Source organism: Sphingobacterium sp. UBA6320 (assembly GCF_002440335.1).
Classification (GTDB): Bacteria; Bacteroidota; Bacteroidia; order Sphingobacteriales; family Sphingobacteriaceae; genus Sphingobacterium.
On sequence record NZ_DJTA01000008.1, the window covers coordinates 173,015 to 230,685 of the forward strand.

General features: G+C 39.1%; 41 protein-coding genes (2 of these 41 running past the window's edge). 26 read left to right on the forward strand and 15 right to left on the reverse strand.

Going from position 1 to position 57,671, the window contains the following annotated elements:
* Positions 1 to 2,116: the 3' portion of a DNA polymerase III subunit alpha gene (locus B3P23_RS04670; RefSeq protein ID WP_293924861.1), read on the forward strand. Its footprint begins 929 nt before the window's first position; the window shows 2,116 of its 3,045 coding nt (coding positions 930-3,045); its start codon lies off the left edge, out of view; it ends in the stop codon at positions 2,114 to 2,116.
* A gap of 15 nt (positions 2,117 to 2,131) precedes the next feature.
* On the opposite strand, the gene B3P23_RS04675 is transcribed toward B3P23_RS04670, so the two are convergent.
* Positions 2,132 to 2,380, reverse strand: a complete 249-nt coding sequence (locus B3P23_RS04675; protein WP_293924863.1) for a hypothetical protein — start codon at positions 2,378 to 2,380, stop codon at positions 2,132 to 2,134.
* Between the two features lie 90 nt (positions 2,381 to 2,470).
* Between B3P23_RS04675 and B3P23_RS04680 the strand changes: the two genes are divergently transcribed.
* From B3P23_RS04680 to B3P23_RS04710, 7 genes are all read left to right on the forward strand, one after another.
* Positions 2,471 to 3,058 carry an RNA polymerase sigma factor gene (locus tag B3P23_RS04680; protein ID WP_094772941.1) on the forward strand — a complete coding sequence of 196 codons (588 nt, stop codon included), beginning with the start codon at positions 2,471 to 2,473 and terminating at the stop codon, positions 3,056 to 3,058.
* Between the two features lie 67 nt (positions 3,059 to 3,125).
* On the forward strand, positions 3,126 to 4,301 hold the full coding sequence (locus B3P23_RS04685) for a FecR family protein (RefSeq protein WP_293924865.1): 1,176 nt from the start codon (positions 3,126 to 3,128) through the stop codon (positions 4,299 to 4,301).
* A gap of 91 nt (positions 4,302 to 4,392) precedes the next feature.
* Positions 4,393 to 7,761, forward strand: coding sequence for a SusC/RagA family TonB-linked outer membrane protein (locus B3P23_RS04690; RefSeq protein ID WP_293924867.1), 3,369 nt, complete (start codon positions 4,393 to 4,395; stop codon positions 7,759 to 7,761).
* Between the two features lie 28 nt (positions 7,762 to 7,789).
* Positions 7,790 to 9,283 carry a RagB/SusD family nutrient uptake outer membrane protein gene (locus tag B3P23_RS04695; RefSeq protein WP_293924868.1) on the forward strand — a complete coding sequence of 498 codons (1,494 nt, stop codon included), beginning with the start codon at positions 7,790 to 7,792 and terminating at the stop codon, positions 9,281 to 9,283.
* 12 nt (positions 9,284 to 9,295) lie between these two features.
* Entirely contained in the window at positions 9,296 to 10,102 is an 807-nt protein-coding gene (locus B3P23_RS04700; protein WP_248753934.1) for a DUF4843 domain-containing protein, read from the forward strand.
* A gap of 19 nt (positions 10,103 to 10,121) precedes the next feature.
* On the forward strand, positions 10,122 to 11,555 hold the full coding sequence (locus B3P23_RS04705; RefSeq protein ID WP_293924870.1) for a PKD-like family lipoprotein: 1,434 nt from the start codon (positions 10,122 to 10,124) through the stop codon (positions 11,553 to 11,555).
* Between the two features lie 27 nt (positions 11,556 to 11,582).
* Entirely contained in the window at positions 11,583 to 12,725 is a 1,143-nt protein-coding gene (locus tag B3P23_RS04710) for an AhpC/TSA family protein (RefSeq protein ID WP_293924872.1), read from the forward strand.
* Positions 12,726 to 12,995: 270 nt separating this feature from the next.
* On the opposite strand, the gene B3P23_RS04715 is transcribed toward B3P23_RS04710, so the two are convergent.
* On the reverse strand, positions 12,996 to 13,652 hold the full coding sequence (locus B3P23_RS04715) for an SRPBCC family protein (RefSeq protein ID WP_293924874.1): 657 nt from the start codon (positions 13,650 to 13,652) through the stop codon (positions 12,996 to 12,998).
* 357 nt (positions 13,653 to 14,009) lie between these two features.
* Here B3P23_RS04715 and B3P23_RS04720 point away from each other — a divergent pair, with 357 nt between their 5' ends.
* Positions 14,010 to 17,123: a DUF6493 family protein gene (locus tag B3P23_RS04720; RefSeq protein ID WP_293924876.1), complete on the forward strand. Its 3,114-nt coding sequence runs from the start codon at positions 14,010 to 14,012 to the stop codon at positions 17,121 to 17,123.
* Between the two features lie 3 nt (positions 17,124 to 17,126).
* Positions 17,127 to 18,461, forward strand: a complete 1,335-nt coding sequence (locus B3P23_RS04725; protein WP_293924877.1) for an SWIM zinc finger family protein — start codon at positions 17,127 to 17,129, stop codon at positions 18,459 to 18,461.
* A gap of 279 nt (positions 18,462 to 18,740) precedes the next feature.
* On the opposite strand, the gene B3P23_RS04730 is transcribed toward B3P23_RS04725, so the two are convergent.
* From B3P23_RS04730 to B3P23_RS04765, 8 genes are all read right to left on the reverse strand, one after another.
* Positions 18,741 to 20,903 (reverse strand): ATP-binding protein, encoded by a 2,163-nt coding sequence (locus B3P23_RS04730; RefSeq protein WP_293924879.1) that lies wholly within the window; start codon positions 20,901 to 20,903, stop codon positions 18,741 to 18,743.
* A gap of 503 nt (positions 20,904 to 21,406) precedes the next feature.
* The gene (locus tag B3P23_RS04735; RefSeq protein WP_293924880.1) at positions 21,407 to 22,474 is read right to left on the reverse strand and encodes an FUSC family protein; all 1,068 of its coding nucleotides are present in this window, start codon (positions 22,472 to 22,474) and stop codon (positions 21,407 to 21,409) included.
* A 256-nt stretch (positions 22,475 to 22,730) separates the two neighbouring features.
* The gene (locus B3P23_RS04740) at positions 22,731 to 24,278 is read right to left on the reverse strand and encodes a sulfatase (protein WP_293924881.1); all 1,548 of its coding nucleotides are present in this window, start codon (positions 24,276 to 24,278) and stop codon (positions 22,731 to 22,733) included.
* Positions 24,265 to 24,600: a hypothetical protein gene (locus B3P23_RS04745; RefSeq protein WP_293924883.1), complete on the reverse strand. Its 336-nt coding sequence runs from the start codon at positions 24,598 to 24,600 to the stop codon at positions 24,265 to 24,267. The genes B3P23_RS04740 and B3P23_RS04745 overlap by 14 nt, the downstream gene beginning before the upstream one ends.
* A 277-nt stretch (positions 24,601 to 24,877) precedes the next feature.
* Positions 24,878 to 26,887 (reverse strand): beta-N-acetylhexosaminidase, encoded by a 2,010-nt coding sequence (locus B3P23_RS04750; RefSeq protein ID WP_293924884.1) that lies wholly within the window; start codon positions 26,885 to 26,887, stop codon positions 24,878 to 24,880.
* 86 nt (positions 26,888 to 26,973) lie between these two features.
* Positions 26,974 to 28,482, reverse strand: a complete 1,509-nt coding sequence (locus B3P23_RS04755) for a RagB/SusD family nutrient uptake outer membrane protein (RefSeq protein ID WP_045753947.1) — start codon at positions 28,480 to 28,482, stop codon at positions 26,974 to 26,976.
* A 9-nt stretch (positions 28,483 to 28,491) separates the two neighbouring features.
* Positions 28,492 to 31,488, reverse strand: coding sequence for a SusC/RagA family TonB-linked outer membrane protein (locus B3P23_RS04760; protein WP_293924887.1), 2,997 nt, complete (start codon positions 31,486 to 31,488; stop codon positions 28,492 to 28,494).
* Positions 31,489 to 31,527: 39 nt separating this feature from the next.
* The gene (locus tag B3P23_RS04765) at positions 31,528 to 32,382 is read right to left on the reverse strand and encodes a glycoside hydrolase family 16 protein (RefSeq protein ID WP_293924889.1); all 855 of its coding nucleotides are present in this window, start codon (positions 32,380 to 32,382) and stop codon (positions 31,528 to 31,530) included.
* A 166-nt stretch (positions 32,383 to 32,548) separates the two neighbouring features.
* On the opposite strand from B3P23_RS04765, the gene B3P23_RS04770 reads away from it, so the two are divergent.
* Positions 32,549 to 36,625: a hybrid sensor histidine kinase/response regulator transcription factor gene (locus B3P23_RS04770; protein ID WP_293924891.1), complete on the forward strand. Its 4,077-nt coding sequence runs from the start codon at positions 32,549 to 32,551 to the stop codon at positions 36,623 to 36,625.
* Between the two features lie 334 nt (positions 36,626 to 36,959).
* On the opposite strand, the gene B3P23_RS04775 is transcribed toward B3P23_RS04770, so the two are convergent.
* On the reverse strand, positions 36,960 to 37,181 hold the full coding sequence (locus B3P23_RS04775) for a hypothetical protein (RefSeq protein ID WP_045756290.1): 222 nt from the start codon (positions 37,179 to 37,181) through the stop codon (positions 36,960 to 36,962).
* Positions 37,182 to 38,020: 839 nt separating this feature from the next.
* Here B3P23_RS04775 and B3P23_RS04780 point away from each other — a divergent pair.
* Positions 38,021 to 40,147 (forward strand): catalase, encoded by a 2,127-nt coding sequence (locus tag B3P23_RS04780; RefSeq protein ID WP_293924894.1) that lies wholly within the window; start codon positions 38,021 to 38,023, stop codon positions 40,145 to 40,147.
* Positions 40,148 to 40,233: 86 nt separating this feature from the next.
* Here the strand turns inward: B3P23_RS04780 and B3P23_RS04785 are convergent, their stop codons facing one another.
* The gene (locus B3P23_RS04785) at positions 40,234 to 40,758 is read right to left on the reverse strand and encodes a YceI family protein (protein ID WP_045756366.1); all 525 of its coding nucleotides are present in this window, start codon (positions 40,756 to 40,758) and stop codon (positions 40,234 to 40,236) included.
* A gap of 616 nt (positions 40,759 to 41,374) precedes the next feature.
* On the opposite strand from B3P23_RS04785, the gene B3P23_RS04790 reads away from it, so the two are divergent.
* Both B3P23_RS04790 and B3P23_RS04795 read left to right on the forward strand, forming a co-directional pair.
* Entirely contained in the window at positions 41,375 to 42,358 is a 984-nt protein-coding gene (locus B3P23_RS04790; RefSeq protein WP_293924895.1) for an aldo/keto reductase, read from the forward strand.
* Positions 42,359 to 42,746: 388 nt separating this feature from the next.
* Positions 42,747 to 43,271: an ExbD/TolR family protein gene (locus B3P23_RS04795; RefSeq protein ID WP_293924897.1), complete on the forward strand. Its 525-nt coding sequence runs from the start codon at positions 42,747 to 42,749 to the stop codon at positions 43,269 to 43,271.
* Between the two features lie 60 nt (positions 43,272 to 43,331).
* On the opposite strand, the gene B3P23_RS04800 is transcribed toward B3P23_RS04795, so the two are convergent.
* Positions 43,332 to 43,901, reverse strand: a complete 570-nt coding sequence (locus B3P23_RS04800; protein ID WP_293924898.1) for a hypothetical protein — start codon at positions 43,899 to 43,901, stop codon at positions 43,332 to 43,334.
* Between the two features lie 444 nt (positions 43,902 to 44,345).
* Here B3P23_RS04800 and B3P23_RS04805 point away from each other — a divergent pair, with 444 nt between their 5' ends.
* The 7 genes from B3P23_RS04805 (at position 44,346) to B3P23_RS04835 (ending at position 51,151) form a co-directional block, all read left to right on the forward strand.
* Positions 44,346 to 44,999 (forward strand): flavin reductase family protein, encoded by a 654-nt coding sequence (locus B3P23_RS04805; RefSeq protein ID WP_293924899.1) that lies wholly within the window; start codon positions 44,346 to 44,348, stop codon positions 44,997 to 44,999.
* On the forward strand, positions 44,989 to 46,239 hold the full coding sequence (locus B3P23_RS04810) for an NAD(P)/FAD-dependent oxidoreductase (RefSeq protein WP_293924900.1): 1,251 nt from the start codon (positions 44,989 to 44,991) through the stop codon (positions 46,237 to 46,239). The genes B3P23_RS04805 and B3P23_RS04810 overlap by 11 nt, the downstream gene beginning before the upstream one ends.
* Positions 46,240 to 46,428: 189 nt before the next feature.
* On the forward strand, positions 46,429 to 47,055 hold the full coding sequence (locus tag B3P23_RS04815) for a hypothetical protein (protein WP_293924902.1): 627 nt from the start codon (positions 46,429 to 46,431) through the stop codon (positions 47,053 to 47,055).
* 64 nt (positions 47,056 to 47,119) lie between these two features.
* On the forward strand, positions 47,120 to 47,926 hold the full coding sequence (locus tag B3P23_RS04820; protein WP_045756373.1) for a helix-turn-helix domain-containing protein: 807 nt from the start codon (positions 47,120 to 47,122) through the stop codon (positions 47,924 to 47,926).
* An 84-nt stretch (positions 47,927 to 48,010) separates the two neighbouring features.
* Positions 48,011 to 48,958, forward strand: coding sequence for a nitrilase family protein (locus tag B3P23_RS04825; protein WP_094772925.1), 948 nt, complete (start codon positions 48,011 to 48,013; stop codon positions 48,956 to 48,958).
* Between the two features lie 223 nt (positions 48,959 to 49,181).
* Positions 49,182 to 50,486, forward strand: coding sequence for a DUF2931 family protein (locus B3P23_RS04830; protein ID WP_045755935.1), 1,305 nt, complete (start codon positions 49,182 to 49,184; stop codon positions 50,484 to 50,486).
* A gap of 38 nt (positions 50,487 to 50,524) precedes the next feature.
* Positions 50,525 to 51,151: a hypothetical protein gene (locus B3P23_RS04835; RefSeq protein WP_293924906.1), complete on the forward strand. Its 627-nt coding sequence runs from the start codon at positions 50,525 to 50,527 to the stop codon at positions 51,149 to 51,151.
* Between the two features lie 200 nt (positions 51,152 to 51,351).
* Here the strand turns inward: B3P23_RS04835 and B3P23_RS04840 are convergent, their stop codons facing one another.
* Together B3P23_RS04840 and B3P23_RS04845 are read right to left on the reverse strand one after the other, a co-directional pair.
* Positions 51,352 to 52,806, reverse strand: a complete 1,455-nt coding sequence (locus tag B3P23_RS04840; RefSeq protein ID WP_293924907.1) for a right-handed parallel beta-helix repeat-containing protein — start codon at positions 52,804 to 52,806, stop codon at positions 51,352 to 51,354.
* A gap of 65 nt (positions 52,807 to 52,871) precedes the next feature.
* Entirely contained in the window at positions 52,872 to 53,048 is a 177-nt protein-coding gene (locus B3P23_RS04845) for a hypothetical protein (protein ID WP_293924909.1), read from the reverse strand.
* Between the two features lie 527 nt (positions 53,049 to 53,575).
* On the opposite strand from B3P23_RS04845, the gene B3P23_RS04850 reads away from it, so the two are divergent.
* The 5 genes from B3P23_RS04850 to B3P23_RS04870 form a co-directional block, all read left to right on the forward strand.
* Positions 53,576 to 53,875 (forward strand): ArsR/SmtB family transcription factor, encoded by a 300-nt coding sequence (locus tag B3P23_RS04850; protein ID WP_248753911.1) that lies wholly within the window; start codon positions 53,576 to 53,578, stop codon positions 53,873 to 53,875.
* A 312-nt stretch (positions 53,876 to 54,187) separates the two neighbouring features.
* Positions 54,188 to 55,174 carry an LLM class oxidoreductase gene (locus B3P23_RS04855; protein WP_211322277.1) on the forward strand — a complete coding sequence of 329 codons (987 nt, stop codon included), beginning with the start codon at positions 54,188 to 54,190 and terminating at the stop codon, positions 55,172 to 55,174.
* Positions 55,175 to 55,283: 109 nt separating this feature from the next.
* On the forward strand, positions 55,284 to 55,883 hold the full coding sequence (locus B3P23_RS04860) for a hypothetical protein (protein WP_293924913.1): 600 nt from the start codon (positions 55,284 to 55,286) through the stop codon (positions 55,881 to 55,883).
* A gap of 175 nt (positions 55,884 to 56,058) precedes the next feature.
* A complete protein-coding gene (locus B3P23_RS04865; RefSeq protein ID WP_293924914.1) occupies positions 56,059 to 56,640 on the forward strand; it encodes a Crp/Fnr family transcriptional regulator in 582 nt (193 codons plus the stop codon).
* An 89-nt stretch (positions 56,641 to 56,729) separates the two neighbouring features.
* Positions 56,730 to 57,671, forward strand: the 5' portion of a protein-coding gene (locus B3P23_RS04870) for an SDR family oxidoreductase (RefSeq protein WP_293924915.1). It continues 129 nt past the right edge of the window; only the first 942 of its 1,071 coding nucleotides appear in the window; the start codon lies at positions 56,730 to 56,732; the stop codon falls past the right edge of the window.

Here is a 57,671-nt window from a genome sequence, read left to right on the forward strand (position 1 = left end):
TAGTATCGTGGCTTACTGCTTAGGGATCACGGATATCTGCCCTTTGGAACTGGATCTTTACTTTGAACGTTTTCTCAATTTAAATCGTAAAAGTCCCCCCGATTTTGATCTGGACTGGAGCTGGCAGGAGCGGGATATCATATTGGAATATATCTTTGACCGTTATGGTAAAAACCATGTTGCCTTTTGTGGTACCAATGTCGAATTTAAATACCGTTCCATCATCCGAGAGGTGGGAAAGGTATTTGGTCTGCCCAAAGAGGAGCTGGATGCACTGACCAAGAATCCCGAGCTGGTTTTTAAAGATCAGGTGATGGAGAAAGTACAGGAGTATGGAAAGTTATTGGAAAAGTTTCCCAACCAACGTTCCATGCACAGTTGCGGCATCATCATCTCGGAAGAACCGCTCACCAATTTTACCGCACTTGAAATGCCTCCCAAGGGTTTTGCGATTGTGCAGTGGGATATGTATGTGGCGGAAGAGATCGGGTTTGAGAAATTTGATATTCTGTCCCAGCGGGGGCTTGGAACGATCAATGATACGGTCAAACTATTGGAAGAAAAACGGGGAATCAAAGTTAATATCAAAGATACCACGCTCTCCAAGGATGAAGCGCGATGTAATGAGTTTTTAAGTCAGGGTAGAACAATTGGTTGTTTTTATATTGAAAGTCCGGCCATGCGCGGTTTGCTGCGCCGATTGAAGTGTGATAACTATCAGGTACTGGTCGCTGCCTCTTCCATTATCCGGCCTGGTGTAGCCCAGTCTGGGATGATGCGCGAATATATTTTTCGGCATAATAATCCGGATAAGTTTGAATATTTTCACCCCATATTTGAAGAGCAACTGGGCGAAACCTACGGGATCATGGTGTATCAGGAGGATGTGATCCGTATTGCGCTCCACTATGGAGGTGTGTCCGCTGCGGATGGCGATATCCTGCGCAGAGCGATGAGCGGAAAAGGGCGGTCGCGTGCGGCACTCCAAAAAGTAAAGGATGATTTCTTTGCGTCTTGCAGGCAGCAGGGGCATCCCGAAGAACTGAGTACAGAAATCTACCGGCAGATCGAATCCTTTGCGGGATACTCTTTCTGTAAAGCACACTCCGCTTCTTATGCGGTCGAAAGCTATCAGAGCTTGTATCTAAAAGTCCACTATCCCTTAGAGTTTATGGTCTCGGTCATCAATAATATGGGCGGATTTTATAGAACCGAAGTGTATATCCATGAGGCCCGTATGTCTGGCGCTCAGATCTTGAACCCTTGTGTCAATAAGAGTGAGCAGCAGACCACGATCTATGGCGATGAGGTGTATCTGGGATTTATGCATCTGGAGAAAGTGGAATCCAAACTCGGGAAACTGATTCCTGAGGAAAGAAGAAGAAATGGTGCCTATAAATCTTTGGAAGACTTTATCAAACGGATCCCGATCGGAATAGAGACCTTACAGATCCTGATCTTTATTGGTGCGTTTCGTTTTACGGGCGTAGCCAAGAATGAATTGCTCCTAAAATCAAGGGTGCTGCTTGGTGATTTTAAACCTGGGCGTAGGGCGGCAACTTTGTTTGAAGAGCCCGTCAAGGAATTTAAGTTTCCGGAATTAAAACGGAACCTTTTTGAAGATGCTTTTGACGAAATTGAGATCTTAAGTTTTCCGGTTTCCTGCAGCCCCTTTGATCTGCTGCAGACCAAATATCGGGGATCGGTCATGGCCAAAGAGCTTCTGCAGTATCATAAAAAACAGGTCAAGATGCTCGCCTATCTGATTTCACGCAAGCATGTGCCTACAAAAAGGGGTATTATGTATTTCGGAACTTGGGTGGATGCAAATGGCGATTATTTTGATACGGCCCATTTTCCAGATTGTCTGGAAAGGTATCCGTTTCAGGGAGGAGGATGCTATTTGCTGTTGGGGACGGTAGAAGTGGATTTTCATTTTCCAACGATTACGATTACAAAAATGGCGAAAATGCCTTTTATTCCTGATCCCCGCTATACACATGATGAAGAGAAAAAATTCGAAACACAGGAGCGGATGAAAGAAGATGTCAGCATGACGCATCGCCAGCCGTATCCACAGGAACATGAGATCGGTCTACCCAGAATGAAATTGTAGTTGCCAGCAAAGAGGTCAGAAAATATACTTTTCAGATTGGGCATTTATATCGTTTTTTTGCATGTTCTTTTCGATGGTATTCCATTCCATATATTCAAAATGAACAGCGTTTACTAAATAGTTCTTCCATCGCCAAAAGCATAGTGGATTAATTCTGTAGAGACGATATACCTGTTGATTCTTTTTCTTTGGATGGGTGTCTGCTATGTATTGATCAATTGCCCACTGACTAATAGATGGAGATTTAAAACTGAAGATTGTCATCTCTGATTGTTTTATCCCTCTATTTTACTAAAATTTTATCTATATATTTGAGTTTTAAAATAGCTACCTGACCTGAAAATAGATTGATGAATGGAATATACGGGCGAAAAAGAATTGCTTGAAGACTTCTCCACAGGAAAAGAAGAAGCATGTGCGTATCTATATCATCGCTATTTTGCTCGAATCTGTTTGTTTGCATCAAGTTTTGTCGATGAGACCAAAGAATCAGAAGATATAGCGGAGGAAAGTTTTATCCGATTGTGGCAAAGTAAGCGCAATTTTGAAAGTTTACATCACCTGAAAGCAGCTTTATATCAAACTGCTCGTCGTCTGGGTATCAATTACCAAACTTCGCGGCAAAGAAGAATAAATCGTGTGGATGCTTATGTCCGTCTACAGGATCACGATCAATCCAATCAACTCCAAGAGATCGTCTACACTGAAACAATGGCAGAGCTATATGATGCTCTTAAAAAACTCCCTCCTAAAGCACGTGAAATCGTGGAGCTGACTTATTTGGAGGGATATAGCAATCAGGAAGTGGCCGAATTGTTACATATCAGTATACAAACTGTTAAAAATCAAAAACTGCGTGCCCTCAGTTTATTAAGAAAATGGTTAAGCCGCGATTCTTTTCATTACCTGGTGTCCATCGTATTCTTTTCTTCAAAAATTTAATTTTTTTTTGAATCTTCTTTAGTACTTTTTTAATTCGGTGCGGTATCTACAATTGAAACAAGATATCATGAACCTAAAAGAAGAAGAATTATTGATTCGTATTAGCAGCCTCATTGTTCAAGAAATGAAGGGTGAACAGCGTGCTGAAGACCGTTTGCTTTTAAAAAAATGGTTGAGTGAGTCTCAAGAGAATCAAGCGGTTTACAAACGTTGCTTTGATCAAGTCATGCAAAAAAAGTCTTTTGAAAGTTTACAGGAATTTGAAAAAAACAGAGATTTTGAGAAGATAAGAGCAAAATTATTTACAACACCTGTACCTCAACAACTATTTTCTTTTAAACGGATGCTTCCGTTTGTTGCCGCTGCTTGTATGATCATCGCTTTGGGAGGGGTGTGGTACTATAACCAGACCAACAGCTCTATTCCTTCGGCAATCCAGCTATCTCAAATGGATAGGCTGCCTGCTCAAAACCGCGCTACTGTTACTTTTTCGGATGGACGACAATTTCAGCTCAATGAACATGAAAGCCAGGTCCATATGGACAAAAAAGGAGTTCATTATGATGATGGGAGCGCTGTGGCGGAGACACAATCTGCTCAATTTGCAACCATTGAAACGCCTAGAGGAGGTGTTTATGATGTGATATTGCCTGATGGTACGCGTGTCAAATTAAATGCCTCAACGACACTTCGTTATCCTACGGTATTTGCAGCGGATAAACGTGAAGTACGTGTAGATGGTGAAGCCTATTTTGAGGTTGCCAAGCGCAAAAATCAGCCCTTTATTGTTGAAACTGCAAATCAGCAGGTGTCTGTATTGGGGACACATTTTAATGTGAACACCTATGGTAACAAGAGTGAGATGAAAACAACGCTACTGGAAGGTAAAGTACAGGTGAAGGAATTAACCAGTGGAAAGCATCTCATCCTATTGCCAGGTTACCAGTCTTTTGTCAATAAAGGTAAGCTAACCAGTCGTACTGTCGATGTAAATCAGGAAATGGCCTGGATCCATGGTCGATTTAATTTTGACGGAAAGTCCCTTTATGAAGTTATGGACGAATTGTCACGGTGGTATAATGTGGATGTTGAATATAGAGGAGAGATACCTGATGTTGAGTTTTTCGGTGGAACGTACCGCACTAGTAAACTGAGTACCATATTAAAGATCTTAAAGGACCAGAATTTACATTACCATTTTACAGCAAATGGAAAATTAATCATTGAAAAGAACGGATATTAAAAAGAAAGGAGGACTAATAGAAACGACTTAACACGAAAACCTATATGAACTTTATTGGACCTCGTCCGACAAACTAACCTAAACATTATTAATGAAAAGAAATTCTTACTCTGTAAATGTGACAAAGCCATTGTCACTGTTTTTTGTTGTGCTTCTATTTTTCATATGTCAAAAGCTGAATGCGCAAACCATTACCTATTCGGGTCGCGATGTGGCACTTACAGAAGTATTGCAGGCGATCAAGAAACAGACTAATTATGAGTACATGGGCGCTAAAAAATTACTTGATAGGGCAAAGCCGATAACCGTGAAAGTCGAAAAGGTGACCCTTAAGTTTTTTCTTGATCAGATTTTAAAGGATCAGGATATGAGCTATACGATTGATTCAAAAACAATATTTTTGGAACAACGATCGCCTAATACCAATCAAAAAACTGCTCCGACGGTTAAAAAACCTTCACAGCGAGAGATCAAAGTTAGCGTAGTGGGCAAAGATCAAAATCCCTTAAACGGGGTCACCGTGCTTCAGGACGGCAGACCGATCGCGATTTCAGATCAAGATGGACGATTTTTCTTGGCTACAGCAAAAGGTACACTGACCATGACTATGGTGGGATATCGAACTTACGTCCTGAACTTATTGGATGATAAATTTGATTATTCCATCCGAATGGAGGAAGAGGCTAATGCGCTTGATCAGGTTGTTGTAACGGGCTACCAAGTCATCAAGAAAGATTCTTATACGGGTACAGCTGTTACCAAAAGCGGAGAAGAGCTGCGCCAGGTGAATCCACAAAATGTGCTCCAAGCGATGCAAGTATTTGATCCATCATTCAAATTGCTCGATAATAATCTCGCGGGTTCTAATCCCAATGCACTTCCAAATATCAATGTCAGAGGATCTTCTTCTTTGCCTAGTGGCAATAATGAAGTACTGAGACGTGATCATATTACCACTTCGATCAATATGCCTGCTTTTATTATGGATGGCTTTGAAGTCAGTGTCCAAAAAGTACTGGACTTGGATATGACTCGTATTGAGAGTGTCACTATTTTAAAAGATGCTGCTGCAACAGCTATTTATGGATCACGGGCTGCCAATGGGGTCATGGTCATCACGACAAAATCGCCTAAAGATGGGAAGCTGCAGATGACTTATACACACGAAAGCAATGTCAACGTGCCTGATCTGTCTGGATATAAAGTTTTAAATGCACCAAATAAATTGTCCTATGAGAAATTGGCGGGGTTATATGATGCCGATATACAAAGACAGTCTCAAGATGTACTTGACGAATTGTATTACGGAAAATTGGCCAATGTGTTGGGCGGAGTAGACACGTACTGGCTCTCTCAGCCTGTGCGAACTGCTGTTGGGCAAAAGCATGGTCTGTACATCCAGGGAGGTGCAGAAACATTCAGATATGGAATGGACCTGCGATACCAGACGCGACCTGGAGTCATGAAAGGGTCTGGTAGAAACCAATATTCAGGAGGTCTGAATTTCAGCTACAATCTTCGTAATAAAGTTCGCTTTCAAAATGAATTATCAGTGACCATTGTAAATGGTACGGAATCGCCATATGGTAATTTCTCAGACTATGTGCTGATGAATCCATATTATCGGATGAAAGACGATAATGGTAATATTCTTCAGGAAATTGATGTTTGGACCAGGGTCGCCAACTCTGGATCAAGCCAAAGGGAGCATGTATTGAACCCACTTTATAATGCTACTTTAAGTAGCTTCAATAAATTAGGCTATACCGAACTATTAGATAACCTATCTGCAGACTTAGATCTAGGCAATGGTTTGCGATTACGTGGACAAGTAAGCTTACTGAAGAGACTAAACAATAATGACAACTTCCGTTCGCCTTTGGCCAATGACTTTTTTTATTACCCGACAAGTCAAACAGATTTGAAAGGGAGTTATACCAGTTATACGAATAATGAACTATACTGGGATGCCAATGTACGGGCAAATTGGATGCGGACAATCGAAAAGCATAATTTCAATCTTGTCGCGGGAACAAATATCAGAACGGAAAGTTATGATGAGCGTTCTTTTACAGCGATCGGTTTTCCTAATGATCGTTTTACAAGTGTCGGTTTTGCCAAGGGGTATGCCGAGAATGCAAGTCCGGCAAGTAGTTTAAGCGCTTCCAGATTATTTGGTGCATTCTTAAGTTCAAATTATTCGTTTGACAATAGATTTCTTTTTGATGCCACATTGCGGATCGATGGTTCATCTAAATTTGGTGCTAATAAGCGCTCGGCTCCATTTTGGTCAACAGGTATTGGTTGGAATATACACCAAGAATCGTGGTTCGATAATGAGTCTATTAGCCAGTTACGTGTGCGGGCAACAATCGGATTGACAGGTTCTGTACAGTTTGATCCGTACATGTCAAGGACAACTTATAATTATGATAAAAGTAACTGGTATTCGTCGGGTCTAGGAAGTACAGTTAGGAATTATGGTAATGAGAATTTGACCTGGCAGAAGACCCAAAGTACAGATATAGGCATCGATCTAGGCTTGTGGAACGATCGATTGACATTGTCGCCAAGATATTATCATAAGATAACACGTGATATTTTGGCCGACATCAATTTGGCTCCGTCTACCGGATTTATTTCTTATAAAGAAAATCTAGGAGATATGGAAAACAAAGGATTTGAGCTGAATGCAAATTGGATACCCATCCGCAACTCAAATTGGACACTAAGTTTGCTAGCTAATCTAGTCCGTAACGAAAATAAGATCATCCGGATTTCCAATGCACTTAAAAGTTATAACGAACGGGTCGATGAGGCACAGCAAGGGAGTGATCTGATGGCTGTTCCTCTGTTGCGGTACAAGGAAGGACAATCGTTAGATGCCATTTATGCTGTGCCATCGTTAGGCATTGATCCTGAAAATGGAAAGGAAGTATTCCTTAAAAAAGATGGAACATTGTCTTATGATTGGGATGCGAAGGATATCGATGTCGTGGCGGTGGCAACTCCTAAAATGGAAGGATTTTTTGGCGGAACACTGCGTTACAAGCAATTGATGATGGTGGCATATTTTCAAACGCGATTGGGAGGAAAGACCTATAATCAAACTTTGGTAGATCGGGTGGAAAATGCAGACCCAAGATATAATGTGGATAGCCGCGTCTTGGAAGAGAAATGGAAAAACCCGGGTGATGTGTCTTTCTATAAGAGTATTCAAGACCTTGGACTAACCCGTGTCTCTTCGCGATTTATAATGCCAGATCGTTTACTTGCGCTTCAGTCGCTTAATATTTCATACGATGCTGGAAAGGCTTTTACAAAAAAATTAGCACTGTCAAGCTTAAGGATGGGGGTAGTCGCAAATGATATCTTTCGTTGGTCATCGGTCAAGCAAGAACGTGGGATCAATTATCCTTTCGCGCGGAGTATATCTTTTACCCTTCAGGCGGGTTTATAAATTTCTAATGACTTATACTAATTGAAGAATGAAAAAGATTTATATCATATTAATATTGATTTCCAATCTCGGGTTCCTCTCTTGTTCGAAATGGCTCGATATACAACCCGAAAGTGATGTGGATAAAAACATCCTGTTCTCTACAGAGGATGGATTTAAAGAAGCGCTTATAGGTGTGTACACCAGATCGGCGAAAAGTGATCTCTATGGTAAAGAGCTGACCATTGGTACCGCTGAGGTATTGGTTCAGAACTACAGCATTGCGAGCAATGATCCGTTACGATATCTCCAAACTAAAAACTTCAGATACAACGATGCGAATTTTATCGCTCGCAAGGATAATGTGTGGAAAGGCCTATATAATGGAATTGCTAATGCAAATTTGATCCTAGGCGAAATCGATAAAAAGCAAAATCTGTTTATCGGTCATAACTATCCATTGATCAAAGGAGAGGCATTGGCCTTGAGAGCTTATCTGCATTTTGATGCGCTTAGATTATTTGCTACTGCACCAATTGTCCGTGACCAAGCGGATGCTATACCTTACGTCACAACTTACTCCAACAAATCAACAAAATTGTCTTCTGTATCTCAAGCTCTGGACTCGGTCATTCGAGATTTGGAACAAGCGAAAGAATTGCTGAAAATAGACCCTATACGTCAAAAATCATATGTCATTGGCTATCCGACAAGTAAAGATACCCTACAAAATTCGGAACTCCAAGATCCAAACCTTTTCTTACAAAATAGGAGGCATAGACTGAATTATTTTGCTGTATGTGGGTTGCTGGCTCGCGTTAATTTGTACAAAGGTGACAAAATAAAGGCATTAGCATATGCCAAGGAAATTATAGCAGCCAAAAAATTCCCTTGGACAAATCGGACAGATTTTTTGGCCGTGGATGCGGATAAAAAGGATCGTATCCTCTACAAAGAGTTACTTTTTGCTTGGTATATTCCTGCGATGAGCAACACCTTTAATAATGAATGGTTTACTGATGGGAACTCGGGTATGTACTTGGATCAAGAGGAAGCTAAGATCATCTATGATGTAGGTGGGGCGGGAGGTAGTGATATGCGGTACACCCAATGGTTTGGAAGCACAGGCATGGGTACCGGTTTTATATCTTCTTTGCTTAAATATAGAAGAAATGTGTTCAGTGAGAGCTTTTCTGCCAACTTGCATTACTTGGTTGCTCCAGCCATTAGATTAAGTGAAATGTATTATATCGCTGCTGAATGCACATTTGATACAGACCCTACTCAAGCGCTCACCTATTTAGATGAGGTCAGGCTGAACCGTGGCATAGGACAAAAGCTGGAAATGATGAATCAGACCGCTTTTCGGCAGGTGCTGATCAAGGAATATCGTAAGGAAATGTATGCGGAAGGGCAGACCTTTTTTGTATATAAACGGCTAAATCAACCGATAATTGGTCAACAAGGTGCTATAATACCTGTCAGCCAGCAGGTGTTTGCATGGCCGCTTCCTGACGATGAAATAATTTATGGACAACGATAAATGTATATCCACATGAAATATGCTACTTATGTAATCATGTCTTTGGGCATGTGTCTGTTCTTTTCTTGTAAAAAAGAATCTTTAATGCGTTATGAACGTCAGGCAAATATATATTTTGATCTGACTGCTGCAGATCGGGATAGTATCGTGTATACCTTTGCCTACGATATGACCAAGGCGGTAGATACGGTTTTTCTACCAGTCAAATTGATGGGGTATCGAGACCAGAAATCACGAAGCTTCCAGGCGTATATTGAAAAGGATTCCTCAACAGCTCAAGCGGAGATTCATTATGATAAATTGAAGCCGGACTATCCATTTATGGAAGGAGCTGGACAAACTTTTTTACCTGTTATCATTCATAACGTCAAGGACCTGGAAACACGTGCTGTGTCTTTAATCATCAAACTCCAAGAAAGTCCTGATTTTGGAATTGAAAATAAGGACCTGATTCGTGCCCGGATCATCCTCTCTGCACAATTGGAACAGCCCCAATGGTGGTCCATGTGGTTGGACAATTATTCGAGGGTAAAACATCAGTTATTTTTGCTTGTTACGGAGCAGCGGACATTATCCATGCAGGGGCTAGATGCACCAAAAAATCTTTATTTCGCAAATCTATTGCTGATGATGTTAAATGACCCATTTAAATGGATTAAGGATCATCCGGAAAAGGACTATAAACTGGAGTCAAATGATGGCGGACAGACTTATCTCTTTTATCATGTGGATAATCCAAATCGCACGATATTGCTAAGGAAAAATACAGGTTCTGGAAAATATTTCTTTATTGATGAAACAGGAAAGGAGGTGAGATAATATGGGTAAAAAATTTTTTATGAAAAAGGAGATCTTCGTATCTGTTTTTGTTTACATGATCATAGCAACTTTATGCAGCTGCTATAAAGATAAAGGAAACTACGCCATAGAAATGCCTGAAGAACCTCAAATTACGGGGCTAGACACCTTGTATGAGGCTTCGGTAGGCGACAGTTTGATCATAACTCCAACAATATCTGGAATTGATCCTGCTTCGATACAGTGCAACTGGCGAATTGATGTCCCAGAAGCAACTAAACCTGAGACTAATCATTACGAGGGTAAAGATCTACGTATCGCTTTTGGTTTGGAAGCAAAGCGATATCGAGCAAGACTTACGGTTACGAACAAAGTAAATGGAATGAAATATTTCTATAACTTTTATATCCAGGGAACGACCGCATTCTCGAGAGGATCGTTGGTGTTGTCTGTTGATCATGGACTGAGCAAGCTCTCTTTTATAAAGCCTGATCATACCGTCCAAGCTAATATTTATGAGATCATTAATAACGAAGTGCTTCCCGCTAATCCGTTGCATATCCACTATGTCAAGAATCAGTTTACAGGAAATACGCCTTTAGGTTATTGGATTATTTCAAAGAATGGAGGAGTTCGATTGGACGTAAATAATCTAAAACGAGAGATTTTAAAACCAGGTACGCTGTATGATAATTTTTTTCTAGCACCTCCTAGTATCGATGTCGATAATTTAAAGACTTATCCGCAAGGCGCATTATTAGGTGTTATCAATGGTAAATTTTATGCTGGAGCGACCACTACATGGGACCAGTCTGCAACGTATGGTATGTTTGGAACTTTTGCCGACGGCGACTATGAGCTGTCACCTCAATTTGTCATAACAGCGGTGGACAATAATTTTACCATTATCGGTTTTGAAAAGAATAAAAAGCAATTTATACGGATCAATATGTATGGTTCACCCATGTATTTTGGAACACAATATACGAGTGTGAATACCGAAATATTTGATCCAGCAGATGTGGGGATGGATCTTTTGCAGATGGTTCAGGTCAATAATACGGACACTTATGCTTTTGTAAAGGATCATACAGGAAAAGTTTATGAGCTGAAGTTTAAGGCTAATTTTAGCGGGCCATTTTTGGTCACAGCAAATCATAAAAAGCTCTTTTTTCATCAGGAGTGGATCAATGCTGATACTAAAATGGTGGCAAGCCGGATTGGGTATATCTATATCGGTTATCAAAATAAGGTATTCCGCTACAATCCACTTAACCAACAAGTACAGGAATTGAAAGTTAACCTACCATCATCTGTGAGTTTATTGAAGTTGGATGATGATGAAAATACACTAATCGCAGGTGCTGGGGGCTCACTTTATTATCTGGATATTCAGGTGGGAAAAGATGGCGAGCTCCTCCATAAAATTGATGGAATCCCTGGTGAAGTGGTAGACCTGACCTGGAGAAAATAATAAATACACGATAGCTTAATTATACATATGAAAATTTTAAAAATTGCTACAATTATATTGGCCGCAGCGCCAACGATGTTGTTTGCTCAAGAAGCTGCTTTTCAGATGAAAGGAACAGCTCCTAAAATGTTTAACGGTAAGATGATCTACCTGGACTATACTAAAAATGGATTTCCGGTGTCAGACTCTGTCCAGATTGTAAATGGAACATTCCGTTTAAAAGGTACTGTTGATGAACCTACCTATTCCAGAATGGTGCTGGATCAAGAAGGTAAAGGCAAACTGATGGCACAAAATGTAGGCGATCGTTTATACTTTTATCTGGGCAATGAGAACTATAATTTCACGATTAAAGACTCCTTGCGTACAGCAACCATTAAAGGGTCACCCATGCATGATGCATATACCGCATATCTAAAAGAAATAGGTGGAGGTTTCATGGATATCATTGATGCAGGCAATAAAGCATTTGCAGCAGTTAAACAAGATGCTCCTGATGCGAATGAACAATATCAAGCGATTCATGAAAAATTTGAGGCCAGGTTTGAGGCTCGTCGCGTAAAAGAATTAATTTATGCAGAAAATAATCCCAATTCTATATTTTCCATTGATGCGCTGATAGATGCATCCAATAAACGAAAGCTTAGTGAAATCGAACCTATTTTTTTAAAACTATCGAAAGAAGTACGCCAGCTCACGACCGCGCGCCAATTGGAAGCACGCTTTTTAGCGGAGCGAAGCATAAAAATAGGAAATAAAGCTCCCGATTTTTCACAACCGGATACCAAAGGTAAAATGGTTAAAGTTTCTGATTTTAAAGGGAAATATGTGTTGATCGATTTTTGGGCGAGCTGGTGCAGTCCATGTCGAGCTGAAAATCCGAATTTGGTGAAAGCCTATCATAAATATAATAGTAAAGGACTGGAGGTACTGGCTGTTTCATTGGATGATACGAAGGGGAAGGGAGCTTGGCTAAAAGCTATAGAAGATGACGGGATGCCCTGGATCCATGTGGCTGATCTAAAAGGATGGTCTAATGAAGCCGCAGTATTGTATGGGGTACGGGCTGTGCCACAGAATTATCTGGTGGATCCGCAAGGAAATATTATTGCCATTAATCTTAAAGGTGAACACTTACATACCGAATTAGCCCAAGTGTTTGGCGATTGATCACCGAGGGTTGCATTTTTTTCATGATGTGAATCGCTGGCAGCACTGTGCTCTACATCATGTTAGAAAATCGTGGAAACTGTGGTAACTAAAATAATAACTGAATTGACTTAGCATCATCAATATCATTTTGATTAGGGTAAAAGTATTGAAAAATGTAATAAAATAGTCTAAAATGAAATCGTAATTTGTTGCCAAAATAAAAGGGTTTAAATTCCATTAGACCCTTTTATTTGTTGTAGTAATGGATGATCACTACTATTTTTTAAATTATACTAGCTCTTTTGTCAGTTCCTCAGATTCTACATAATCCTTAAATTTCTTAAAATCTTTTTGGATCATTCTTTCTAAAGCTGGATTTAACAGCTTACCTCCTGTTTTGCCATATGCACCAAGTGGGGCTTTGTAACTCATTTTTAGCGATATCTCTGTTTCATTTTCTCCTACTTCTTTAAACTTTACCGTTCCTGCATTCTGCACCTCCGTATCTGCCATACTCGACCATGAAATTTGTTCGTTGACAACATCAGCATTGATAGCGGCCTTCCAATATAAGGGATCTAGGCCCGACGGTGTTTTTACATGCCATTCGGAATGTTTTTCATCGATGATTTCAACGCGATCCAGATGCTTCATAATTAAAGGAAGATTTTCGAGTTTTCTCCAGAACGCATATACTTCTTGACGAGGACTGTTGACCGTTATGACCGATTCGACCAACACATCAGACGGTTTATTGGTGTGGTTGATGCCGAGTCTTTCGTATAGTGGACAGAAAGCTGTAGATCCTCTTAATAAAAGCAAAGCACTAGAAACTGCCAGTGCCGGATCTTTTTTTTTGCCCGATAGGCTTTTATAAAGTAAATAAGACGATGACAGGATCGTCACTATGCGTTCAGTTTTACTGATATTTTGTTTATAATTCATCCTGTTGTAATTAGCTGTTTCATATATTTTTGATGCTCAAAAACTTCTTGCTATTATCACAAATAAAAATGAAGATTGTTAGTTTGTATTTTCATCAGCTGCCAACCGAGACTTCGGAAAGAAGAAAAAATACCTGAATAGTTATACTTGATCTTCATATACCTCGTTGTTTCTATTAAAAAACGAGCTAAAGCTGATGAAATGTGTTTTGTTCACTTTTTTGTAAGTTTTTGCTTTATCATATCGGTAAAGGGGGAGTTGACAATTTTCCTTTTGCCGTGACGGTGAGCGTAAGTTGGTAAAATTTTATATATTTAGTTTTGACAATAAAGGTTTAACAAATTCGTAAAGACAATTATGTTTAAGCATCTAAAATTCATTGATGGTACATCTGATAAATTCTGGGAAATACAAACTAATGGTGCAACACATACAGTAACTTATGGTAGAAATGGTACAGCGGGGCAATCAAAAGATAAAACATTTGACAATGAAGAAACGTGTATTCAGGATGCAGAAAAGCTCATTAAGGAGAAAACGAAGAAAGGATATTCGGAGGACGGCACAGTAGAAGTTGCGCCGCAAGTTACAAAAGAGGGGACTGTGCGGAAACCTAACGCCTCAGTGCAACGTAAAGAAGAAGCGGTGAAGCGTCTAAAAGCACTCATCAGTGCAGGCGGTGTATCTGATATTATTCCTTATCTGGAAGAATATGCGAGTGGCAACCTGGATCTTATTAAAAAAGAGATTCGTGCTGCCAAACGCTACTGGGTCGACTATGTCGATCTGTCGAAAGATCCATTGTACAAGTCCAAAGCACAATATGATTGGGGTATACGCGGGACAAAAGAGCAACAACGAATGGTGAAATTGTTAGCTTTAGCGACCTTTAACGGTTCGGATGCCGCTAGCTGGGATGTATTTATCGAATTAATCAATCAAGTCAGAAGCCCGGAAGTTGACCAGATTCTGACGTATGCCAAACCCAATTGGCTGACACCATATTTGCTGCAATACGTGCGTAAAAATACTTGGCAATCTATTAATTATGACAATTTACGGTATGCGGAAAGTAAAGGTTTTCTGGAATTTGAACCAGAGCTATACGCTAATTCCTTGTCCAAGTCACACCATCCATCACCAGCTTTACTGGACTTATTTACAACAGATGAACTGACCATACAGCGTGATATACCACTTGTATTTGAGTATGAAACACAGATCCATAACGTATACTGGAATTATAGGTATGAAAATCAGGTCAATGAACTGACCTGGGATAAAATATTTGATCAATTACTGGCCGATAATAAAATAGCTAAAGCGTTTATTTTAACAAGTGCTCTAGAGGTGCAAACCAAAAATTGGAACACTAACCTGAAGAGTTATTTTAGAAAATTGATCGATCGGATAGGCGTGGACGAGAAATTGCTGTTGGAGCATCAGGAGTTATTTTTTCCGCTGCTTCATGCTGAAAATAGTGCGGTGATCAATTTCGTCGTCGATACTTTAAAACCTTATTTTGCACATGCTGACTTTAGATTGGAAGAATTTCTGACCTGGTCTGAGGGTATTTTTATGCGTAATGATATCAAAACAGCAGTGAAAACACTGCTGATACAATTTGATAAATTAGTTAAAATTCGTCCTGAAGTAAAAGAACAGTTTATCCTGCAAGCGGCAGATGTATTTATGGTCCAGGATCTGCAATTGCAGGATAGAGCTGCTAAATTTATTTTAAAACATCAGAAACAGCCTATAGAAACACTTACCGAAAAACTAACGCTCTATAGTGCACAGATGTTGGGGGGCATACCAGCGGATCTGAAAAGCTTAACAGCTTCATCTACCTATACTGAAGAGGAAATCTTAAGTGAATTAATGATCAGTACCGGAGAAAACTATGTTTTTGATCCAATAGTCAAAAAAAAACTCCAACAACCTTTTATTTATCCTACGAGTTGGAATGATATCCTGTTTAAGATCGGAGAGGTCATCAACTCTACAGATGCGGTGCAGATGGAAATATTGATGAATGCCTGGGTCGTCCAAAGAGCAAATTTTCCGGCGGATTATAAGGAGCAGCTGGAACCCTATATCAATCAGCTTAAGAAAGTTTACCGAGAATCGCAATGGTTTCAGCATTTTTCAGGCGTATTTTTAAATATGTACTTCCAGCCTACTAAGATCTATCAGAATACGGATCGATACTCCAACTATTCCAAATGGGCGAGTATGATCGGAGAGCAGTTAACACAGCTGCAGCGCCATATCGCGAAAGAAATTCAATTGCCTTTATTGAGTTTACCTACGCATGAACCTTTCTGGATTGCTCCTCAAATAGTGGTACAACGTATTTTGGATTATCAGGATAAAGGCGTAGCCTTAGATTTATTAGATCTGTCGATTGCTTTGAGCCGGACTGTTCGGGAAGATCTGGATGGTATTGTAGCGCTGATCGATCAGATAAACGACATTCAGGTCAGATCTGTTCTGACTTATGCGTTAGGATTGGATGACGAATTGAAAATTGAAAAAAAAACTTGGATCAAAAAGCTTTTATCTGCATCAGATAGCACGCATGTTGGCTGGTTAGGTGTTTGGGCTACCGTGGCCCGAACGCATTATCCGGAGGCTGTTTTTAGTGAATTTGAACATGAAAACTTGAAAGAGATACCCTTTGCCGTAGCGCCTTTCCGACCAGAGCTTATGTTTACTCCGTCATATTATCAAGGGTATAATTATCAGACGAGAAAATCAGAAATGGTGTATGATGGTGAAAAATTAAGTTTTCACTTTCCAAACTTCAAACAAGAACCGAATACCTTTATTTATCATAAAGATATTTATCAACGCGGCAAGGACAGTTTGCATAGCTATTATCTGTATCAAGATGACATCTCTTACATGCATAGTGTGATGCCTCAGAATACCGAAAGTCTGTCCTTGTTTTTGACCTTGGGGTTAGCGGCTAAAGCTGATCAAGGAGGAAAGACACCGATCGGCTATCTGAAAGAAATGCTGTATGATTTCTTTCATTTTGACCAGCAGTCGGTACTATTTTTAGCGACTTCAACTTTTAACAAAGAAAAAGAAGTACGGGCTATGGCGATTGAAGTGCTCATCACGGCCATCGATAGGCAGCGACTAGCGGTTCAGGATCTAGGAAATTTTCTGGGAATCTTGATGAGTCATACTTATGGTCCATTAGGAAGATTAGAGGATGTTTTGGGACAGTGTCGTGATATCTCTTCCAAACATAATCAAGCTTTAATAAAAATAATAGAATACATGTTTCTATCTTATGCGATAGGTGAAAAAATGCCCACTAATTTCAAAAAACTGATCGAATTATATTATGATCTAGTCCATAAAGAAAATCAGAATATTTCTGTTGAAATCAAAGAGGTATTTGAAAAATTAATGATTTTTAAATCATTGCAACCGATATTAAAAAAATTAAGTAATTAACATATGGCCACTACAGATTTAGCGTTCAGCTACAGCAATAATTCGACACTTGTACAGCAATCAGGTATGCAGCAATTGGTGCTTGCCCATCAATCTGAGTTAAGTGAAGTCAGTGCCATACCATGTTTCTTTTGGGGCAGTATTACCGATCCACTGTTAACTTCCAAATGCCTTCTGACATTAGCTAAAGTGGTGCAGTCCAGTTTTGGGCCGGTGCCGCCAAGCCTGCGCGATCCCATTGTTTCAGCAGGTACAGATCAGATCCGATTTGAAGGATTCTCTTCCTGCAATGGTGTGTATGCACGGGTTGACTTGCTTGAAGATGCGATCGATGGCGAATTTATCAGCAGTGGTACGACCAATGTAGACTTTAATGAGCCCATGCTCAATGCCTTAAATGCCGTTAAAAAAACGGAGAAAATGGTACTGGGTGTCGGTAGTAAAGAAGTGTCCATCAGTACTGATAAAACTAAAGTCGTCGAAAAGAAAGTGACTTTACCGCCACGATGGATCAAAGGATTGACCTCGGTACAGCTTTATTTGGCCGGTATGGAACAGAAATACTGTTTAACTAAAATACAGATTATCCAACTGTTTCAGGGCATTCCAAAAGGAAATGTGAAAGGCGAATTATACCTGAGCCAAAGAGGACCTAGATTTGTATTTTCACCGATCGCTACAGCTGGATCAGTTCGCATCGGCGGGGTACAGCGTTTACGCTTATTAGAAGGGATTTTGCCGTATGCGGAGAAATTGATTGTATATCAAGAGGATGGTGGTGAGAGCTGTGCCTTCGTAGCCGATTTTGGTAAAATCAGGCTTTCGCTGGCACTGTCGCCCGATAGCTACCGCGGTTTTTCAGGTGAAGGAAATGTGTTGGAAAATATGGTCAAGGCCGTACCTCAAGAATGGGTACATGCTGTGAACAGCCTGCTCAAGTCCAATGCACATTTTGATCCGACTTTATTAGCCATCGAACACGATGTGGATTTTGCGTCTATGGATACTTTGACGGGTTCGCTCTCTTCCATAGGCTTATTGGGCTATGACCTGCACGATCATCAGCACTATTACCGCCGATTGCCTTTCAAGATGGAGCGTATCCTGGCCTTAAATCCAAGATTGAAGAATGCGCAGAAATTAGTGACGACTGATGGTGTTCAATTTTTCAAAAATACACCAAGCTACATCGAAGCCAGAGTAGAGGGTTCGGGAGTGAAACATACCGTGATTATCGCGGGAGATAAACAGCAGTGTACTTGCGACTGGTTTACCAATCATCAAGGAAAACGAGGACTGTGTAAACATATACTAGCCGTAAAGATGCTAAATGGCTAGCTATATTTTAGAATGATAAAGTTTTGGTTATCAAAAGAATCAAAGCTTTGAAAGCATGATGAACTAAAATATGCTTTCAAGTTGTACTGCCCCTAAAAGTTAGAGAATTTTTGGGGGCATTTTTATGATCAGGAGATGAAACACTATTTTGAATTCAAAATACACGGTCTAAAATAACTATTTGAATATCATCGTTAGGCTATGATACCACTTGCTGAGCCAGTTGTGGCTTCAGTTGATCCAGTAATTGTTTGGATCGGTCAGACGGACATAACTTTTTTAATTATCGAATTGGATCTGAATGGTTGTTCCTTTCCCTAAGCTACTTTCAACTTTAATTTCCGCCCCTAATCGATCAATGATTCTTCTGACAATAGACAATCCGATTCCAGAGCCTTCATATCCGGAAGAATTGGGAAGTCTCTGAAATATTTCAAATATATTATTCCCATTCTTGAGATCCATTCCGATACCGTTATCGATGATGAAGTAAGTCACTTTTTTATCCGACGCGGTACTGTAAACTTCAACTTTAGGTTTTTCCTGTTTGCTGCTGTATTTGATTGCATTACCCACAATATTGAGAAAGAGTTGATAAATCAACGTTCTTTCCCCCTTTATTGGCAATATATCTCCCAATATAAAATCGAGATGGGTTACATCGTATTGATTTTTGCTACTTTCTGCAATTAATATTATTTTACTTGTTGGATCTAAGAGTTCTAAGTTTAATGCTACCGAATTTGATTTGGACAGCTCATGCACCTTGTCGAGCATGTCGGAGATCAAAGATGAAGAGTCCAGCATATTAGTCGCCAATTTATGCAGCAGTTCGGTCGTGATATTGTTTTTCATCAGGATCATCTGCGCTCCGAGTTTAATGGATGATAATGGATTTTTAATATCGTGGGTCAGAGTGTATGTGAAGGTATCTAGAGCATTATTGGACCGAACCAAATCTTTATTCAGTTGGTCAATTTCGGCGTTTCTTTTGGCTAGTGCCTGTTGGATAATGAATACAATACGCTCTATAAAGGAAATTTCGACATGAAGCCATGGTGTTGCATGGGTTCTAGTGATCTGCTTCCAAGCTTCAAAAGAGGTTCGAGGTGATGGGAATGTTATTTTTTTTGAATCATCATACTGCAGATGTTTTTCGGGCTTTCCGGCCCATACTTCTTGGATAACGACCTCTTTTCGGAAAATATATATTCTCCATGATGAGTTTGGTAATATTTCTGTTGTAATAACACCGGGGAGTATATTTTCGCCTTGGTGACTGTATTTAAATTTATGGGTAGAAAATATGCTGTCGTCATCTTGGACAAAATCATTTATTTCTTGGAGCTGTTGTGTATTTGGCACAAGTCCAATCGATCTTTCTCCTGTTGCATATTTAATATAAATGCCATCGGCATGTAGCATGTGCATGATCTTCTCTCCAAATCTTTCCAGTACATGAAAAGTATTTCGATCAATTAACAGATCGCTTTTTAAGTCTTTTTCTACCACGTTCATCGCACTCTGAATTTCCATTTCCTTTTTTAACAGCTCAGAAATATGATGTTTGGTGGCAAATTGAGTCAAAAAAGTACAAAGATGCCTTTGGGAAAGATCGACATGCTGGGGTTGATTATTTTGACAGGTAACGAGTCCCCATAATTGGCCATCTCTAATGATGGAAAAGCTTGCACTGGCACGTGCTTTTGAATTTTTTATATATTGTATATGAATGGGAGAGAGGGCTCTAATACTGCATTTTGATAAATCAATATCTTCTTGACTACTGCCCATGATTTTGTGTGTAGCTGCGTCCGTGTCGGCGGTATGGCGCGCTAAAAAAATGGTATAGAGCTCACGGGCCTGTTTGGGGATATCAAATTCAGGATAGCGATACCCCAATAAAGAATGCATATTTTCCGATTTTGACTCAGCAATAACTTGACCGCTATGATCCTCCATAAATTGATAGACCATCACCCGGTCATAATGAATGATTTGGCGTATTTGCGTAGCAAGTGATTCCCAGATATGGGCTTTGTGATCTTCTAAATATTTTGCATAATAATACAGTTTATTTGATTCGACCTGTATATCACTATAGATCTCCACTTCAACATATATATGATCGTTATGCCGATAAATGCTTAAGTCATAATTTTCATTGTGGATGACAATTCTTTTTGTAAATCGGTAAAAGATAGAATTTTTAAAGCTTTCGTCAATGTCTTCAAAAACCAATGTACTACTGCCCGTCAACTCAGCAAGAATACGGTCAATTGGTAATCCTAAATATTGTTCGAACGGGGTCTGCGTTAACTGAATGACATTTTCACTAACTGCTATACAACAAGTTTCATTACTAAAAACAAATAGGAACCCCAAATCTTGAATGAGACCACATCTTGTTATTTTTTCTTCATGACAATCTAAAAATTCCATAATAATTTCTAAATATTATATGTTAAATTGATATAATATCAGAAGGGAATTAGATTGTGATACAATAATTCGGTTGCAATATTATTTCAGTGAGAAACAGGTAGCTAATTTACGAAATTAATTTCTATCTTTAAAAACTGCATAAGCAGAGCTAAGACAATCTATGTCGGTCCTAATCAAGCATGATTTAAATAATATGCAGGAACAGATTATCAACTAAATCAATGAGCTGGATCAAAAAAGATCTTAGCGATTCATTTCCGCTTCTTTCAGCGGATAAAAATAGATGCGTGATCTTCAAAACAGTTTCGTCATATCTTTTTATCAAACCACGGCCCATCGCTTTATCATCGATACCGGTAATGACACGATGTGCAAGGAAGTTTATCTGATTAATCGGTGAAAAAATGATTTAGATCACCAATCCTAAGTGGCGTGAGCTAGTTCCAATTAGCGTACTAATGGTCGAAAATCTGGATGATCAGAATGTGCTGTTCACCTAGTTATTGATGATCTACACGGTTTCGGCTATTCTTTTTCATTAATATCTTAGCTTTTCTTAATTGTTGGGTGGTATGATCATGTAATTTTGCATTAAATAAAATCCATCCACCGATCATTCCGATCATGCTGCCGATAAAAATATCGATCATACGAGCAAAGAAGATCTGGTTGGTATCTTGTGTCAATTGCTTGCCGGACTCGGATAGGAAAATAGTGAGAATGGTGATGAAGACAACGGCTATTGCGTAGTTGCGTACGACTAAAAACTCCACGACGACTTGTAGAAGGGTAATGCTGATCACCATTATCAGCGGTGTTGGATTGCCAGATGCAATTAACCAGGTGATGCCAAGTCCTATTAATGTTCCAGTGATACGCTGTGTCGCTCTGAGCCAAACGTGTTTTGAACTGCTGCCCTGCATAACGGCTAAACAGGAAATAGGGATCCAATAAGGTTTTTCAATATCCAACGATAAAGCTACTGCTAGAGATAGGGTCATGATGAGTCCAAAGATAATAGATTCGACGATGTTGGTATAGCTCGATTTACGGTGGATCATGCTTTCGGGTTGATTGCTCTTTTTTAGGGTCAGTAGGCTGTATATTAAACCGATACCGCAGGTTAAGATGGTGCCCATAGCGACATAACCGATTTTTTCGGCTATATGTTCGGGCTGAAAAGGGGAACAGATCGCAGTAGAGGCCAGCATGATAAAAAAGAAATTGCCGGGTGGTCGGGTCAACTGGAGCTTGTGCAGGGAGTAATGTACGCCAAAAGAAAAAAGGCCCAATGCGATGGGGGCAAGAATGGGGCTAAAGGAAAAAAGCAATCCAACGGTAAAAGATAACATGAGACCAAAACAGCAGGTCATCAGGAGGATCATACGTTCGATGAGTTTGTCGGATTGGATGTATAATATTGATAATCCGGCTAACGATCCGAGCTTTCCAGCTTCTATATTGTCCATGTACCAACCCAGAATCATGGGGATACCTACACTTAGTCCTGCAACTATAGGGAGGTGCCACTGTCTGTTGGTCTTATTAAATTTAAAAAACGAGTCCATTTGTTCTTTTTTTGATCTGATCTGACGTCGAAATGAGCCTGTCATTCTAATCGGACCAAACAAAGGTAACGATGTTTTTTATTTTTTGTAATTTCTATACCTAATCTATTGTCTCCTGTTTTGTCACTAAGCGTCTTAATCAAATGGCCGATCAGTTCAATGGTTGGATTCCGCAACTGGTTTTTGTAATAATCCCACCAAGTCTGTTTAGATAAACTCCATGGTGGGATTGCTCGTATTGAAGGGGATTTAAAATTTAAAGCTTGATCTGATCAGGATATAGTACCGGAGCATTATTGCTTTTATAAGTCGGCAATTGTGCGTTCCAAATTTTTAATTGTTCCGATAGCAATGTGCTAAGATCTTTTGTTTTGCGTTTCATCTTTGATGCTAGATTATTTTTCTCGCCTATGTCATCGCGCAGATTGTACAGTTCCAGTTTACCGTTCTTCATATCGTAAAGCAGTTTGTAATCTCCCTGACGGATAGCAGAAAAGAAATTGATGCCAGGTCCATCGGGGACGGTCCACTTATTAGGGATATTCCAAATAAGGGATCTATTTTCCCAATGTTCATTTTCATGACGATCACTTAGTAATCCCACTAAACTCTGTCCATCCAATTTTTGTTGAATGAGGTCGTACTGCTTGATTTTTGCGAGGTCTAAAATCGTTGGAAAAAGGTCTTCAATGATTACTGGAGTATGATTGACCTTTGGCTGATGTTGTCCGATATTTTTTATAAGTAGGGGTACACGTATACCACCTTCATACAGTGAACCTTTGCCGGCTTTTAAGGGAAGGTTTTGCGTATGGTTAGATCCTGTGCGCATCGGCTGTAAACTCAATCCGCCATTGTCACTGATAAAGACAATGATGGTCTGGTCATAAACTCCCTGGTTTTTTAGGAACTGTACAATATCGCCCATACTTTTATCATAGCCTTCGACCAGCGAGGAGTAGGCCGCTTCTGTCGAGTCTAAGCCCATTTCTAAATATTTTTGGACAAAGCGTGGATCTGGCTGTATAGGGACATGGACGGCATAATTGGAGAAATGAAGGAAAAATGGTTCTTTGCGTTTGATCGGTTCCTTGATCGCTTTTAGTGCCTCTTGAGTCAATGCTTCGGTTAGAAATGTCGCTGTGCCATGATATTCCATTAGGTCTGGTACTGCTTGATAGCTTGCTTTACCGGATATATTTCCATAATTTTTTTCACCATAATAGTTCTGAGGATGCCCTGCAGCATGCCCCGCGACATTGACCATAAAACCGAGATTGAGCGGACTTGCTCCTGGTGTGCCAGCAGATCCCCAGTGCGCTTTTCCGATATGGATGGTATGATAGCCATGATCTTTTAATATGCTGGGAAAAGGGGTTGCATGAATGGTTTTTGGTACGTTGGCAATTGGGCTGAGTCCATTGATATTCCAATCTGGAGGTGTCAATAGCTCATCGGAATTGTCCGTCGGTGTATTTGCCTTGGGATTTGTCCAGTTGGTCACTTTATGATGTGCGGCATTGAGGCCCGTCAAAAAACTAACACGTGATGGGGTACAGACCGGGGTAGCATAAGCGTCCGTAAATTTGACTGCATCTTGGGCCAGAGCTTCAATGTGTGGAGTATGAAATCGTTTATTGATCGAAGTCTTCTCTTTATAGAAGGGTTCGGATGTGTCTTGCCATCCGAGATCATCGACAAAAAATACCACAATATTAGGCTGATCTTGCTGTTGGGCCCATCCCAGTTGTGTACACGCCACCAGGAGCATGAAGAGTGTTGATTTATTTTTAAATAGTGTCATAAGCATTGAAATTAATGATTTTTGTACCTATGGCTTTAAAATCTTGAATGCCAAGATATGTAATCCATCTTATACCTAAGTTTACACCGGGTCTACTATTATGCTTTCGACAAGCAATCATAAAGTCGCCAACGAGAGCTTGTTTGCTTTTTGTCCATCCTAGATAGAGTGCACATCCGGTTTGATGGGTTGCGGTTATGCTGGTAAATTTTGCTCCTGCTTCTTTTGGCTTGATCACCCATTGCTCGACATCCAATTGCATCGGTTTAATATTAGGAATATTGGTAAGAAACGAATTTAGTTGTATTTTTTTGTAATACATAACAAATTAATTGAACCTCGATATTACGAGGTTCAATTATGATGTACTTTTTAATGTAGTCTCCTGTGAGAAGCTTTTTTTTTTTAGGGTGGATGTTCTCTTCAGATGGAATAGAGCCTCTAGCTGTTATGTAATTTGTACATAAAATCATCTTTAAAAATGATATGCTTAGGGATACGCTGTCTGATGAAAAGCGGAATGCCTATCTTAAAAAAGGACTAAATGATAATTAGCCCTTTTTTAGGATGAAAGCAATCATTACTTGGCTATATACTTTTTACAGTGTTTCCGTTTTTTCAAAGTTTTTGAAAGGAGTAAGATTGAAGGTAACATGACCTTTTGAATCGATCCCGCCGACTCCTCTAACGATTGCTTTGATTGTATAGGTTGCGGAGGGCTGGTAAGCGTCAACATTGAAATTGTAAAAGAAGGGTTTGATTTTACTGGTTCCTCTAAATTTGTCCGCTAATGCATGGTGATCGTCTGTCGCAATTACTTTTCCATTTTCTAATAATTGTACTTGTTCTATTTCTAAATAGTTTTTTCCACTCAGATAGAAGAAACCTGCTTGTACTGCACCGTTGGCATATACTTTTTTCGTCACATCGTAGCTTAACGTGTCGTACTGACTCTTGATAGCGGTACTATCCCATTGTGCAATAATATACCCACCGGGTCTGTAGTAGTCGATACGCAGGGAATCTAAACGGGGATACTGGTGGTCTAGACGTTGCGAAAAGGTTTTAAAATCTTTGTTTTTGGGAGATGACCATGCGATTTCGGACAGAGCTAATAGTCTTGGGAAATTGTGCACGTTCATTTCTTTGAGTTCTTGGGTCAAAGCCGTCCATTGATTGGCCTGTACGCCTAAGACCAATTTTTCCTCTTCCGGCGTAAGATCTGCTGAGGGATCATATTCATACACTTTCTGTAAAGAATTAATCTGCGGGTAGCCCAGATCACTCATGGTACCATCATTGCGGTCGGCTTGTGTAATATCAAAGTAGAGATGTGATGATGGTGTTGCTACGGCTTTAAAACCTTGGCTTGTGGCTTCTTTTATAGCCGAAGCACCTATCCAGCTCATGATGGCAGTAGACTTCGGTAAGTTTTTGGCATCACTTAATATATCATTCCATCCTAAGGGCTTTTTACCTTTTTTGGTGATAATGTCAGATACGCGCTTGACGAAATAGCTCTGTAATTCATGTACATTTGCGATTTGATTTCTATTCATAAATTGCTTGACATGCTCTTCTTTGTCCCAAAGCTCGTGACGCACTTCATCACCTCCAAAGTGAATATATTCCCCTGGGAAAAGATCGGCAATTTCAGTAAATACCTGGTCTAGAAACTGGTACACTTTTTCACTTGTTGGATCGAGTGTATTGGGCGTGAACTGCACACCCCAATAATGCCAAGAGGATACAAACGGAAAGATATGGTTGGGATAGGTATACGAATTGACCCCCAGCTCTGGATAGACTAAGATGGCTGGCCATGAGTGACCAGGTACGTCGATCTCAGGTACGATACTGATGTTTCGTGCCTTGGCATAAGCTACGACTTCTTTAATCTGTTGCTGCGTATAAAAGCCACTTCTTGCTGCAGGTTGATTTTCTGTATGATGAAATACTGTGGCTCTTGGTGAAGTCAATTCGGGATACTTTTTGATTTCGATACGCCATCCTTGATCATCTGATAAATGCCAGTGAAAAGTGTTGAGTTTGTACAACGCCATGACATCCAGGTATTTTTTAATGACATCGACGTCATAAAAAGTACGGCTCACGTCTTGCATATAGCCTCTCCAATCGTATCGTGGAAAATCAGAAATCTCGACCGCAGGAATAGACCAGTCAGTCTGTACACTATTTCCGGGAGCTTCGATCGCTGTCGGCAAAAGCTGACGTAAAGATTGTGTGGCATAAAATAATCCTTTTCCTGTTGTCGCGGTGACTTCAATTTTTTCATCCGTCGCCACGATGGTATATCCCTCGGGATGTTGGATAGCCGCTTTTTTATCGATGGAAAAGATAATCACATTTTCCTTTTTATTCCCAGTAGGGAAGGGATATTGTGTAATGGTTCGTAATTGTGTTACAAATAGAGCGACATCTGCTGGCACTGCATGACGAAAGGAAATACTTGTTTGGGCATTGAAACGAAATTTTCCTTTTTTTAAAGCAACCTCCTGTGGCTTGGGAATAATCGTGATCTGTTCTTGTGCCCATGTAAGCTGTAAACTTAAAAATCCTATGGCTAAGGATAATATTGTTTTTTTCATAGTTATTTTTTGGATATGGAAGTGTGGTTTTGATGCGCGAAAAATAAGACTGCCTTGATAACAGGCAGTCCTATTCGGGTCATAAATTATTTAATGATCGGGATAGGAGCCCAGTAGAAACTATGGCTGCTATCGTCTGGTTTTCCCACTAAGGTCAATTCGCCAGTTCCGCGATTTGCATTGGCTTTGGCAACAGTTTCGGTACGAATCAGATCAAACCATCTTGCTGCTGGTTCGAATCCTGCAAATTCCCAACCTCTTTCGGCAATGACTGCTGCTTGGAATTTATCTTTCGCCAAACCCGCTTCGAGGTCTTTGAGCCCTGCGCGTCTGCGCACTTTATTAACCGCCTCGTATGCTGTTGCATCTGCAGTTCCGGTGGACATGGTCTGTGCTTCGGCATAAGTCAATAGGACTTCTGGGTAACGAATGACATAGACCGTTGCATTGCCCCACCAATCATTCATTTTATGTGTTGCGGGATCATACGACTCATCATCCCTATATTTCATAAAGTAAGGATGTTTATGCGTTAGTTTGGTATAGTCGACCACATTCTTCGGATCATTCTTGATAAAATAATCTTTCTGATAAGTAGCTGCTTTACGAGGTCCTTCAGGAAAATTGTTATAAAAATTGATTTCTCCAAAAGCTTCATCCCATCCACCTTCTTCTCCTGGAGCAAAGTTTGGGGGACCTAACTGGCTGCCGTTGCCCCAGTTGTCACCATATGTCCAAATGCTCGGCATGTTTTTGTTAAAGTAGCATCCAAAGACAGCTTCTTTATTGAACTGATAATCTTTGTCCCAAAGTTGATCAAAGGAAGGGAGAAGTGTATAACCCCATTTTTGGCTGTTGTCGATGACCTCTTTGGCTTTACTTGCCGCTAAGACATAGTTTTCAGTTTTTTTAAGTGGCCATCCTGCCATGGTTAAGTAGACATTGGCTAGCAGAGATTTTGCTGACCCTGCTGTGGGTAGGATATCTACCCCGTTTTGACGTCTTGGTCCAGTCCAAGCATCGGGAAGCATGGTTTCAGCTTTTTTTAGATCTTCAACAATTTGTGCATAGATTTCTTCGGGTGTGCTATTGCCTTTTTGATCGAGTGAAAACTGCAGTGGCATAGGAACAGCTCCCCAGGTACGCGTCAAAAAGAAATAATTGAGTGCACGATAGAAATAGCCAACACCGCCCGCCTGGTCTTTATCTGCAGCCGATGCCTCAGTTGCCTTTTCATAATTTTCAATCAATGCATTGGATGATTTAATGGTTTTATAAAAATTGTCCCACCATAAGGTCATCCGATCGTTGGAAGAGTTGGGTTGAAAGGTGTCAAAATCGGAGAAACCTTTTTTGTTACCACCGGCATGTGTGGTAATGTCATCGGATCCAAATGTAATCGCCATACCACCGGTTTGATTCCAAGCCAGATTGTAAGATAAAGCAATCCCCAACATGGCTGCATTAAGATCATCCGAAGTTTTATAAAATGTGGCAGGTAAGACACTTCCTTTGGGATCTTCTGTTAAGTAATCTTTACATCCGCCAAAGAGCAGGCTTGATGCAAATAATATAGTAAAAAGTTGTTTTTTCATGTTTGTCAATTAAAAAGTCAGGTTTAAGCGAACCGTATAGGTGCGAGGTGAAGGATATGCGCCGAGATCAATCCCAGAAGTTACATCGCTGTTAGGAGCTGTAGAACTTGCTTCTGGATCGAAACCTTTATATTTGGTCACCGTAAATAAATTTTGAACACCAAAACCTAGACTTGCTGTCGCTACTTTTAATACCGATTTTGGAAGTTTGTAACTCAGACTGATGTTTTTTAATCTGGTGAATCCGGCATCTTGTAAAAATTGTGTTGACTCCACATATTGTTTGCTCTTGCTGGTAGCTGATGCCCATTCATTAGACGGGTTTTCGGGTGTCCAGTAATTGGTTGCAGCTTGTAGTGTCGGATAAGCAACATCGGAAGTAACAATGGCCGCGGCCGCGTAAGTAGCATTGAACATTTGATGGCCATAGGCGCCTTGGATAAAAATATTGAGATCGAAATTTTTATAGGTAAAGTTATTGGTAAAACCCATCTGAACTTTTGGAGTGGCATTACCCACGATTGTCATATCTTCATATCCGATCTGATTATTACCGCTTACATCGGTGTATTTATAGTCTCCGGCTTTGCGATTCATTTTTGCATCGTCAGCCTGATAAACGCCTTCCCACGGAATCAAATAGAATGCGCCTAATGCTTCACCTACTTTGACCACTTGGATATTGGCATTGATCAAACCGCCTCCGATACGGGGTTGTGGTATCATGTCTTGACCTTCATTAAGGCTGATGACTTTGTTTTTATTAAAACTTACGTTGAGATTACTGTTCCATTGAAAATAATCATTTTGGACCAGAGCAGCATCAACGGCAAATTCGAAACCTCGATTATTGATAGAGCCCACATTCTTAAGCATCGTGCCACCGCCTAAATATTTATCGATCTGTGTAGGCAATAGGAGATCTACGGTATTTTTGTTGTAATAATCGGCTGTAACCGTCAGTCGGTTGTTAAATAACCCGAGGTCAAAGCCAATATCAGTCTGTTTGGTTGTTTCCCATCTTAAATCTTCTAATGCAGGATTGCCAATCATATAGCCCTGATAAGATGTCGTCGATCCATAAGAATAATTAACAGGACTGAGTAGTCCCATGGTCTGATAAGGACCTATGGCCTGGTTGCCGGTCATACCCCAACCTCCACGAATTTTGAGTTTTGAAATTGCTTCCACACTTTTTAAGAAGCTTTCTTCATGTACATTCCAACCAAGACTGAAGGAAGGAAAATTGCTCCATTTTTGACGTTGCTGAAATTTGGAAGACCCGTCTCGTCGATACGATACCGTTGCGAGATATCTGTTGTCGTAACTGTACATTGCTCTTCCCAAAAAAGATAATATAGACCATTGCGAATAACCAGAAGATATGCTTTGAGCCGCATTTAATCCTAAATTGTAGTACCCATTAGATGTACTGGTCAATCCTGAGCCATTGGCGCTAAAATTATTACTGGTACTAATCGTGCTTTCTTCAACTGCTGTTAAGGTCAGATTATGCTTTTCTGCTATGGTCTTCATGTAGGTCAGTACATTGCTGTTTTGAAAGGCATAGCTTTCACTATATCCTTGACCAGATTTCATATTGTTGGGCGACACCCAGTCATTTGCTAGAGAAGCTGATTTACTTAAATTGGCGTCTAGACCTGCATTGGAGGTAAATGTCAATCCATCGAAAATTTTGTATTTGATGTTTCCATTGAAAGTTGCAATATTACTGAAGATATTGTCATCGGATTCCAATGCGGTCATCAATGGATTGACCCAGATCGGCGAAATTCCATTTCTGTTGTAGTTTTTCCCATCAGCTTCGTAGGGTTTTTCGGTGGGAGCCCAAGCAATAGATGCCATCACGGGATTGGCTTTTGAGGTCATAATCGCATTATTATGCGCTTCGACCCGTTGTGCAAATAGGTTGATGCCTACGGATAGTTTTTCATTGATCTTGATATCGGTATTGGAACGCAATCCATATTTTTTTTGATCAGTGTTGTGTAAAGTTCCATCTTGATTTTGATAAAATGCAGAGATAAAGAACTTGGCTTTTTCTCCGCCACCGCTTAATGAAAGCTGTTGATTGTGCGTGTTAGAATTTTTTAGCAACAAACGCTGCCAATCGGTGGTTTTGTTTTGGTAACTCGCAGGATCGGCAATGACAGTACTTCCTGCAATGGTATTTGCCATGGTTGCGTAGGTAGTGGCGTCCATCAGTTCATAGCGCTTAGGTAACGTATTGAAGTTGATAAATCCATCATAACTTACTGTAGTGGCACCTGCTTTTCCTTTTTTTGTGCTGATAATCACAACTCCATTGGCTCCACGTGATCCATAAACGGCTGTGGCCGACGCATCTTTTAGCACATCCATGGATTCGATATCGTTCACATTAAGATCTTCTAGGCTAAAGGTACTCAGCGCTATACCATCTACAATGTAAAGCGGTTCATTGCTGCCGGCTATGGAGTTATTTCCACGAATACGAATTTTAGCTTTTCCGCCTGGAGCACCTGAACTTTGGGTAACTGCCACACCTGATACTCGACCTTGAAGTGCAGAAGCAGCCGTGAGTACGGGTTGACTTTTGTATGCATCAGCTTTTAAAGTGGAAAAAGATCCGGTGAGATCTTTAGTGCGCTGTTGACCATAACCCACTACGGTAACTTCTTCCAGTTGCTGATCTTCGGATTGCAGCTCTAGTTGAATTGGAGCATTTGTCTTTAGTGTAACCTCCTGCGACTGGAAGCCTACGTAACTGATCTGTAGTTGACTGCCAACAGCGGCTGTAATACTGAATTTTCCTTGGGAATCCGTTTGGGTGGCGACTGTCGTTCCTTTCACTTTGATGACAACATTGGATAGGGGCTGACCCTGTGAAGTGATCTGTCCCTGAAATTGTTGCTGCTGTGCAAACGAGACAAGAGGCGAACTCATGCCGATGACACTGAGTGCGATCAGTGCCTTTGATGTTGGAAATTTAAACCGATAATGCATGGTTATTTGAGGTTGTTTTTAGATGGGTGGATATATAATTTAATTTGTTTTTTGCTTTTGATACACACGTACGTAATCTATTTCCATTTGAAAAGGTAGATCGGCATCATCTATAGCTCCTGGCCATCCTGCTCCTCCAGACTGATTTAAGATCAGATAAAAAGGTTTATCAAAAGGCCATTGCGCAGCAGTTGATGGTATGGGTTTATAGTACGTGTAGCGCAGTACATGATTGACATAAAATTCAATTTTGGTGGCGTCCCAGATGATTGCATAGATGTTGAAATCCTCTGTATTGTAAGTGCTGTTTTCTGTAGCTGTGCTTCCGCCATCGGTACCAGTGACTGCTCCATTGTGAATAGTTTGGTGTACTTTATCTTCCTTATTGACATGCTCCATGATATCGATTTCACCACTATTTGGCCAATCGCCGTAAGAAACAGGATGTTCGGGCATCATCCATATAGCTGGCCAAGATCCTTTGCCTTGATTAAATTTGGCCCGAACTTCTACCTTACCATATCGGAAATTAAATTTTTTGGCCGTCTGAATTCCTCCAGAATGGTAGGGTACATCGTCATTTTCGATCACCTGGTTGTCCATACGTAAAAGTAAATTTCCTGATTCTTGTCTTACATATTTGGGGCTGGCAGTCAAATATTTCGCCCAAGCCGGGCTCCACCTGGGAGCGAAGGACCATTTTGTAGTATCAAAACGATCTGAACTATTAAATTCGTCCGAGAAAATTAAGTTCCATTTTGCCGTATCAATAGAACCAAAAGAAAGAGACGGAGCTAAATGCTCATGGAATAGATTTATTTTACTGTTTTCTGCTGCTGTTCGACAAGGTAAGTTGCAGATCAAGCAGATCAAAATGAAAAGTGCTGTTTTCATAAAGTCATCATATGGTTTAAAAGAGCTATGGTTTGCTGGATGCTAAGATAGGGGGGGTGAATACAAGAAAATAGGGGCAAAGCAGTAATCTTAGGGGGGTAAATCTTTAATAATATACAAATAAGTCAGACATAAATCGTATTTTTATATCCAGAAACTAGTCTGGATGTTTGGGATAAGAAATATATATTGTTTGCTGCTATGCTTTATTTTTCCCTGTGCTTTAAAGGGGCAAGGTGTTACAGAAAGTCCTGTTGTACAGCGCTATTCTCTTGGAATTGAACAAGGCCTTTCCAATAATGATGTAAATTGTATCATCCAATCTAAAAGCGGGATGGTGTGGATGGGTACGTTTGATGGTTTGAATCGTTATGATGCATATCGACTTACGGTTTTTAGAAAGAATGTCATGGATCTCAATTCGCTTCCTGGAAATCGTATAGAAGCACTCACTGAGATGGACGACGGACGACTTTTGATCGCAACACTAGATACTGTGGTGGTGTTTGATCCAACATGGAACACGTTTAGTAAGCTTTCTTATTTGCATCCGACCACCAAAAAGCATATTTCTCTGACAGGATCTGCAATTTTTAAGGCTCAGGGAAAAAATATTTTTATTGGTTCCGATAACAAAGGATTGCTAATTAACAGCCAAACTGATCTCCTTTATAAACAGGTTCCTTTGGTATTAGGGGGAAAGAGACAATGGAATTATCAAGTAAAGGGTATGGACTTGGATCGTCAAGGTACATTGTGGGTCTTCATTGCTGGTGTAGGTCTATGCCAATGGGATCAGGAATCCGACGCATTGCTTGTACAGGATGTGCGATTTCAGGAATGTAATGGATTGCTGTCAACGCCCGATGGGGCGATTTATTTAGCCTTAAATACAGGTGTATATAAATGGCATCCAGTTAAGGATAAGCAGCATTTTGTTCGTTTTTCAAAACCTGTGCTTCATCTCTTTTTATCTAAAAATGAAACCATTTGGGCATCTACCGATGGCGACGGTATCTATCTTAAATTAAAGCAAATAGATGGTTTTAGTAAAACCTATGAAGCCAAGGATGGCTCGGGATTGTCCAGTAATGCCGTTAAGCAAGTGATGGAGGATCGTGAAGGCCGCATGTGGTGCGCAACACTGCGCGGTGGAGTGACAATATTAGACGCGAAAAAACGCTCTTTTAATGTTATTGTACCAAAGCAGCTGAATCCTAGTTTAAAATCTAATTTTTTTGTTTCTACTTTTTTTGAAGAAAGTGAACAGAGAATCTGGGTCGGAACAGACGGCTACGGGCTCTTTAGCTGGGATCGAACCACAAAGACCTTACTGCCCGTCGCTGAAGGTGACCTGAAAGATAAGAGCATCACTAAAATATGGCGCGATAAAAAATACCGGTTATGGGTTTCTACTTGGAATAATGGTATCTATCGGATTGAGAATAATGGCAAGCAGATCAAGCATTATCGCTGTTATGATCCGGTACACAAAATTTGGGCAGATAATGTATGGAATATATTTGAAGATCGTAAAGGACGTATCTGGGCTACCACTTTTGGTCATGCTGGTTTATATAAATGGAATGAGGCAACGTCGGAATTTGTCTTTATATCCAATAAGTTTGGCAATATATTGACATTTTGGGAAGATTTAAGAGGAGATCTTTGGTTTGGTAATGATGCGCAGCTGATTCATTATAGACTGCACGACCAGCGGATGATTACCTACGATTTGGGATATCGCATTCGAGCGATCTACGGTACAGAAGATAGCAAAAACCTATGGATCGGTACGGAAGGAAGAGGAATTTTATCCATCAATGTACATAGCGGTAAGTTTATCAGTTATGGGGAGCATCAAGGCTTATCAAATAATAATATATTAAATATACTGCCGGATAACAACGGTCAGCTTTGGATAAGTACATTTAATGGATTAATTAAATTTGATACAAAATCCAAACGTAGTGTCAATTTTAAGGAGGAGGATGGACTTCAAAGCAATCAATTTAGCTATCATGCAGCACTTAAGCTCCGTAATAGTCAGATGATATTTGGTGGTAATAAGGGGTTTAATGTATTGAGGCCTGAAAACATAGCTGTCACTCCACTTTCTTTTGAACCGCAACTGACAGCAATACAAGTTAATGGTAAACCAATCCGGGATTTAATCGCTAAAAATACAGTAAGCTCTGATGTGAACTCTTTTCACAAACTAGAGCTCCCATATGACAATACGAATCTTCACCTTGAGTTTTCAGCTTTTCCATTTTTCTCCTTAGAAAATGTGCGATATGCGGTTCAATTGATAGGACACGATCCTAATTGGATTAATTTGGCTGAACTTCCTGTCATGGATTATAATCACTTAGCTCCAGGAAATTATAAACTCTTGGTGCGTGCATCAGCAAAGGATAATAATTGGAAAGTGACGCATCTTTTGGATGTGACGATTTTGCCGCCGTGGTATCAGACCTGGTGGTCGATTATGCTCTATATTGCTCTCTTGATAATAATGGTGTATACATATGTTACTATTAAAAAAAATAAGACAAAACTGTTGTACGAGGCTAAGTTTGCAAAGCTTGAGGTGGAGAAGGAGCGGGAAATCGGTCGAAAGAAGATCGCTACGTTTGCAGATATTATACAAGAGATCAAGACACCATTGACTTTTGTCGTCAATCCGCTAAAGGCATATATCCAAAAATATCGAGAAGATGTATCAGAGGATCTTTTAGTAGCCTATCAGAATGCGAGCAAACTTCTTGTTCTCGCGGATCAACTAAGTGAAATTAAAAAAGGAAATAGTTTTAGCAAACCGCTAAAATTGGAAAGGTTTGATTTTTGTTTGCTGCTGCAGGAGGAAAGTTTTGCTTACCAGCAGTGGTCCGGCCATGAAATTGTTAACTTTGATTTGGATATTCCGCTAGCGGAACTGTGGATTTATGGAGATAGACAAAAAATCGCATTGGTCATTTTTAACTTGCTATCTTTTGTTTTCCAGAGGTTGAAGATGGAGGGTACTGTTTCGGTTACATTGAAAGAACATGATGCTGATTTTGAGGTGTTGATTTGGGGCTTCACATCCTTGACAAAAAAAACTGATGCGAGTGAGCAGGCAACGCTGATTAATCTTCTTGAAGGATCAATGAACAGCGAGCTGGGGGTAGGTTTAATTCTAACGCGCGATTTTGTAAAAGAACATCTGGGTGGATTGTCGTACAAAATAGGCGATGACGGTGAAACATGTATGATGTTGAGCTTGAACAAAGATCGATGGTACCTTCGTCTGCATGATATGATGTGGGAAAATCAGCTGCTGAAGCATCAACTCGATGAAGATGTAAAAATGGCGGCAAATCACATGGTACCACAACATCTGAGTCCGCTGGAAATTACAAATAAAAAAACAATTCTAGTGGTCGATGATAACAAAGTCTTTCGGCAATATATGCGACAGATCTTTAAAGAGGACTTTCACGTTTTTGAAGGTAAGGACTGCCAGGAAGCGATGCGACTAATAGAAAAAACAAATCCAAATATGGTGATTGCCGAAGTGTTTATGGATGGTAATGGATATCAATTTTGTCGAGATCTAAAAAATAATACCAAGTACACTCAGTTGCCCATCATTTTGATCAGTGCATTGAGTACTACTGAAAATCAAATTCAGGCTATTGAAGCAGGGGCGGATGATTTTATGGCTAAACCTTTTGATGCTGAAATCTTGATAAAAAGGGTGCATGCACTGATGGAAAATAGGAATGCTTTGCACGATTACTTTTTTAAGCGCATTACACAGAGAGATGAAGAGGGGTGGACTGATGAAAATCACGGTGGAATTTCAGTTGAGGAAAAAGATTTTTTGGAAAAGTGTATGACTATTATTGAGGAGAATCTACAAGATCATAACTTTAATGCACAGGTATTAGCGAGTTTATGTCATATGAGCTATTCTAACCTATATAAGAAAATTAGAGCGTTATCAGGGCTTTCGACTTCTGCATTTGTCCGAGCGATCAGATTACGAAAAGCGGCTGAATTACTTTCTGGATCTGATTTGAATATAAACCAAATTGGAGTGGAGGTGGGCATTCAGGATGTGAAATATTTTAGAGAAAAATTTAAAGATTTATATGGCATGACACCTTCTGCCTATATCAAAAAATATAGAGCTTATTTTAACCAAGATTATACTCTTGTAAAACCACTTGCTGAAAATATTAAAGATCGAAAATAGTTGTTATCCCTTTGCATTTGTTAAGAGGAGCTTGGTTTTACTTTCTACATCATCATAATGGTCAAGATTGTTTTTCTGAGTTTGTAGCATATGCAGCATTCCAACTTTTGGATCTGTTACAATAACTCCAGAATATACAGCCGATAAATATTAAATAGTAATAATCCCAGTGACCAAAGTCATCCGCTGTCACGATATACATGATCATTGGTGATCATGTGATATATAAAAAAGTATAGGTACAACAAGAAATGCCATTTCCGTTGTACCGACATTAATAATGGATAGCTTGATAATTTGTAAGGATTTAAAGTGTTTGTGTAGCTATAATTCCTTATCGGGTAAAAGCAAAGTAAATAACATAAAACCAGCTTAAAATTCCGTGTAGAATAGCCCAAAGAATGGATTTGTTACGGTCCCAAGAAGTAACTACTGCGATTACGGATCCTAAACCAATACCCGATGTAGTCACAATTTTTGTGTTTTCAGTAAATTCCTGTCCAAAGACAATGGAAGTCGTTAACAATAAGAATACAAATAGTGTTAATTTTTTCATGATTTATAGTTTTAGTTTGTTTTCTATATTTTGTGCATTTATATGGTCATAAACAACATGATCAGCATATTTGTTTAAATATTTAAGTCCGAGATTTCCCAGATCTTGCATATTAATATATTTTACATTTTAGAATAAGATAAGTTAAGAGTATAAAATCAGATTGACAAAAAGAAATGAGGCAAGTTTACTTTGCTATTTTGATCTTAATTAATCTAAAAATTAAAGGTTGGCTCTTAAATAACTGATGTTAAATGACACTTATTATTTTACTCTATACGGGGTTGGGTTTGTAAGCTAAAAAGTAAACAGGAGCTATCAAATAAATCCCCTAGCTCTTGTTGAGCTAGGGAATCTGAGCATGGTTAAATTAAACAGGTGGAAATGCAGACCACTTGATTAAATCGTTCAAAGCATTTACATCTTGAAGATTATAGGCTTCTCATATGGACATGGCTAATCTTCAATACTGTTGCCGATTTGAACTAATACTAAGATAAAGATGATTTTAAAGGTCGTGTTAGCAGATCATTGACAATTTTATGGTTAGATCGTTGACAGAGAAAGTGACATATATGCGTCAGTTTATGATCAACAAAGGGCATGCTGATTGAATAAGGTGCTGAAAATGAGTAACGCTTCAAGTCGATCATGTTGAATGGAAAACCTCGGATCTTAAAATGAACGAGGAGCATGAGATCAATTTGTCTGATTCATTTTTTGCATGCAGTTGATCGCGCGAAAGGAGAAACAATTTTACGTTTAAGTTGTTTATAGTTTAGTGTCGGTTGTATATTACCTCTGGCATGTGCTAATCTTCATCAATAACTACTATAAACATGGCTAAGCAACAAGAAAACAAAAAAGTGCAACAGATCCAAGACCATACTATTGACAATGCTAACCGGGTATTGACAACGAATGATGGTGTTCCGATCAATGATAACAACAATATGCTCAAAGCAGGAGAACGCGGCCCTGCACTTATAGAAGATTTTATTTTTCAAGATAAGCTGGCTCATTTTGATCGTGAGCGCATTCCAGAGCGTGTAGTACATGCGAGGGGATCTGGTGCTCACGGTGTTTTTGAAGCGAAGGTTGATATGTCCAAATATACCAGTGCTGCTTTTTTGAAAAAAGGAACAGTCACACCCTTATTTATTCGCTTTTCAACTGTTGCGGGATTTAAAGGTTCAACCGATCTGGCCCGCGATGTGCGGGGTTTTTCGGTGAAATTTTATACCGAGGAAGGTAATTATGATTTGGTTGGAAACAATATTCCAGTCTTTTTTATCCAAGATTCGATGAATTTTCCGGATTTGATCCATGCTGTTAAACCTGAACCTAACAATGAGATGCCACAGGCTGCATCTGCCCATGATACCTTTTGGGATTTTATTTCTTTAATGCCAGAATCTGCACATATGCTGATGTGGGCAATGTCAGATCGTGCCATTCCGCGTTCATTTAGAATGATGGAAGGTTTTGGTGTACATACTTTCAAATTTGTCAATGCAGCCGGTAAAGGTACTTTTGTGAAGTTTCATTGGAAACCTAAATTGGGGGTGCACTCGGTCGCATGGAATGAAGCACAAAAAATATCAGGCTTTGATGCAGATTTCTTAAGACGTGATCTTTGGGAGAATATTGAAAAAGGTAATTTCCCACAATGGGATTTAGGGGTACAGCTGGTGCCCGAAGAGGATGAACAGAAATATTCATTTGACTTATTGGACGCGACAAAGATCATTCCTGAGGAAGTGATCCCGGTGACGATCATCGGTACAATGACTCTTAATCGTAATCCCGAAAATTTCTTTGCTGAAACGGAGCAGGTAGCGTTTGATCCGGGGCGTTTGGTGCCGGGTATAGATCTGACCAATGATCCTCTGCTACAAGGACGTATATTCTCTTATGCAGACACACAAAATTACCGTTTGGGTGGGCCTAATTTTCATGAGCTTCCGATTAATAGACCTGTCAATGGTAAACACAACAATCAAAAAGATGGTTTTGGAAGACAGGATATCTTAAAAGGAAATGTGAGCTATTTCCCTAATAGCTTAGGGGGAGGATGTCCTTACCATGCCATGTTGAAAGGCGAGACAGGATTTAAAAGTCACGAGGAGAAAGTTGATGGTCATAAGGTAAGGCGCAGGTCTTCATCTTTTGCTGATCACTTTACTCAAGCTCGTTTGTTCTTTAATTCGCAGTCAACACCTGAAAAGGAACATATCATCAGTGGTTATAGTTTTGAGCTCTCTAAGGTGAATTCTGTTGATATCCGTAAACGTGAACTGGCGATCTTGAATCAAATCGATCAGGAGCTTGCTAAAAGGGTAGGTGCCAATCTTGGATTGACTCCACCAGCACAACTGGATGAATTAACCTTGCAGTTTGCACGTCAAAATCATCCTGATTATCCGATACAGGCGCGTAAACCAGAAGTTGAAAAATCGGCAGCATTGAGTATGGCTACTGCTCCAGGTGAAGGAACAATAGAAACGCGGAAAGTTGCTTTTCTAGTTGCAGATGGTGTCAGCAGAGCATCGGTCGATGTGATGAAAAAGGCACTGGAAGCTGAAGGAGCAGAGGCTGTATTAATATCCACACATACTGGGACAGTAAAATTTAAAGAAGGTGGTGAAGCAGAAATCCAACATACCTATCTGACCGAGGCTTCCGTTTGCTATGATGCATTTTATACACCAGATGGAGATTCGGTTGCGGCTTTGGAAGATGAGCCTGATTATATTCACTTTATCAATGAAGGATTTAGACATTGTAAGGCTTTGGCTTTTGCAAAAGGAGCAGAAAAATTGATCGCTGAATCGTATATCGCGAAGCAAGAAAAAGATTCGGGTCTGATATTGGAATCTGGTCATAATCTGACTGCAGATTTTATTACTGCGATGAAGGGCCATCGTGTATGGGACCGAGAGAAAGTACGTAAAGTACCGGCTTAATCAAGTGTATTCACAAATCATATTCAACGTAAAAAAGTCATGCTTCTGATTGGAGCATGACTTTTTTAATAAAATGCTATGTTGTTTTATTTCGTAACGATGAATTGTAAATCTGCTTGAAATTTGACTTCGTCACTCACCATCAATCCACCTGTTTCTAATGCTGCATTCCACGTTAATCCGAAATCCTGACGGTTGATTTTACCGGTTGCGGTGTAACCGATTTTTTCATTACCCCAAGGATCCTTGGCTAATCCGCCAAATTCAACATCTACAGTAATTGATTTGGTCACTCCTTTGATGGTTAGATCTCCTGTTAATTTGATATCATCCCCATCTTTTGTGCTACTTGTCGCATGAAAGGTAATCTCTGGATGAGCTGATGCGTCAAAAAAATCTGAACTTCTTAAGTGTTCATCGCGTTGCTCGTTTTTAGTATTGATAGATGCTGTTTTGATGGTCAGGTCAATTTTGGCATTTTCTAAATGGTTGGATTCACTGTCTACCGTAACATCGAAATCTTGAAATTGACCTTTTACGTTAGTAATCATCATGTGTTTTACTTTAAACTCAATTTCACTGTGTGCTTTGTCTAAACTCCAATTTGCCATAACTTTAATATTTAAATTTGTTTATAATTTTTTTATTTTTCTTCTTCTTATTTATGCTACAAAATTAGCATATCCTTTTGTTATAATTATTGACCTACATCAATTTCGTAATTACAATGTAAGGTGTGACAATAGTTAAACAAAGGTGCCTCCTATTGGTTTCAATTTATTTTCGCAAATTAATTCAGTAGTAATTTAATGTAGAATAAGTTATAAGGCAATTTTAAAACCACTTGTTGGATTTTTTGTCAGAAAAGTAGGTTAATTGATCCAGGATAGAAATTGAACCATATGAATTTTATGATGTAATACATCAAGTATATCGATCGCATACCTGAAAAAATGTTGAAGGTCAATTTGCTATATCCAATGCTGTACCTCTGAATCGCCCGACTAGCTGGGTAAAATAAAAACAAAATGTCACAGTAAGTAGCCGTACAGTGTTATGGATATGTCAGGTTTTACTTTTACCGTAAAGGCTGGTTTGAAAATAGAACGAAACAACCGACCATGTTAACTGTTTTATAGGTATAGGACCGTAAGAAATTCAAAAATTTCGATTGATAGGGATCTTAGCTGTGAATTTATGTTTTGATATATTAAAAATAAAATAAAAATGGAATATAGAAAATTAGGTGATAGTGAATTAGAGATTTCAGCGATTACTTTTGGCGCTTGGGCGGCTGGCGGCTGGATGTGGGGAAGTACGGATAGAACCGAAGCTATCGAAGCCATTAGAGCTTCTTATGACCTTGGTGTAACTGCTATTGATACAGCGCCCATCTATGGACAGGGCACTAGTGAAGAAATCGTTGGTGAGGCGATCAGAGAAATTGGTCGCGACCGGGTTCAGATTTTAACTAAATTTGGTATGCGCTGGGATTTGGCAAAAGGAAATTTAGCGATGCACAGTAAAAACAATTCGGGTGAGGATATTGATATCTATAAATTTGCGGGTAGAGATAGTATTATTTACGAATGTGAACAGAGCTTGCGACGTTTGGGTACAGATTACATTGATCTCTACCAAATTCACTGGCCCGACCCCACGACAGGGATGGACGAAACTTTTGAAGCAGTTACCCGTTTGATAGAACAAGGTAAGGTACGTTATGCTGGGGTTTGTAACTATAGTGCGGCGGAAATGGAGGAAGCTGAAAAAACATTAAAATTGGTTTCTAACCAAGTCCCATTCAGTATGGTCAATCGGGATATCGAGCAGGAAACAGTTTCGTATTGTGTGGTTAATAACAAATCAATCCTAGCGTATAGTCCATTGGAGAGAGGTTTATTGACAGGTAAAATCACTGCTGATTATCAATTTCAACCTGGTGATCACCGCGCAAAATTACCACATTTCCAACCTGATTTTATTACTAAAACAAATGATTTACTGGCGAAAATAAAACCAATTGCAGATCAGCATCATGCAACTTTAGCTCAATTGGTATTACGGTGGACTATCGAAAGGGCAGGGATTACCATTGCATTGGCAGGGGCAAGAAATGCACTGCAGGCGGTTCAAAATGCTAAAGCGATCGATATCCATTTAACCCAAGAGGAAATCGAAACCATCAATGAATTTGTCAATAATTTTTAAAGGGATATCGCGAAAGAAAAAGAATTATTTCACAACTTGATCGGTTTATTCGATCAAGTATTTAAGTGCATCGGGGAACAAAATACCTTTGTACAAGATCTGAGGTTATTTTTGCCAGATCTAATTGCTGTCGGTAGAAGATGGCGTATTTGTATTTTTCATGTGCCAGACTGCCGAAGGATGACAATCGGAGCGATGGAAAAAATAGATCAGTATTGCCTGACCGTATGTTGAAGGTGAAATTACCTTAAGGTATGCTCCTCGATTTTAAATAAAGCTGTTGTGATAAAACTTTATATTTTTATTGAAATTTAATATGGAATAAGTGTCATGGGGGCATCCTATAAAAGAGTATAAACCAATTTATATCCTTTTAATCTAGAATGTCATGGCAGAGCTAAATCAAAAACAACCGCAAGCAGGGAAAAAGAAAATAAGAAGTAAAAAATTGGCTCCGAAGGTCGATCTTACTGCGATGGTGGATCTTGCTTTTTTATTGATCACTTTTTTTATGTTGACCACCACCTTAAGTAAACCGTATCGATTAGATGTGGCGATGCCGGACAATCATGGAGAAAACCCTTTATTGCTAGACGAAAGGCGTGTAGTTTCCCTGTTATTGACAGATAAGGGATTGATGTGGTATCATGGCGATTTTAATCATCCCATATCAAAACCGGAGTTTACTGATCTCAGTAAGACAGGGATAAGAAAAGTCTTGGATCGTCTAAAAGCAGAAATCCCTCCAAAGGCTGACGGTAAGGATATGATCGTCTTGATTAAACCGAGCAAGGAAGCTCGTGCTGTAGATGTGATCCAAGCGTTAGATGAGATGAAACAGGTGGATATCAAACGCTATACCATCAGTAAAATCGGAGACGACGAGGAAAAGATGGTTTTAGCTATGCTTTAATTTGCTGTTCTCGAATGATCCTTGTATCGCTTCGTCAGGTGAGGACGAAGCGATACTCTTTTAATTTTTATCCAATTTTTGCCAGAAATTGGTAATTTGTATTTTGATAACCTCGGGTAGTTGACCATAATTGTCCGAATAGGTTGTGTTTTGATAGCCATCATCATGGTCTGCCTGAAGTCTGTAAAACTGTTTTTTGTAAAGAATTAAGGCGATACAGCTCAGCTGTTTTTGCATATCCTCCTTTGGATGTCTGGAATATACAAAAATAGCGTCAAGCCTACCATCTTTATCAGCATCGAAAAAAGATTTTCGTGCATCCCATACGGAGGTGACAATCCCTTTTTCGGATACATCATCTTCGGCAACAACGGTCCATTTATCAGCTATTTTTTGAAACTGTTGGATATAAAGGTGATCGGGATCGGCATGACGCTCTTCTTTGGAGAACACAATATAATTATCTTCTTGAGGCGTGGTGATGTGCTCCACCTGAAGTACTCTTTTTCCTTTATAGGGAAAACCAGACTGCTCGAAATTTGCTTTATTGACCGAAATACTGGTTATCTGCGCATGAGCGAGGCTGATACTGAATCCCAAAATCAGAACTGCTGCAAACTGGTTGATCATATACTTAGAGTTAGTTTACTTTTAGTTGTATTTGGTTTAAAAATAGTTATTTATAGTGAAACATGCTAGTTTTTAGTAATCAGAATTTATGAATGTAATGATGTGATCAAAATTGGGAGAATAAACATCCTATTCGTTATGATCAAAAATAATCATTTTCTGAATACTAAACTTTTCATAAAATCAACTTGATACTGCAAATAATATAGTTTACTATTGTTCTTTGATTTTTTAATTAATGTTTTTTTTAGGAATTATAGTCATGTATTTACAGTTTTGTAAAATATAAATCTGTATTTTGGTATATAATAATACTTAAATTGTATTTTTATCTTTTAGAGTTTTGGTATATGTATTGAGTCCTTAATTTAAGGCTGTATTTTTATGTAATCAATGCTTGATGATATTGGTTTAGGTTATATTTGAAATAAGATGATTTAATAGATGAAAGCAATAAATAGAAGTGAAATCGATGAAATGGATAAATTCTATCGAATCAATCTGATTAATAGTTTGATCGGTGTAAAACCACTTAATCTATTAGGTACATGCAATCGGGCGGGTACAACTAATCTAAGCATTATTAGTTCTGCATTTCACTTAGGCGCTCTTCCGCCCTTGCTGGGACTGGTGATGAGACCACAGCGCGAACACAACGATACGCTTAACAATATACAGGCTACTGGGCAGTACACGTTGAACAATGTATTGCCAGATTGGTATAAACAAGCGCATCAGACCAGCGCCAGTTATGCTTCGGGAATATCTGAATTTGATACATGCGGCTTTCATGAATGGTATAAAGAAGATTTTAAAGCTCCATTTGTCCAAGAATCTACTGTGAGAATAGGTTTGGAGTTAAGAGAAATTATAGATGTCGCGATCAATGGAACGACAATCGTCATTGGTGAGATCGTGCAGCTACTGATTGATGATTTGATTATTGAAGAGGGGGGGACGGTGGATCATATTAAAGCCGGGTCTATGGCTGTATCTGGATTAGATCGTTATTTTATTCCTCAGTTTGTGGGGTCTTTATCTTATGCAAAACCAGGTACTGAACCTCAAGAAATTAAAAATAAGAATCATGGAAAGTAACGATGTAGATGTACTTATTGTTGGCGCCGGGATAGCCGGTCTGACTGCTGCTAAAATTTTAAAAAAAGCTGGTAAATCGTTTAAGATAATTGAGGCTTCGGACAGGATAGGCGGAAGGGTAAAAACCGACGAGGTCGATGGGTTTTTACTCGATCGCGGTTTTCAGGTTTTACTGACGGCTTATCCGGAAGCGCAACATTTATTGGATTATGAAGCACTCGAGCTTTGCACCTTTGATCCTGGAGCAATGATTTTAACAAAAAAAGGCATCAGTACTGTAGGTGATCCCATTAGAAAACCATCGTCTTTGATCGGCACCATATTTTCTGCTGTAGGAACAATTGGTGATAAGTTGCGTTTGCTCAAGTTAAGAGCCTATCTTGGTCGTAAAAGTATCAATGATATATTTTTAGAGGAGGAATTAACTACTGTCGATTATCTAAATAAGAGGGGGTTTAGTGAGCAAATGATGACGCTTTTCTTTAAGCCATTTTTATCTGGAATATTTTTAGAAGATGAATTGAAAACATCAAGTCGGATGTTTGAGTTTGTTTTTAAAATGTTTGCTGAGGGGGATGCTGCGATTCCTGCAAAGGGTATGGAAATGATTCCGTTGCAATTGGCTAAAGACTTTTCTCCAGGAGATGTTATTTGCAATGAGAAGGTGATCGAATATGGTCAAAAATTTGTTAAGACACATACAGGCTCTATTTATAACGCTAACTTTGTTCTTATAGCGGCAGACGAACTAAATGTAACTCCTGCTCATCAACAGATTTTAAAGGGATATCAAGCTGTGACCAATATGTATTTTTCAGCCTCTAAAAAGCCATTTAATAATCCCATGATTGCATTAAATACATCGAAAAGAAAATGGGTCAATAATATTGCTGTTATGAATAATATTTCTTCAAGATATGCTAACAATGGCAGTGCCTTAATTTCTCTTTCATTGTTAGGGGATTATACTCATATCATTGAGGCAGATCTACAGAAAAAAGTGATCGATGAACTCACATCATGGTATCCTGATGCTGTTCATTGGAAGCATGTGAAGACTTATCATATTCCTTATGCTCTGCCTAATGATGAAAAAGTATTTGATGATCTAGATGATCACATGTTTAGATTAAGGGATAACTGTTTTGTTTGTGGCGATTACCTTTTAAACGGTTCCATCAATGCTGCTATGAAAAGTGGCAGAAAGGCTGCTGAAGCTATTATAAAGGACATGATTTAAAAATTTTATTTTTCTTTTCGTTGGTTTTGTTTTTTGATTTGTCGAGATCCTGGATTTAAATATCCGGAATTGTTAGCGTATTATGCTAATTTTACATGCACTTAATTTGATATTCATCCGTAGATCAGTTCTAGTATGCTTCCAAAGGACTTGAAGTGGGTTGGAACTTAAACTAAAGCAATATTCATCATGAAATATTTGAAATCAACATTCTTCTTACTGACACTAGGTCTATTTTCAGCTTGTAATCAAAGTGGAAATGTCACTACAGGGAAATCTAAAGCGGTTGCGGAAATACCGTTTGTTAATACAAGGGCCTTGCTTGAAGACTTGAAAAATAGGGTAGTAGAACTATACAAATGGAATGAAGTACAAAGCAGTCATGTAGATTTTGAGCCACTGCTGCAGCAAGAAATGGATAGTGTATATGTGGGACTTGATCTCGCACGACATGAGCAACGACTTGCTGAACTGAGGGAAACTAATTTTTTTACGGATCATTTTGTTGAAAATTACGATCAAATAGCCCGAACCATCGATGAGAAGTTAAAGGAAAAATCCAAAATATGGTATGTAGGTGAGCTTCCGCCATTTGGCAATGGCGCAAATCCGTGGTGCAATTGTCAAGATAATCCAGATAAATATTGGGAAAATATTATCTTAAAAAATGTTCATATGAGCAATGGAGATGCCATCTTCAGCTGGTCGTGGGGTGGTGACTTTGGATACAAAGCTAAAGCTGTACTGGATCATGGGCTGTGGAAAATAGATTATCTGGAAGGATTTGACCCCAAAACGTTTATTGTTGCTGACTAAAGGAGGTGAGCAGAGTGCTTTCGTATTATCTTTCTTATCTTTATTAAATTAGCACGTTGAGATTATGCAGCTTTATCCAACATTGATGCTTTCTAATATTGTAAAACACTACTTGATCATTAGGCATGAACAGGAGGTGTTTGCCAATTATCGTTTATTTTCTGATGGTAATCCCGGTTTGGTGTTTCATTTTAAAGATCCGTTTTTACAAGAATCTGATCGTCATTCGAACAGTGTGCAGCCTCATAGTTTTCTTTATGGACAGATGACGCATTTTAATGACATTCGATCGGTCGGTAAATTGGATATGCTAATCGTGGTACTTCAACCTCATGCCCTACGTGCTTTGCTAAATCTATCTGCCTCTGAATTAAACAATACAGTTGTACCTTTGCGCACCGTCTTTGGTCAGGAAGGCGACGATATCGAAAATCGGGTTTTGAGCAGTGCGAATCGTGCTGAAGCGATAACAGCGATCGAGCAGATGTTAGTTTCGAGAGTAAACCGGTTTCAACATGAAGATGGACTGATAAATGGTGCTTTAAGGTTGATCTATCAAGCAAATGGGATCATTGCTGTGGCGGATATCATCAATGAGCTTCCCGTTACAGAACGGCAGTTGGAACGGAAATTTAAAGAGCAGGTCGGAATTGCTCCTAAAAAATTTATAGATGTGATCAAGTTTCAGTATTTCCTTAAATCATTGCAAAAATCTAGATCTGAGGTTACACTTTCTCAGATTGTATATGCGAGTGGTTATTATGATCAGGCGCATTTGAATAATTTCTTCAAGCGACATGTAGGTGTAACACCCACACAGTATCGTAACAATGATCATCTGCTTGCGATCAACTTGATGCAGGTATTATAAAATGAAATTGTCGGTTTTTTACAATGTATTTTTAGGGCGTCCAGCTAATTTTGAATCATTAGTGGTTTATAAATTTAGATATCAATGGAAAACTTAAAAATTGCCAGTGTACAGTTTGAAAATCGTAGCGGCGATAAAACCTATAATCTTGATCTGATCAGGCAATTGGCAGCAGAGGCAGCGGGGCAAGGAGCAGACGTAGTTGCCTTTCATGAATGTTCGATCACCGGTTATACCTTTGCTCGGAACTTGTCCCGGGAGGAGATGCTGGATTTGGCGGAACTGATCCCTGATGGTCCGTCTGTCAAATCCTTAATAGCAATCGCTAAGGAATATCAGATAACAATCTTGGCCGGACTATTTGAAAAAGACGCTTTAGGAGCTCTTTTTAAAGCGTATATCTGTGTGGATGAAACGGGGCTTATCGCTAAACATCGGAAACTACATCCGTTTATCAATCCACATCTTTCGGCGGGAACAGCTTATACTATTTTTGAGATAAAGGGTTGGAAGTGTGGAATCTTGATCTGCTATGATAATAATATCATTGAAAATGTGAGGGCGACCACTTTGCTCGGGGCACAGGTGATATTTATGCCTCATGTGACGATGTGTACCCCTTCAACACGTCCTGGAGCCGGATTTGTAGATGCGGAATTGTGGAAAAATAAGGAAGAAAATAGCGCGTTGCTTCGAGCTGAATTTGACGGATTGAAAGGCCGTAGCTGGTTGATGAAATGGCTGCCTGCACGTGCTTATGATAATGCTATATATGCTGTATTTGCAAACCCTATCGGCATGGATGATGACCAGTTGAAGAATGGATGTGCGATGATTATTGATCCCTATGGTGATGTGATGGCTGAATGTCGTTCTTTGGGCAATGAAATTTGTGTGGCAGAATTGACTGCTGATAAGTTGATGAAAGCGGGCGGATATCGGTATATCAGAGCGAGAAAGCCTGAATTGTATAGGGATATCTTGGGACAACAACATCTAAGTGAACAAAAAGTGGTGTGGTTGCATAAATAAACCGCGCGGCACATGCCTGCCATGAGCTATAACTCTAACGATTGGTATGTAGGTTGAACATAAACGGTATACCTGCAGTCTGAACAGATTGGGTACCGTTTTTTAATGTTTTAAAATCAGGATGAGTTGTGTATATTTGGTTATCTTGCTTCTAGCCTGTACGACATTTATTTAATAGCACTTCATCTTTCCACAAACCGCTCATCATGATAAACACTGGCATATGAATAGAACACACCTCCGTAAAATTTTTCTAATTGCCGGCGCCATCACTGGTTTTGGATTTTTATTTTATCTGTGTCTAGGCGATGGTGTTGCATTTGAAACGCAGGGTCTCTGGGCTAGTTTTGCAAATCTTTTCGGTATTCTGATACTCTTCTCACAGTTTATACTCCATTTTATTGTACTGCTGATCATTTGTGGTCGAGGTAAAAAAGGCACAGAACTGACATTAAAACAAAATTGGATAATCGGTATATACTGCTTGATTGCTGTGATCTTCAATATCGTATTGATCTTGAAGACAACGACCTTTTCTCGGGCAGAGATGAGTGTGGAACGAGAGTGGCGTAATTCGGAAAAATACTATTGGGAACCTGCTATCTCCAATCCTGAGGGGTACCCGGTGCGGGTGCTGGAGGGACGTTTTTTTATTTCATCGTGGAGCAGAAATAATGCTTTTCCGGATATCGATGACAAATTTTATGATTCAAGGTGGGGTTTAGGAATGACTACTTTTATCAGTCAAGATCAGGGTAGTATGGTGATGCCAGACAGTTTAAGGCTGACTTGGTATTCTGTTGTTGAGGATTGTTATTATAAGCTTCAGGTATCCTTAGATAAAGAAAAAATAACCCAATTGTTTAAAAAAGGATTTGAAGCAAAAAACCACAACGGTGTATTCCACCGCACCTATGATGAAATCATTGTTGGACTAGCACCTGGTGGCGATGTGGCACTTTGGGTGGGAAGCAATTGGGGTAATGCAACCGAAGTGAGTTTTTATCAGGCGCAAAAATTAGATACTATAGTGATAGAGCCTGCCAGGCGTCAAGAGGTTCGGGAAGAATTGACCAGACTGAGAAAGGGCAAAGATTGGGTCGAGCAAGTTCATACTACGGATGATCTGATCCCATATGATAAATGGCGTAAAAAATATCGACAACCTTACGGATGGACTCTTCAATTTGTCAAGGACGGGGTTTTGGATAATCCAGAATTAGAAGTTGAATTTTTTAACGGTGAAAAGTTTACACTAATCGATAGTACATTGTCTCAAAAAAACTTTCCTGCGCAAGCTGTACCTGCCTCTTTGTTTCTTAAATGTAGAGGAGAAGATGGTAAAATGAAGCGGGAGTATGTGGTCTTTGATGAGGAAAATATCTATAATACTTTTGAAAAACTAACATTAAGTAAACAAGAAATAAAGGTGATCGTAACGTGTAAAATCAATAAACAGGGAAAAATAGAGCAGGTAACTGCTCAAAATAATAGAGAAGAGTTTCCGTTAATATTAAAAAAGGATTAAATAGTGAAAGTGGTTTAGCTAAATTACAAAAGTAACATATGAGTGATAAATTGATCAATCACCACCTTAAACGGATTAATATTGTGAGCGTATTCTTTTTGTCAATAGGAACTCTGTTGACTGCTGTTGGCTGTAAAAGTGGGAATGCTAACCATGCAATAAGTCATGAAGAGCGTAACATTGATAAGCAAAATACAAATAGGGCCATCGATAAAAATAGGAAACAAAATCCTATCAATAGATCTATGAAAAGTGATACCCTAATAATTTCTACAAAGCATACCCCTAACGTTGTTTTATGTGATATGGATGGAGATAACCGCATGGATACTGTATATATCGTCCAACATAAAAAGAATCATAAATATGGTCTTAAAATAGCTTTTGGGAATAAAAAAATTGCGTGTTTAGGAATGGGACAGGATATATTGGGACAGGGTTTTGATGATATTGAATGGGTTGGTATTTTTGAAATAGCTCCAAAAGGAGAGATCTATTATAATAATGTCAATGATGAAGGTGAAATTATTACAGAAGAACAGGTAAATGAAAATGATAAAATAAAACTTCCGAATGATGGTATTTTCATCCATCAGGCCGAAGCTTGTGGCGGTGGTATCATTTATCTCCATGATGATCATTTTGCTTGGATACAACAAGAATAAAGCAAAAGTATGCCCATTAGGATCTGTTTCTCATTTACTCAATTATAATTGATAAATATCGCTGATGAAAGAAAGTGGAAAAACTAAACAGAATTTTAGCTATACTGGATCAGATGTAGAATAGCAAAGCGGATATCAAACTGAAACGGCCTATCTCGGTTTAAGAGATAGGCCGTTTTTATGTTTAAAGATATGTATTTTTAATGATATGGGTACATCAGTGGTTTGCCATTGATCGTGTTATTGTTGATCTGGGCATTGATGACACGTTCAAATAGAATCTCTTTTTTATTCCAGTGGAATGCTGGATATTGGGTGTTGGTTTTGATTTTATTGTTATTGAAGATAATGCCATCTACTGATTTTGCATATAGGACCGGTTTATCAAAGGTATAAAAGTCGTTGTTTTCAATCTTGATGCCGCTATGAAAATACTTTTTCTGGTTTTTTAAATCTGGGATCTCCGGATAGATGGAAATAACGGCATTGGTAAATTGGAACATATTGGTGAGTGCATTGATAAACGTGTTGTTTCGAATCGTGATATCTCGGCATGTTCCGGTTTCGTACCAACCGTTGCTATCACCGCATAATAATATAGCTGTTCCGGACGTATGATCAAAAAGGTTGTTTTCTACAACTGTTGTTTGAGGAGTGCTAAATAATGCTCCGCGTGCTCTGTTATTTCGTACCGTATTGTTTTTAAATGTTACTTTTGGAGTCCAGGTTAGATTCTCGATACCGATATCCAGCTGAGTAGGATCAATGTATTCATCCAAGGGGTTGGTGAATACAATCTTAAAATCCTGTATCGGATCACTGTCTTTTTTGCGGAGTACTTCAATAGACTGAATATGATTTTTATGGTCCCAAAGTTCCATGGTTTTGGACTGTATAAACTGTACGGAGTCGCCTGTATATCCCCAATCAAAACCATAGGATTGTTCGTGCATGTATCTGGCAAGAATAGTTTTATTATCCAATTTTTGAATGACTTTTAAATAAGTGCCATGTATATTGATGGCGTCGTCCATCATGTTTTCATATAGACCATTATTGGAAACAATGACACCTTTACAGCCAGAGAAATGTGTGGCATCTGCCTGTGCGGTAAAATAGCGCGGATCGTTTTTGCTTCTTAATGCGACTTGAAATTTGTTCAGATAAATATTGTCCGTTAGTTGTGCCAGTAGCCCCATTCCTTCGGCATAGTGTATGCTTATGTTTTCTAAATGAATGTCTTTTCCTTTATGGACAAAAATACCAGGGTTAGGTCTATGCCAACTTCGCATAGCGACAATAGTACCAGGTATCAGTTTCGGATTTTTCCACTTATAGGCTCTAATGATACCTTTTGATATTTCGGAAACATGTGTTGTACCTACTGCGATATCGCTGCTGTTGTAAACGATGTGCTTTGTTTTTTCTTCAAAAGCGATGCCTGCTGTGGGGCGCATTTCCCAACCTTCGCCTGTGTTATAAAATGTACTATCATGGATGGTATAGGTGACCCAAGGTGCTGTTTGATAGGTGATGATCCCTGATGCAACATCATTTTCCAAAATCTTGACTTGACAGATCTGCGGTCGCTCGAAATCGATGTGGATATTTTTGAGTGTCAGGTTATTATTTTCAACCAAGGAAATCGGTAACATCCGGCCGTGAAAGATAAAATCAGAACCTTGACCATCTATGGTGATATTTTGATATTGTTCTAAGGCTATACCGACTGTTTTTGGATCGCTTGATTGATTGTCGGACTGCTGTTTTTCCCAGTATTGGGATGAATGCCATACTTCGCCAAGTCGTAAACTTTTGGACTTGGATTTGCCTGTGCTTGAAAACTAATAAAGGCAAGGAAGATCACCGTTATGTTATTTTTTAACCAATTGTGCATGATGTATAAGTTTGGGTGTTATCAGATTTAGGGTTGTCTATATCGAAGATTTAATCCCGATATATGATAGGCAAACATACGCTAATAGATCAGGATTTCAAAGAATATTGGAGCTCTGCGAGCTCTGAAAGTAGATTGTAATCAGATTCATACACGATTTAAACATCGGGTAAAAGATGGATTTTTGGTTTTGTATTCTTGATTTTTGTCATGCATTTATCTGCAAATGATTTATGCAATCGTTTGTTAGTGCATGTTATTTGAAGCAATTCATATGCATCATCTGAAAAACTTTTTCATTAATTGTGTACATTTAAGCATTTAAAAAAAATCAAAAATAGATGCCTTTTAAATGTTCTTATTCAGTATTAGTACTTGGCGTATTTGCGAAGACATTGATTTTTTTTAATAATTGTTGAGGGAATGAGATATTTTTCTTAGTATATGATTTGGTAAGATGACATGAATTTAACAGAGATCAAGTCGATTTTAAATATGTTTGTATCGAGATTATTAGATATATAGATATGGTTGATATTTTTAAAATTTTGGCAAATGAACATCGCTTACAGATCTTGCATTGGTTGAAGAATCCAAAGAATCATTTTAATGCTGAGGATATCGAGCCTGAAGTGACAGATTATGGAGTCTGTATGAGTGTCATTCAGAAAAAAGCTGGTTTGTCGCAGTCAACAATTTCTTCTTATCTCACTTCTATGGTGAATTGTGGTTTGTTAAAATCTGTTCGAGAAGGCCAGTGGACTTATTATAAACGTAATGAAAAAAGGATTCAAGAACTTGCTTCCTATATTAAAGATACTTTGTAAAGGATTGTGTCAAAAGCTTACCAAGATAGGTTGGTAATTTTTAGCTAGTGATTAACTCAGATGATGAGCATCAGAAATTAGATGCTAATTTTAGATTCTACCCATCTGTGAAATAAGGTATTTAAGTACCTTAATTTTTGAATTATTAACATCTAGAAATCTAGATATATCGAAATGATTTGTATTATGGAGGTCTATTCGTTTAACTATCGATTACTCACAAAGGTATAGGGATACCTTTATTTTTTTATTTTCTATATCTAGAAATCTAGATATATCGAATCATTAACACTTACAATTATTCTTAAAAAAATGATGTCCAGAAATTTTGAAAATCACAACGCATTTAATCGAGTATTTGCACCGAATAAACTTACAGTAGGTTTATTTCTACCTTTAGAAGTTTATCATGGGAACCTAACTATTTTCGCTCAACACACGGCATACATGAAACAAATTGACCGTTTAAATTTTGCTTCTATTTGGGTTCGGGATATCCCCATGTTTGATCCTAGTTTTGGTGATGCTGGTCAAGTGTATGATGCTTTTACTTATCTTTCTTTTCTTGCAGGACAAACAAACCAGGTCGCTTTAGCCACCGGTAGTATTGTTTTACCTTTTTGGCATCCTATTTCTCTTGCCAAGACAGCTGCTTCTTTAGATCAGTTGTCCAATAATAGACTGTTGTTGGGAGTGGGTTCAGGAGATCGATCTATTGAATTTCCAGCTTTTGGAATTGAATTTGAGCAACGTGGTGAACGTTTTAGGCAGGTATTGGAAGATTTTCGCCGTCTGCATACGGAGGATTTTCCCAAAATAAAGTCTGCTCTTACACACATCGACACATTGGATCTCTTACCTAAACCTGCTCAAAAATATATTCCCAGTTTAATAACAGGCGCTAGTCAGCAGTCTTTGTCCTGGATCGCTGAACATGGTGACGGCTGGATCACCTATCCTGGTGCGACAACATCAAAGATGCATGTAAAGCCCTTGGGTGATAAAATAAAAGCTTGGCGAGAATTAATTCCTCATCAAACCTTTAAACCCCATATGACAAATGAGTGGATTGATCTAGCGGAAGATCCTAATTTTCCGCGAACTCCTTTACGTGGAGGTTTTGTACTTAAAACGGGAAGAAGGGGATTGTTGGATCTACTTTATGAATGGCAGGAAGTCGGAGTTAATCATGCTGCTTTAGGTATTCATTTTAGCTCAAGACCTATTGCTGATGTTATAAATGAATTGGGAGAGGAAATATTGCCCTATTTCCCATCACTAGGAGAAATAAAGCGGTAAGGAAATTGATCGTGATTTAATGTACAGGATTTGGATAAAATAATGTACATTAAATCGTCAAAAAGAATTTGATGAAAAACTCTTTTTGACAGCACTAAAGATAAGATCGATGGGAATAGACAACAACGAAATTTTAAGTTTGCGAATTAAAAATAGGAAAAAGATCTTTTTCTCGGCTTATATGATCATGACAATGCTGTTGCTGGTCGATATAACAGCTATTCTGCTTTGGCAGATCAGCTTAGCAGGGTATTGGACAGATAGACTGGTCTTCTGGACATGGTTTTTGTCAACTTTTGCATTTTTGATCGTTTTCTGGAAAAGCATTTTGACTAAGATTTATTTGTTTGTTTTAATCTTAGGCGTGTTGATGAGTATTGTTCCAATGATGTTGCCATTTTACGGCATTTTGTTTTCAAGTACAGGCATGGAAAGACGATCGTATTATACTCCCGAATATGGAAAGTATAGGGTACAGCTGATACAGAGTGTGATGTCTCGTCCGCGTCTACAAATTATAGAAAATAAGGGTATTGTAGAACAAGTAATAGTATTCACGGATGCTGATTTTCTAAAAAGTGATCATGTTAAAGTTGGCTATGAAAGCGTCATTCGGCTTGATGTGTTCAAAGACAGTCCAGATAGCCTCACATTAAAATTTTATACACCTTCACAGCAAATAGAGAAAAGTTTTATGAAGCTAGACTAATGTTAATTTTTAATTTAGCTTGAAGTAGTAAAGGGTATTATGGATTAAATAGGCTTAATTAATGCCAAATGTAGCTTAGAATCATATATGAGAAAAGTAATAGATGGTGTCGATATAACACCATTGTTCAACAAAACAAAATTATTTAAGTTTGATAGGATATAAAAATCATTACATGTTCGACGTACTATTTTCCCATATTGAGCACAAAGTAGCATTATCAGATGCGGAGAAATCAGCAATTGCTGCATTTTTTATTTTTAAAAAAATTAGAAAGAAACAATTTATACTTGAAGAGGGGGACATCTGTATGCATCTTTCTTTTGTCAATAAAGGGCTTATCAAGTCTTATCGTCTTGATGAAAAAGGAAATGAACACATTAGCTTATTTGGTTGGGAGGGTTGGTGGATTTCTGACTTTAATAGTTATATTAATCAACAACCTGCTACACTGTATATCGATGCGGTGGAGGATACTGAACTCTTTCTGTTATCGCGGGCTGCATATGATCAGTTGACTCTTGACGTTCCGATTATGGACAGATATTTTCGACTGTTATATCAAAATAGTTTGGTTACAAAAGATGAACGCTTGATCAGCTCCAATAGCTATTCAGCGGAAGAAAAGTTTCAGAGATTGATCCAATCTAATCCTGAAATCATGCGACGTGTACCCCAGCATTTGGTTGCTTCGTACCTCGGTTTGGCTCCCGAAACACTGAGTAGAATCCGAAAAAAATTAGCTTCAACGGACTAATGTGTTGATCTGGATCAATGAAATTTCTTGACTAGGATCAACTTCTTTGTTTTCCAACACAGGTAACTTTGTTGAAAACATAAATAATCATGATCGATAGAATTGCGTTGGTTGTAGGTGCTACGGGTATCACAGGTAGTAATTTAGCTCAGGAACTTGTGGCTCAGGGATGGAAGACGTATGGATTGGCACGTCATCCAAAAACAGTGAACTCCGAAGTCATTTCGGTAAAAGCCGACCTTCTGGATCCAGAAGATCTAATAAGGGCATTGGAAACTGTGTATCCTACGCATATATTTTTCACCACTTGGATGCGTCAAGACTCGGAAACTGCAAATATAGAGGTGAACAGCCGGATGGTTCGCAATCTTCTGGATGTACTGTCTAAAAAAAATACAGTTGAACATGTTGCTTTGGTAACTGGGTTGAAGCATTATTTAGGCCCCTTTGAGGCTTATGTCGGCGCAGGTGTTTTCCCTAATACACCTATCCGCGAAGAGCAACCAAGGTTGCAGTATCCCAATTTTTATTATGCACAAGAAGATGAGATCTATCGAGCTGCCGATCGGGATGGCTTCACTTGGAGTATACATCGACCACATACCGTAATAGGTCACGCGATCGGTAATCTGATGAATCTTGGTGTGACGCTTGCTGTATATGCTAGTATTTGTAAAGAAACAGGAAAAAAGATGTTGTGGCCAGGTTCTGAAGCACAGTGGCGAGGTCTATCGGATGTGACAGACAGCAAGATATTGGCTCAGCAATTAATCTGGGCTGCTACCAATAAGGATGCGAAAAATATGGCATTTAATATTGTGAATGGGGATGTATTCAGATGGAGCTGGATGTGGGGACGTATTTCACACTATTTTGGTGTTGAATCTGAAGGGTTCAATGGCACAATCACACCACTTGCAGATCAACTGGCAAATGAAAGTCAGACTTGGCAAGATATGGTCAAAAAATATGGCTTAAATAATCATGAACTATTTGAGCTCGCTTCACCTTGGCATACAGATCTTGATTTG

Excerpts from the sequence above, each read along its gene's own strand:
- B3P23_RS04680 (WP_094772941.1), top strand. The coding sequence starts at position 2,471 with ATGGAATATACGGGCGAAAAAGAATTGCTTGAAGACTTCTCCACAGGA.
- B3P23_RS04820 (WP_045756373.1), top strand. The coding sequence starts at position 47,120 with ATGCAGCTTTATCCAACATTGATGCTTTCTAATATTGTAAAACACTAC.
- B3P23_RS04740 (WP_293924881.1), bottom strand. The coding sequence starts at position 24,278 with ATGACACTATTTAAAAATAAATCAACACTCTTCATGCTCCTGGTGGCG.
- B3P23_RS04785 (WP_045756366.1), bottom strand. The coding sequence starts at position 40,758 with ATGGCAAATTGGAGTTTAGACAAAGCACACAGTGAAATTGAGTTTAAA.
- B3P23_RS04860 (WP_293924913.1), top strand. The coding sequence starts at position 55,284 with ATGGGAATAGACAACAACGAAATTTTAAGTTTGCGAATTAAAAATAGG.
- B3P23_RS04830 (WP_045755935.1), top strand. The coding sequence starts at position 49,182 with ATGAATAGAACACACCTCCGTAAAATTTTTCTAATTGCCGGCGCCATC.
- B3P23_RS04855 (WP_211322277.1), top strand. The coding sequence starts at position 54,188 with ATGATGTCCAGAAATTTTGAAAATCACAACGCATTTAATCGAGTATTT.
- B3P23_RS04760 (WP_293924887.1), bottom strand. The coding sequence starts at position 31,488 with ATGCATTATCGGTTTAAATTTCCAACATCAAAGGCACTGATCGCACTC.
- B3P23_RS04795 (WP_293924897.1), top strand. The coding sequence starts at position 42,747 with ATGGCAGAGCTAAATCAAAAACAACCGCAAGCAGGGAAAAAGAAAATA.
- B3P23_RS04745 (WP_293924883.1), bottom strand. The coding sequence starts at position 24,600 with ATGTATTACAAAAAAATACAACTAAATTCGTTTCTTACCAATATTCCT.
- B3P23_RS04815 (WP_293924902.1), top strand. The coding sequence starts at position 46,429 with ATGAAATATTTGAAATCAACATTCTTCTTACTGACACTAGGTCTATTT.
- B3P23_RS04715 (WP_293924874.1), bottom strand. The coding sequence starts at position 13,652 with ATGAATTATAAACAAAATATCAGTAAAACTGAACGCATAGTGACGATC.
- B3P23_RS04810 (WP_293924900.1), top strand. The coding sequence starts at position 44,989 with ATGGAAAGTAACGATGTAGATGTACTTATTGTTGGCGCCGGGATAGCC.
- B3P23_RS04845 (WP_293924909.1), bottom strand. The coding sequence starts at position 53,048 with ATGCACAATTGGTTAAAAAATAACATAACGGTGATCTTCCTTGCCTTT.
- B3P23_RS04765 (WP_293924889.1), bottom strand. The coding sequence starts at position 32,382 with ATGAAAACAGCACTTTTCATTTTGATCTGCTTGATCTGCAACTTACCT.
- B3P23_RS04840 (WP_293924907.1), bottom strand. The coding sequence starts at position 52,806 with ATGTTACCGATTTCCTTGGTTGAAAATAATAACCTGACACTCAAAAAT.
- B3P23_RS04835 (WP_293924906.1), top strand. The coding sequence starts at position 50,525 with ATGAGTGATAAATTGATCAATCACCACCTTAAACGGATTAATATTGTG.
- B3P23_RS04705 (WP_293924870.1), top strand. The coding sequence starts at position 10,122 with ATGAAAAAGGAGATCTTCGTATCTGTTTTTGTTTACATGATCATAGCA.
- B3P23_RS04720 (WP_293924876.1), top strand. The coding sequence starts at position 14,010 with ATGTTTAAGCATCTAAAATTCATTGATGGTACATCTGATAAATTCTGG.
- B3P23_RS04725 (WP_293924877.1), top strand. The coding sequence starts at position 17,127 with ATGGCCACTACAGATTTAGCGTTCAGCTACAGCAATAATTCGACACTT.
- B3P23_RS04730 (WP_293924879.1), bottom strand. The coding sequence starts at position 20,903 with ATGGAATTTTTAGATTGTCATGAAGAAAAAATAACAAGATGTGGTCTC.
- B3P23_RS04710 (WP_293924872.1), top strand. The coding sequence starts at position 11,583 with ATGAAAATTTTAAAAATTGCTACAATTATATTGGCCGCAGCGCCAACG.
- B3P23_RS04700 (WP_248753934.1), top strand. The coding sequence starts at position 9,296 with ATGAAATATGCTACTTATGTAATCATGTCTTTGGGCATGTGTCTGTTC.
- B3P23_RS04735 (WP_293924880.1), bottom strand. The coding sequence starts at position 22,474 with ATGGACTCGTTTTTTAAATTTAATAAGACCAACAGACAGTGGCACCTC.
- B3P23_RS04695 (WP_293924868.1), top strand. The coding sequence starts at position 7,790 with ATGAAAAAGATTTATATCATATTAATATTGATTTCCAATCTCGGGTTC.
- B3P23_RS04775 (WP_045756290.1), bottom strand. The coding sequence starts at position 37,181 with ATGAAAAAATTAACACTATTTGTATTCTTATTGTTAACGACTTCCATT.
- B3P23_RS04865 (WP_293924914.1), top strand. The coding sequence starts at position 56,059 with ATGTTCGACGTACTATTTTCCCATATTGAGCACAAAGTAGCATTATCA.
- B3P23_RS04800 (WP_293924898.1), bottom strand. The coding sequence starts at position 43,901 with ATGATCAACCAGTTTGCAGCAGTTCTGATTTTGGGATTCAGTATCAGC.
- B3P23_RS04780 (WP_293924894.1), top strand. The coding sequence starts at position 38,021 with ATGGCTAAGCAACAAGAAAACAAAAAAGTGCAACAGATCCAAGACCAT.
- B3P23_RS04825 (WP_094772925.1), top strand. The coding sequence starts at position 48,011 with ATGGAAAACTTAAAAATTGCCAGTGTACAGTTTGAAAATCGTAGCGGC.
- B3P23_RS04685 (WP_293924865.1), top strand. The coding sequence starts at position 3,126 with ATGAACCTAAAAGAAGAAGAATTATTGATTCGTATTAGCAGCCTCATT.
- B3P23_RS04850 (WP_248753911.1), top strand. The coding sequence starts at position 53,576 with ATGGTTGATATTTTTAAAATTTTGGCAAATGAACATCGCTTACAGATC.
- B3P23_RS04790 (WP_293924895.1), top strand. The coding sequence starts at position 41,375 with ATGGAATATAGAAAATTAGGTGATAGTGAATTAGAGATTTCAGCGATT.
- B3P23_RS04755 (WP_045753947.1), bottom strand. The coding sequence starts at position 28,482 with ATGAAAAAACAACTTTTTACTATATTATTTGCATCAAGCCTGCTCTTT.
- B3P23_RS04805 (WP_293924899.1), top strand. The coding sequence starts at position 44,346 with ATGAAAGCAATAAATAGAAGTGAAATCGATGAAATGGATAAATTCTAT.
- B3P23_RS04675 (WP_293924863.1), bottom strand. The coding sequence starts at position 2,380 with ATGACAATCTTCAGTTTTAAATCTCCATCTATTAGTCAGTGGGCAATT.
- B3P23_RS04690 (WP_293924867.1), top strand. The coding sequence starts at position 4,393 with ATGAAAAGAAATTCTTACTCTGTAAATGTGACAAAGCCATTGTCACTG.
- B3P23_RS04750 (WP_293924884.1), bottom strand. The coding sequence starts at position 26,887 with ATGAAAAAAACAATATTATCCTTAGCCATAGGATTTTTAAGTTTACAG.
- B3P23_RS04770 (WP_293924891.1), top strand. The coding sequence starts at position 32,549 with ATGTTTGGGATAAGAAATATATATTGTTTGCTGCTATGCTTTATTTTT.